This is a genomic window from Nonomuraea longispora (assembly GCF_004348345.1).
Lineage (GTDB): Bacteria > Actinomycetota > Actinomycetes > Streptosporangiales > Streptosporangiaceae > Nonomuraea > Nonomuraea longispora.
In genome coordinates, this window is sequence record NZ_SMJZ01000036.1 from 1 (window position 1) to 51,594 (window position 51,594).

At 70.7% G+C, this 51,594-nt stretch carries 55 protein-coding genes and 1 pseudogene; 24 read left to right on the plus strand and 32 right to left on the minus strand.

Features of this window, described 5'->3' with window-relative positions; translation table 11 throughout:
- Window positions 1-393 (minus strand): hypothetical protein (locus tag E1267_RS46300; protein ID WP_246063792.1); only part of this gene is annotated, 393 nt, incomplete at its 3' end.
- A 382-nt stretch (window positions 394-775) separates the two neighbouring features.
- Window positions 776-1,078, minus strand: coding sequence for a type 1 periplasmic-binding domain-containing protein (locus tag E1267_RS46305; RefSeq protein WP_246063794.1), 303 nt, complete (start codon window positions 1,076-1,078; stop codon window positions 776-778).
- A gap of 320 nt (window positions 1,079-1,398) precedes the next feature.
- On the opposite strand from E1267_RS46305, the gene E1267_RS12300 reads away from it, so the two are divergent.
- From E1267_RS12300 to E1267_RS12310, 3 genes are read left to right on the plus strand one after another with little or no spacing between them, the layout of a single operon-like run.
- Window positions 1,399-2,730: an ABC transporter substrate-binding protein gene (locus E1267_RS12300; RefSeq protein WP_132332563.1), complete on the plus strand. Its 1,332-nt coding sequence runs from the start codon at window positions 1,399-1,401 to the stop codon at window positions 2,728-2,730.
- Window positions 2,730-3,644 carry a carbohydrate ABC transporter permease gene (locus E1267_RS12305; protein ID WP_132332564.1) on the plus strand — a complete coding sequence of 305 codons (915 nt, stop codon included), beginning with the start codon at window positions 2,730-2,732 and terminating at the stop codon, window positions 3,642-3,644. Before E1267_RS12300 ends, E1267_RS12305 begins: the two co-directional genes overlap by 1 nt.
- Window positions 3,641-4,450: a carbohydrate ABC transporter permease gene (locus E1267_RS12310; RefSeq protein WP_132332565.1), complete on the plus strand. Its 810-nt coding sequence runs from the start codon at window positions 3,641-3,643 to the stop codon at window positions 4,448-4,450. The genes E1267_RS12305 and E1267_RS12310 overlap by 4 nt, the downstream gene beginning before the upstream one ends.
- Before the next feature lie 113 nt (window positions 4,451-4,563).
- On the opposite strand, the gene E1267_RS12315 is transcribed toward E1267_RS12310, so the two are convergent.
- Complete coding sequence (locus E1267_RS12315; RefSeq protein WP_132332566.1) at window positions 4,564-5,145, minus strand: copper chaperone PCu(A)C; 582 nt, start codon at window positions 5,143-5,145, stop codon at window positions 4,564-4,566.
- 180 nt (window positions 5,146-5,325) lie between these two features.
- Here E1267_RS12315 and E1267_RS12320 point away from each other — a divergent pair, with 180 nt between their 5' ends.
- A complete protein-coding gene (locus E1267_RS12320) occupies window positions 5,326-6,648 on the plus strand; it encodes an MFS transporter (protein WP_132332567.1) in 1,323 nt (440 codons plus the stop codon).
- 258 nt (window positions 6,649-6,906) lie between these two features.
- Window positions 6,907-7,293 carry a hypothetical protein gene (locus E1267_RS12325; RefSeq protein ID WP_132332568.1) on the plus strand — a complete coding sequence of 129 codons (387 nt, stop codon included), beginning with the start codon at window positions 6,907-6,909 and terminating at the stop codon, window positions 7,291-7,293.
- Window positions 7,294-7,375: 82 nt separating this feature from the next.
- Here the strand turns inward: E1267_RS12325 and E1267_RS12330 are convergent, their stop codons facing one another.
- Together E1267_RS12330 and E1267_RS12335 are read right to left on the minus strand one after the other, a co-directional pair.
- Entirely contained in the window at window positions 7,376-7,606 is a 231-nt protein-coding gene (locus E1267_RS12330) for a hypothetical protein (protein ID WP_132332569.1), read from the minus strand.
- Window positions 7,607-7,835: 229 nt separating this feature from the next.
- On the minus strand, window positions 7,836-8,240 hold the full coding sequence (locus E1267_RS12335; RefSeq protein ID WP_132332570.1) for a RidA family protein: 405 nt from the start codon (window positions 8,238-8,240) through the stop codon (window positions 7,836-7,838).
- Between the two features lie 114 nt (window positions 8,241-8,354).
- On the opposite strand from E1267_RS12335, the gene E1267_RS12340 reads away from it, so the two are divergent.
- Together E1267_RS12340 and E1267_RS12345 are read left to right on the plus strand one after the other, a co-directional pair.
- Complete coding sequence (locus E1267_RS12340; RefSeq protein ID WP_132332571.1) at window positions 8,355-8,801, plus strand: DUF4383 domain-containing protein; 447 nt, start codon at window positions 8,355-8,357, stop codon at window positions 8,799-8,801.
- A gap of 129 nt (window positions 8,802-8,930) precedes the next feature.
- Window positions 8,931-9,392, plus strand: a complete 462-nt coding sequence (locus E1267_RS12345; protein WP_132332572.1) for a hypothetical protein — start codon at window positions 8,931-8,933, stop codon at window positions 9,390-9,392.
- A gap of 58 nt (window positions 9,393-9,450) precedes the next feature.
- Here E1267_RS12345 and ctaD read toward each other — a convergent pair whose 3' ends face one another.
- The 4 genes from ctaD to E1267_RS44260 all read right to left on the minus strand — a co-directional run bounded on the left by ctaD (window position 9,451) and on the right by E1267_RS44260 (window position 14,801).
- Entirely contained in the window at window positions 9,451-11,148 is a 1,698-nt protein-coding gene (gene ctaD / locus E1267_RS12350) for an aa3-type cytochrome oxidase subunit I (protein WP_132332573.1), read from the minus strand.
- Window positions 11,149-11,330: 182 nt separating this feature from the next.
- Window positions 11,331-13,412 carry a SpoIIE family protein phosphatase gene (locus E1267_RS12355; RefSeq protein WP_132332574.1) on the minus strand — a complete coding sequence of 694 codons (2,082 nt, stop codon included), beginning with the start codon at window positions 13,410-13,412 and terminating at the stop codon, window positions 11,331-11,333.
- A gap of 196 nt (window positions 13,413-13,608) precedes the next feature.
- The gene (locus tag E1267_RS12360) at window positions 13,609-14,571 is read right to left on the minus strand and encodes a phosphotransferase enzyme family protein (protein WP_132332575.1); all 963 of its coding nucleotides are present in this window, start codon (window positions 14,569-14,571) and stop codon (window positions 13,609-13,611) included.
- A 68-nt stretch (window positions 14,572-14,639) separates the two neighbouring features.
- Complete coding sequence (locus E1267_RS44260; protein ID WP_165959576.1) at window positions 14,640-14,801, minus strand: hypothetical protein; 162 nt, start codon at window positions 14,799-14,801, stop codon at window positions 14,640-14,642.
- A 159-nt stretch (window positions 14,802-14,960) separates the two neighbouring features.
- On the opposite strand from E1267_RS44260, the gene E1267_RS12365 reads away from it, so the two are divergent.
- The 3 genes from E1267_RS12365 to E1267_RS12375 are packed head-to-tail and all read left to right on the plus strand — an operon-like array spanning window position 14,961 to window position 17,443.
- Window positions 14,961-16,202, plus strand: coding sequence for a Tm-1-like ATP-binding domain-containing protein (locus E1267_RS12365; protein ID WP_132332576.1), 1,242 nt, complete (start codon window positions 14,961-14,963; stop codon window positions 16,200-16,202).
- Window positions 16,199-17,020 (plus strand): phosphoenolpyruvate hydrolase family protein, encoded by an 822-nt coding sequence (locus tag E1267_RS12370; RefSeq protein WP_132332577.1) that lies wholly within the window; start codon window positions 16,199-16,201, stop codon window positions 17,018-17,020. Before E1267_RS12365 ends, E1267_RS12370 begins: the two co-directional genes overlap by 4 nt.
- 15 nt (window positions 17,021-17,035) lie before the next feature.
- Window positions 17,036-17,443, plus strand: a complete 408-nt coding sequence (locus E1267_RS12375; RefSeq protein WP_132332578.1) for a cupin domain-containing protein — start codon at window positions 17,036-17,038, stop codon at window positions 17,441-17,443.
- A 174-nt stretch (window positions 17,444-17,617) separates the two neighbouring features.
- Here E1267_RS12375 and E1267_RS12380 read toward each other — a convergent pair whose 3' ends face one another.
- Window positions 17,618-18,823 carry a site-2 protease family protein gene (locus E1267_RS12380; protein WP_132332579.1) on the minus strand — a complete coding sequence of 402 codons (1,206 nt, stop codon included), beginning with the start codon at window positions 18,821-18,823 and terminating at the stop codon, window positions 17,618-17,620.
- A 132-nt stretch (window positions 18,824-18,955) separates the two neighbouring features.
- Between E1267_RS12380 and E1267_RS12385 the strand changes: the two genes are divergently transcribed.
- Window positions 18,956-19,966 (plus strand): LacI family DNA-binding transcriptional regulator, encoded by a 1,011-nt coding sequence (locus E1267_RS12385; protein WP_132332580.1) that lies wholly within the window; start codon window positions 18,956-18,958, stop codon window positions 19,964-19,966.
- An 8-nt stretch (window positions 19,967-19,974) separates the two neighbouring features.
- On the opposite strand, the gene E1267_RS12390 is transcribed toward E1267_RS12385, so the two are convergent.
- The gene (locus tag E1267_RS12390; RefSeq protein ID WP_165959577.1) at window positions 19,975-20,304 is read right to left on the minus strand and encodes a DUF3040 domain-containing protein; all 330 of its coding nucleotides are present in this window, start codon (window positions 20,302-20,304) and stop codon (window positions 19,975-19,977) included.
- 339 nt (window positions 20,305-20,643) lie between these two features.
- On the opposite strand from E1267_RS12390, the gene E1267_RS12395 reads away from it, so the two are divergent.
- Window positions 20,644-21,120, plus strand: a complete 477-nt coding sequence (locus E1267_RS12395; protein ID WP_246063797.1) for a MarR family winged helix-turn-helix transcriptional regulator — start codon at window positions 20,644-20,646, stop codon at window positions 21,118-21,120.
- A gap of 167 nt (window positions 21,121-21,287) precedes the next feature.
- Here E1267_RS12395 and E1267_RS12400 read toward each other — a convergent pair whose 3' ends face one another.
- From E1267_RS12400 to E1267_RS12415, 4 genes are read right to left on the minus strand one after another with little or no spacing between them, the layout of a single operon-like run.
- Window positions 21,288-22,265, minus strand: a complete 978-nt coding sequence (locus E1267_RS12400; RefSeq protein WP_132332583.1) for a glycine betaine ABC transporter substrate-binding protein — start codon at window positions 22,263-22,265, stop codon at window positions 21,288-21,290.
- Between the two features lie 47 nt (window positions 22,266-22,312).
- Entirely contained in the window at window positions 22,313-23,080 is a 768-nt protein-coding gene (locus E1267_RS12405; protein WP_201760931.1) for an ABC transporter permease, read from the minus strand.
- Window positions 23,070-24,065 carry an ABC transporter ATP-binding protein gene (locus E1267_RS12410; RefSeq protein WP_132332584.1) on the minus strand — a complete coding sequence of 332 codons (996 nt, stop codon included), beginning with the start codon at window positions 24,063-24,065 and terminating at the stop codon, window positions 23,070-23,072. The genes E1267_RS12405 and E1267_RS12410 overlap by 11 nt, the downstream gene beginning before the upstream one ends.
- A complete protein-coding gene (locus tag E1267_RS12415) occupies window positions 24,052-24,705 on the minus strand; it encodes an ABC transporter permease (RefSeq protein WP_132332585.1) in 654 nt (217 codons plus the stop codon). The genes E1267_RS12410 and E1267_RS12415 overlap by 14 nt, the downstream gene beginning before the upstream one ends.
- Before the next feature lie 124 nt (window positions 24,706-24,829).
- Here E1267_RS12415 and E1267_RS12420 point away from each other — a divergent pair, with 124 nt between their 5' ends.
- Complete coding sequence (locus tag E1267_RS12420; RefSeq protein ID WP_165959578.1) at window positions 24,830-25,648, plus strand: IclR family transcriptional regulator; 819 nt, start codon at window positions 24,830-24,832, stop codon at window positions 25,646-25,648.
- 13 nt (window positions 25,649-25,661) lie between these two features.
- Here the strand turns inward: E1267_RS12420 and E1267_RS12425 are convergent, their stop codons facing one another.
- Complete coding sequence (locus E1267_RS12425; RefSeq protein WP_132332587.1) at window positions 25,662-26,357, minus strand: DUF4142 domain-containing protein; 696 nt, start codon at window positions 26,355-26,357, stop codon at window positions 25,662-25,664.
- Between the two features lie 208 nt (window positions 26,358-26,565).
- Here E1267_RS12425 and E1267_RS12430 point away from each other — a divergent pair, with 208 nt between their 5' ends.
- From E1267_RS12430 to E1267_RS12445, 4 genes are all read left to right on the plus strand, one after another.
- A complete protein-coding gene (locus E1267_RS12430; RefSeq protein ID WP_132332588.1) occupies window positions 26,566-26,952 on the plus strand; it encodes an STAS domain-containing protein in 387 nt (128 codons plus the stop codon).
- A 103-nt stretch (window positions 26,953-27,055) separates the two neighbouring features.
- The gene (locus E1267_RS12435; protein WP_246063798.1) at window positions 27,056-27,661 is read left to right on the plus strand and encodes a Dps family protein; all 606 of its coding nucleotides are present in this window, start codon (window positions 27,056-27,058) and stop codon (window positions 27,659-27,661) included.
- A 51-nt stretch (window positions 27,662-27,712) separates the two neighbouring features.
- Window positions 27,713-28,216, plus strand: a complete 504-nt coding sequence (locus E1267_RS12440; protein ID WP_220449444.1) for a hypothetical protein — start codon at window positions 27,713-27,715, stop codon at window positions 28,214-28,216.
- A gap of 84 nt (window positions 28,217-28,300) precedes the next feature.
- Window positions 28,301-29,347, plus strand: coding sequence for a protein kinase family protein (locus tag E1267_RS12445; RefSeq protein ID WP_132332590.1), 1,047 nt, complete (start codon window positions 28,301-28,303; stop codon window positions 29,345-29,347).
- A 50-nt stretch (window positions 29,348-29,397) separates the two neighbouring features.
- On the opposite strand, the gene E1267_RS12450 is transcribed toward E1267_RS12445, so the two are convergent.
- The 3 genes from E1267_RS12450 to E1267_RS12460 form a co-directional block, all read right to left on the minus strand.
- Window positions 29,398-29,739, minus strand: coding sequence for a TraR/DksA family transcriptional regulator (locus E1267_RS12450; protein WP_132332591.1), 342 nt, complete (start codon window positions 29,737-29,739; stop codon window positions 29,398-29,400).
- Complete coding sequence (locus E1267_RS12455) at window positions 29,732-30,037, minus strand: TraR/DksA family transcriptional regulator (protein WP_132332592.1); 306 nt, start codon at window positions 30,035-30,037, stop codon at window positions 29,732-29,734. The genes E1267_RS12450 and E1267_RS12455 overlap by 8 nt, the downstream gene beginning before the upstream one ends.
- Before the next feature lie 130 nt (window positions 30,038-30,167).
- On the minus strand, window positions 30,168-30,539 hold the full coding sequence (locus tag E1267_RS12460; RefSeq protein ID WP_132332593.1) for a hypothetical protein: 372 nt from the start codon (window positions 30,537-30,539) through the stop codon (window positions 30,168-30,170).
- A 236-nt stretch (window positions 30,540-30,775) separates the two neighbouring features.
- Between E1267_RS12460 and fdhA the strand changes: the two genes are divergently transcribed.
- Both fdhA and E1267_RS12470 read left to right on the plus strand, forming a co-directional pair.
- On the plus strand, window positions 30,776-31,999 hold the full coding sequence (gene fdhA, locus E1267_RS12465; protein ID WP_132332594.1) for a formaldehyde dehydrogenase, glutathione-independent: 1,224 nt from the start codon (window positions 30,776-30,778) through the stop codon (window positions 31,997-31,999).
- Window positions 32,000-32,370: 371 nt separating this feature from the next.
- Window positions 32,371-32,964, plus strand: a complete 594-nt coding sequence (locus E1267_RS12470; protein WP_132332595.1) for a hypothetical protein — start codon at window positions 32,371-32,373, stop codon at window positions 32,962-32,964.
- A gap of 134 nt (window positions 32,965-33,098) precedes the next feature.
- On the opposite strand, the gene E1267_RS12475 is transcribed toward E1267_RS12470, so the two are convergent.
- The gene (locus tag E1267_RS12475; protein ID WP_132332596.1) at window positions 33,099-35,069 is read right to left on the minus strand and encodes a glycoside hydrolase family 32 protein; all 1,971 of its coding nucleotides are present in this window, start codon (window positions 35,067-35,069) and stop codon (window positions 33,099-33,101) included.
- A gap of 272 nt (window positions 35,070-35,341) precedes the next feature.
- On the opposite strand from E1267_RS12475, the gene E1267_RS12480 reads away from it, so the two are divergent.
- Window positions 35,342-36,946, plus strand: coding sequence for an ABC-F family ATP-binding cassette domain-containing protein (locus E1267_RS12480; protein WP_181957792.1), 1,605 nt, complete (start codon window positions 35,342-35,344; stop codon window positions 36,944-36,946).
- A 108-nt stretch (window positions 36,947-37,054) separates the two neighbouring features.
- On the opposite strand, the gene E1267_RS12485 is transcribed toward E1267_RS12480, so the two are convergent.
- A complete protein-coding gene (locus E1267_RS12485) occupies window positions 37,055-37,450 on the minus strand; it encodes an STAS domain-containing protein (RefSeq protein WP_161714560.1) in 396 nt (131 codons plus the stop codon).
- Between the two features lie 328 nt (window positions 37,451-37,778).
- Here E1267_RS12485 and E1267_RS12490 point away from each other — a divergent pair, with 328 nt between their 5' ends.
- Window positions 37,779-39,131: a TrkH family potassium uptake protein gene (locus E1267_RS12490; protein WP_132332598.1), complete on the plus strand. Its 1,353-nt coding sequence runs from the start codon at window positions 37,779-37,781 to the stop codon at window positions 39,129-39,131.
- Between the two features lie 8 nt (window positions 39,132-39,139).
- Here the strand turns inward: E1267_RS12490 and E1267_RS12495 are convergent, their stop codons facing one another.
- Window positions 39,140-40,156, minus strand: coding sequence for a cation:proton antiporter (locus E1267_RS12495; protein WP_132332599.1), 1,017 nt, complete (start codon window positions 40,154-40,156; stop codon window positions 39,140-39,142).
- A 92-nt stretch (window positions 40,157-40,248) separates the two neighbouring features.
- Entirely contained in the window at window positions 40,249-41,841 is a 1,593-nt protein-coding gene (locus E1267_RS12500; RefSeq protein WP_132332600.1) for a peptide chain release factor 3, read from the minus strand.
- Between the two features lie 110 nt (window positions 41,842-41,951).
- Between E1267_RS12500 and E1267_RS12505 the strand changes: the two genes are divergently transcribed.
- From E1267_RS12505 to E1267_RS12515, 3 genes are read left to right on the plus strand one after another with little or no spacing between them, the layout of a single operon-like run.
- Window positions 41,952-43,457, plus strand: a complete 1,506-nt coding sequence (locus E1267_RS12505; RefSeq protein ID WP_246063800.1) for an alkaline phosphatase D family protein — start codon at window positions 41,952-41,954, stop codon at window positions 43,455-43,457.
- A gap of 59 nt (window positions 43,458-43,516) precedes the next feature.
- Window positions 43,517-45,523 (plus strand): SpoIIE family protein phosphatase, encoded by a 2,007-nt coding sequence (locus E1267_RS12510; protein WP_165959579.1) that lies wholly within the window; start codon window positions 43,517-43,519, stop codon window positions 45,521-45,523.
- 48 nt (window positions 45,524-45,571) lie between these two features.
- Entirely contained in the window at window positions 45,572-46,303 is a 732-nt protein-coding gene (locus tag E1267_RS12515) for a class I SAM-dependent methyltransferase (protein ID WP_132332602.1), read from the plus strand.
- Window positions 46,304-46,310: 7 nt separating this feature from the next.
- On the opposite strand, the gene E1267_RS12520 is transcribed toward E1267_RS12515, so the two are convergent.
- The 9 genes and pseudogenes from E1267_RS12520 to E1267_RS12555 form a co-directional block, all read right to left on the minus strand.
- Window positions 46,311-46,622, minus strand: a complete 312-nt coding sequence (locus E1267_RS12520; RefSeq protein WP_246063802.1) for a hypothetical protein — start codon at window positions 46,620-46,622, stop codon at window positions 46,311-46,313.
- A 25-nt stretch (window positions 46,623-46,647) separates the two neighbouring features.
- Window positions 46,648-47,697, minus strand: coding sequence for a TrbL/VirB6 family protein (locus E1267_RS12525; protein ID WP_132332603.1), 1,050 nt, complete (start codon window positions 47,695-47,697; stop codon window positions 46,648-46,650).
- 223 nt (window positions 47,698-47,920) lie between these two features.
- Window positions 47,921-48,442 (minus strand): LppU/SCO3897 family protein, encoded by a 522-nt coding sequence (locus E1267_RS12530; protein WP_132332604.1) that lies wholly within the window; start codon window positions 48,440-48,442, stop codon window positions 47,921-47,923.
- 75 nt (window positions 48,443-48,517) lie between these two features.
- Window positions 48,518-48,652 (minus strand): hypothetical protein, encoded by a 135-nt coding sequence (locus E1267_RS47180; RefSeq protein WP_281283622.1) that lies wholly within the window; start codon window positions 48,650-48,652, stop codon window positions 48,518-48,520.
- 56 nt (window positions 48,653-48,708) lie between these two features.
- A pseudogene (locus tag E1267_RS46310) lies at window positions 48,709-48,831 on the minus strand (cytochrome P450); the annotation flags it as partial.
- Window positions 48,832-48,886: 55 nt separating this feature from the next.
- Entirely contained in the window at window positions 48,887-49,081 is a 195-nt protein-coding gene (locus E1267_RS12540) for a ferredoxin (RefSeq protein ID WP_132332605.1), read from the minus strand.
- Between the two features lie 43 nt (window positions 49,082-49,124).
- Window positions 49,125-49,784 (minus strand): TetR/AcrR family transcriptional regulator, encoded by a 660-nt coding sequence (locus E1267_RS12545; protein WP_246063804.1) that lies wholly within the window; start codon window positions 49,782-49,784, stop codon window positions 49,125-49,127.
- Window positions 49,778-50,998 carry a cytochrome P450 gene (locus tag E1267_RS12550; RefSeq protein WP_132332606.1) on the minus strand — a complete coding sequence of 407 codons (1,221 nt, stop codon included), beginning with the start codon at window positions 50,996-50,998 and terminating at the stop codon, window positions 49,778-49,780. Before E1267_RS12550 ends, E1267_RS12545 begins: the two co-directional genes overlap by 7 nt.
- Window positions 50,999-51,050: 52 nt before the next feature.
- Window positions 51,051-51,329, minus strand: coding sequence for a hypothetical protein (locus E1267_RS12555; protein WP_132332607.1), 279 nt, complete (start codon window positions 51,327-51,329; stop codon window positions 51,051-51,053).
- Window positions 51,330-51,594: the final 265 nt, after the last annotated feature.

The following is a 51,594-nucleotide window of genomic DNA, read 5'->3' on the forward strand; positions in this document are numbered from 1 at the left end:
GGGTGGTTCGGGCTGATCGGGCATGCGGGCCTCGGCCGTGGCCGATGCGGTCTCCCCGGCCTGCGCCTGCTCCCAGAGCCCCCGCCACTCGCGCCTGACCTGCTCGGGGTCGCGGCCGAGTCGGTGGACCGCCAGGACCCTGACGAACTCCCACGTCGTCTCCCAGCTCGGCAGCGTGCTGCCCCGGGCGGCGGCCGCCAGGGACGACTTCGAGGCCGCCGCGCCGAGGCGGGTGGCCATGTCGGCGAACGACGGGTCGCCCGCCTCCGACTTGAGCTCCCAGAGGCGGTGGGCGAGCAGCGCGACGGGACCGGCGCCGGGGTCAGGCCTGATCGCCCGGCGCCCGCGCCGGGATCCTGTGCCTTCGTCCTGTGGCCCGGAGGACTCCGCCATCCCACCCCTGCTTCGGTCGAGCGCCCGTGCGGCTGGGGAGCCGCACCACGTCCAGACGGAACGAGGCTATCAAAGGTGGTCTCGTCGGAACGTTCCCCGGCGGACAGGGCCCCGGCCGGGTGGATGCCACCGCGAATCCGCTCGGCCGGGGTCCAGGCGCCTCGGCGGCGAGCGCCCAGGCGATCAGGGGCGGCGCCGGGAGTGCTTGCAGCGGTTGTGGAAGTGGACGGTGACGCCGCGGTGCCGTCGTCGCCGTAGGAGTAGCGGAAGCACCTGTCGTTTCGGTGCTTTCCTAGCCCACTTTTGCCCGCCGTCCCGGCCGGTGCCAAGCCCTCAATGTCCGAACATTGTCCAGTGACTCTTGGACAAATGATTCCGCAGGTCAGAGGGGAAATGGCCGGGCGTCGCGCATGGCGGGGAATTCGCCGTACGGGCTGCTTTCGCGTGGCGTCAGCCGGTAAGGGACGCGTACCTCTATGGGCTCGCTGAGCGCGAGCGGGCTGAACAGCAGGCCGTCGATCAGGTTGGACCGGATGTCTCCGACGACGAGCCGTTCCCTTGCGGGATCGCCCTGGGTCTGGTCGACGAGCACGGTCCAGTCCCGCCGGCCGGCGGCGGAGATGACGTGGGTGGCAAGTTCGGCGACGTAGGGGTTGTCCAGGTCGGGAACGGCCAGGGCGACCACGCCGGAGCGGCCGGTCCGCAGATTCCTGGCCGAGAGGTTGGGCCGGTAGGACAGCTCGGTGATGGCGGCCTCGACCCGGGCCCTGGTGGCCGCGGCTGACGTGCGGATGGCCGTTGACCACGTTGGAGACGGTCTTGATCGACGCTTCGGCGCGCTCCGCGACGTCCTTGAGCCTCGCCCGCACTCTCCGGCCCCCTTCCACCGCCGACGACCCTCACAACCCGCTTTACAACGCTGTAACGACTTTCGCCGCGCCTGTTTACAACGTTAGAACGAACGATGTAGAACGGGGCAACATCACATGGGCAGGAGTGATTGACATGTCCCTGGAGAGCCTGACCCGGCGGCGCGCGCTCGGCCTCGGCCTCGGCGCGATGGTGCTCGCCGGATGCGGCGGGGGCGGCGGCCCGAAGCAGGCGGCCCAGCAGTCGAGCGGACCGGCCACGGCGGCGCCCACCAGCTACACGGGGCCCGCGGTGTCCCTCGCCTTCTGGAACGGGTTCACCGGCGGCGACGGGCCGTTCATGAAGCGGCTCGTCGAGCAGTTCAACAGCGCCCACCCGAACATCAAGATCACGATGAACGTCTATCAATGGTCCGACTACTACTCGAAGGTGCCGGCGGCGGTGTCCGCCGGGCGGGGGCCCGACCTCGGCATCATGCACGTCGACAGCGTCGCCACCAACGCCGCCCGGCAGGTGGTGCTGCCGCTCGACGACGTGGCCACCTCGCTCAGCCTGACCGAGGCGGACTTCTCGCCCCCCGTCTGGCAGGCCGGCGTCTACAAGGGCGCGCGCTACTCCATCCCGCTCGACGTGCACCCGCTCGGCATGTTCTACAACAAGACCGTTCTGTCCAAGGCCGGGCTCGACCCGGACAACCCGCCCAAGACCGGCGAGGAATACCTGGCCGCGCTGGAAACCCTGAAGAAGGCCGGTGTGCAGGGCCACTGGGCCACGCCGTTCCCCTTCACCGGGAGCATGCAGTTCGGCAGCCTGCTCCACCAGTTCGGCGGCCGGCTGTTCGCCGACGACGCCGGCGTCTCCCGCTTCGCCGAGGAGCCCGGGGTGCAGGCGCTGACCTGGCTGGTCGAGCTGGTCAACAAGGGCCACAGCCCGAAGAACGTGGGCCAGGACGCCGACTTCATCGCCCTGCAGAACGGCAAGGCCGCCTTCAACTGGAACGGCATCTGGTCCATCAACACGCTGCGCGAGCACAAGGACCTGGAGTGGGGCGTGGCGCCGCTGCCCCAGGTCGGCACCGAGCCCGCCGCATGGGCCGGCTCGCACCAGTTCGTGATCTTCAAGCAGCGCCGGCCCGACCAGAACAAGCTGACCGCCGCCAAGGTGTTCATCAACTGGATCAGCGGCCACTCCATCGAGTGGGCCAAGGCCGGTCAGGTTCCCGCCCGCAAGACCATCCGCGAGAGCGCGGAGTTCAAGGAGCTGAAGGAGCAGGCGGCGATCGGCTCCCAGATCGACCACCTGTACTTCCTGCCGCCCGTGGCCGGCATCGGCGACGCCTCCGCGGTGGTCGATGAGGCCGTAAACGCGGCCGTCCTGCTGAAGAAGAGTCCCAAGGACGCCCTCACCGAGGCCGCGGCCAAGGCGGACAAGGTCCTGGAGCAGAACCGGAAGAAGTACGGCGCCTGATGGTCTCGCTCACCCTGAAGGGGGCCGCGTCCCGCACGGCCACCGTCGTTCCCCGGTCGGGACGGGCCACCCCCTACCTCTTCCTGGCCCCCTACCTGCTGCTCTTCGTCGTGTTCGTGCTGGCTCCGGCGATCTACGGGATCTGGATCAGCCTGCACGACTGGGACTACCTGCTGGAGGCCAGGCCGTTCGTCGGTCTGGACAACTACGCCGCCCTGCTCGACCCCGCCTCGGCGGTCTACGCCGACTTCTGGATGTCGATGCGGGCCACCGGCATCTTCACGCTGTTCAGCGTGCCGTTCCTGGTGGTGCTGCCGCTCGGGCTGGCGCTGCTGCTCCACCGGCCGTTCAGGGGCCGGACGTTCTTCCGCGGGCTGTTCTTCGCGCCGTACGTGCTCGGTGTGGCCGTGGTCAGCCTGATGTGGCGGCTGCTGCTCGACCCGAACCTGGGGCTGATCGACTGGCTGCTCGGCATCGACATCGGTTGGACGACGTCGCTGCCCTGGGCGTGGATCGCGCTGGTCGGCGTGACCGTCTGGTGGACGATCGGCTTCAACGGCGTGATCTACCTCGCCGGCATGCAGGACATCCCGCGCGACCTCTATGACGCGGCCAAGGTGGACGGAGCCGGCAAGTGGGCCGAGTTCCGCCACGTGACGCTGCCCGGCCTGCGGCCCGTCGGGTTGTTCGTGGTCACCACGACGATCCTGGCCTCGGCCAACATGTTCGGCCAGTCGTACCTGTTGACGCAGGGAGCGCCGGGCGGCGAGACCAGGACGGCGATCTACTACATCCTCGACCAGGGCCTCAGCCAGTACAAGATGGGCAGCGCCGCCGCCATGAGCTACGTGCTGACGCTCGCCCTGATCCTGGTCAGCGTGCTCAACTTCCGCCTGTTCAGGAGGCGCTCGTGAAGCGCTACACACTGCTCGCCGCGCTGGCCGTGGTGTTCGTGGCGCCACTGCTGTGGGCGCTCGGCACCTCGCTGAAGAGCCAGTCGGAGGCCACGAGGATGCCGCCGACGTTGTTCCCGACCGAACCCGTCACCAGGGCGTACGGCACGATCTTCGAGGGCACGACGCAGACCCCGGTGCTGCGCTGGTTCGCCAACAGCCTGATCGCGGCCACCCTGCACATGCTGCTCGTCCTGGCGGTCTCGTCGCTGGCCGCGTACGCGCTGGCCAGGCTGGAGTTCCGGGGCAAGCGGCTGATGTTCGTCGTCATCGTCAGCACGCTGCTGGTGCCGGGGTTCGTCTTCCTCATCCCGCAGTTCCTCATCATCGACCAACTGGGCTGGCTCGACAGCCTGACCGCGCTGATCGTGCCGGGCGCGGCAGGCGCGTTCGGGGTGTTCTTCCTGCGCCAGTTCTTCCTCGGTCTGCCTCGCGAGCTCGACGAGGCCGCGCTGGTCGAGGGGGCCAACCACTGGCAGATCTTCACCAGGATCACGCTGCCGCTGTCGAAGCCGGCGCTGGCCACGCTGGCGGTGCTGAGCTTCCTGGCCAACTGGAACGACTTCATCTGGCCGATCTTCGTGATCTTCAGCCCGGAGTACTTCACGCTCCCGCCAGGGTTGTCGATCCTCCAGGGCGCCTACACGATCGACTACCCGGTGATCATGGCTGGTGCCGTGCTGGCCGGCGTTCCGGTGCTGATCCTGTTCGCGCTGACCCAGCGCTACGTCATCGAGGGCATCTCCCGCAGCGGGCTGAAAGGCTGAAGGATCTGCTCCATGCACTCCAGGTGGGTCCCGGTGAACACCCGATGCCGGAACTCGGTCACGAGAACCACACGGCGCGGTCTGGGCTGGAGCAGGCCGGATGCCAGGCGCGGTCAGGGGTTGTCCATGCCGGGTGAGCGGGAGCTGCCCGGTGTGCCGGTGCCGTTGCCGGTGGACGTCGGCGACGGGCTCGGCGGGGCCGTGCCGGCCGACGTGGGCGACGGCGGGCTCGCGGGCGACGGCGTCAGACGGGCGAAGTGGCCCGTACGCGGCTTGACCGGCACGGTAACCCGGAAGGGAGGCGCCCCGCGGAAGCTGAACGTCAGCGGGACCGCCCCGCCCCGGATGCCGCTGGCCGTGGCGAGAGGCTGCTCGCGCGTGCCGACGGGCTGGCCGGGAGGCAGGTTGATGGGGCCGGGCAACTGCACGGAGCCACCACCTTCGACGGTGATCCGTTCCAGTTGCAGCTGTTTGTCGCCCGCGTTGATCAGCACGCCGTACAGGGGGAACTGCGGCGGGGGTTTGGCCGGGTCGGCGCCGCCCAGGAGGAAGGCGTTGCGCAGGCGCACACCGTTCTGCCAGTCGGCGTTGGTGCCGTCGTTCTGCGGATGCCACTGCACGGTGTCGATCCCCAGCTTCGCGCATCCGCTGGCCGCCAGCGCCAGGGCGACCATGGCAGAGACGATGGGACGCATCGCACCCAACCCCTTTCGGCACCTCCGTCGTAGCCGGTCGCTACCCTTGACGGTCCCGCCGAACCGCCGCCGCTCCGAAACCCCTGCGTACGCGGGGATCGCGGGGAAAAGAGCTTGGTGACCATCGGCGATGCGTCCTGTAGCGTCGCGGGTAACGCGGCACTACCGGAGGAGCGGTAGATGGCAGAGGACCAGCGACTCGACGCGACGGATCAGCAGAAGCGACAGCAGGTGGTCCGGGCGGTGGTCGCCTCCGCCGTCGGCACCTCGATCGAATGGTACGACTTCTTCCTGTACGGCTTCGCCGCCAGCACCATCTTCGCGGAGCTGTTCTTCCCCACGAACGACCCGACGACCGGCCTGCTGCTCGCCCTCGGCACCTACTTCGGAGGGTTCGCCGCCCGCCCGATCGGCGCGGCGATCTTCGGCCACTACGGTGACCGCATCGGCCGCAAGGCGACCCTCATCATCACGCTGATGACGATGGGCATCGCCACCGCCCTCGTCGGCCTGGTGCCCACCTACGCCCAGATCGGCATCTGGGGCGGCATTTTGCTGACGCTGCTCCGCCTGCTCCAGGGGATCAGCGTCGGCGGCGAATGGGGCGGGTCCGTGCTTCTCGCCACGGAGTGGGGCAAGACGCGCGGCGGCCGGCGCGGCTTCCTGGGCAGCTGGCCGCAGTTCGGGGTCCCGGTCGGGCTCGTGCTCGGCTATCTCGCGCTGCAGGTCTTCCAGCCGCTCGACCCCTACTGGGGCTGGCGCATCCCGTTCCTGCTCAGCATCGTGATGGCCGCGGTCGGCCTCTACATCAGGCTCGGCATCCTGGAGACGCCCGTCTTCACCAAGGTCCTGCGGGAGAACAAGGTCGAGCGCGTCCCCGTACGCCAGGTCATCGTGAAGAACTGGAGGGAGATCGCGCTGAGCGCGCTGCTGCGCACGGGCCAGCAGGCGCCGTTCTACATCTTCACCGTCTTCATCCTCACCTACGCCACCAGGACGCTCGGCTTCGAGGCGAGCGACGTCTACCTGTACGTCATCGTCGCGGGCGTCGTCTCGCTGTTCACCGTGCCGTTCTGGGGCTACATCTCCGACGTGGTCGGCCGCCGGCGGCTCTACATCATCGGCGCCGCGGCCATGGTGATCTGGTCGTTCATCTACTGGCCGCTGCTCGACACCCGGGTGCCCGCGCTGGTGTTCCTGGCCATCGTGGCGGCCGCGCCCATCCACGACATCCAGTACGGCCCCCAGGCCACGTTCATCGCCGAGAGCTTCACGGGCCGCTTACGCTACAGCGGCGCCTCGCTCGGCTACCAGCTGGCCTCGGTCACGGCGGGCGGGCCCGCTCCCCTGATCGCCGTCTGGCTGTACGCCACGTACGAGAGCTCGTTCGCCATCGCCGTCTACATGGCGATCTGCGGCCTGATCAGCGTGGCCGCCGCGTACGCGCTGAAGGACCGTGCCCACATGGACTACGCGGTCGAGTACGACGAGGCCGGTCCCTAGCGGCATGCTTCGACGATCCTCGAAAGGAGAGCCGGCCTCCCGCTCGTGCGCCTAGGGTCGGGCGGGAGGCCGTACGGCTTGCCGATCGGGGGAAGGAAGCCGACATCACCATGCAAGCGAGCCCCTGCGCGCGCTGTGGAGCTCCGGTCCTGGCCGACGGGAACGCGCCGGGATGGTGGGTGGACCAGTGGAACGGGCGGCACTGCGGGGGCGACCCCCGCTTCCCGCACCTGGCGCCGCGGAAGAAGCAGGGCAACGGTGTCCATCGGCTACCGCACCCACGACCGTGACGAGGACGGCGTGATGAGAGAGGTCTCCGTCGTGGCCTCGACGCACGCCGAGAACAGGGGCACCACGGTCAAGAACACCGCGGCCCTGGCCGTCGACGCGTTCGAGATCGCGGTGATCCACCTGTGGCCCGGCAACAAGAAGCTGCAGAGCGAGGCGAAGCGAGCCCTCGCCGAGGCGCAGCGCCAGTGCAAGCCGGACCACGATCCGGAGTCGGTGCCGCTCTCGATCGGCTACACGGTAGGGTGCGGGGCCCCCATTCCCGTCGTGGTGAACAACAAGGAGGGCACGCCGGTCATGACCATCACGCAGTCGGTGGACATCTCGATCCCCTACGGCTACGGCTGGGACGACTGACGCGCGAGGTCAGACCAGGCCGACCACCCGTTCTTGACCGTGTGGAACTCCCCGACGGGCAGCAGGCCGATGCCCAGGAAGATCAACCGAGGACGCCGACGACGACCGCCGTGCCCCCGCCGCCCTCCACCTGGCCGGTGAACGCCGAGTAGATCGAGAGGAGCCCGATCCCGCCCGCGACGGCGGCGCCGACCAGCACTGGGGCCTTGGTGTCGCTGCCGACGTCGATCACCACGGGAGGCGGTGCCGCGCCGGGCCCCTGTTGCGGTGGGTACGGGCTGGGGAACGGTGGTTGCCGGGAGCCATAGGTCATGGACGTGCACGTTAGTGCGGGTAGTTCCTACCTCCGCACGTTCCGTAGTTTTGCGAAGAGTCGTGGCCGCGTGCCGGTCCGTCAGAGCAGAAGGTTGATGACGATCGTCAGCAGGATCGACAGGACGATCGAGATAGCGATCATGGTCAGGCATCCGGCCCACCCTCCGAGGGGCCGGACCTCCCGGTTTCCGAGGCGCATGACCGGCGGCTACCCGCCCGTGGCGGAGCTAAGCGATCACGGCTACGGCTTCGACCTCGACGAGCTGGTGGACGTACCCCAGCACGGTGACGCCCAGCAGCGTGCTGGGCACGTCGTGCGCCCCCATGTACTCCCGGTAGACCTGCCAGGCCGTCACCAGGTCGGCCTGGCGCGACGAGGCGACGTAGACGGTGGTCTTGACGATGTCGGTCAGGGAGGCCCCCGCGGCGTCGAGCGCGGAGACGAGGTTGCGCATCACCTGATGGGTCTGCTCCGCGTAGTCGCCCGGCGCCACCGTCGCTCCCTGAGCGTCGAGCGGGCAGGCGCCCGCCAGCCAGATGGTGCGCGCCGGCGCGTCCACCGCCGCCGCGTAGGCGTATTCGACGTCCCGCGTGAGCCGGTCGTCACGGATCAGCCTCACACCTGTGCTCATTACCTCTCCATCGCCGCGTGGGTCTCGTGCGCCGCCCCACGATACGCAGGCCGGCGTGCGACTTATCCGCCGGGGCGAGGGTAGCGGAAAACGACCAACCCAAGGAGGCTCACGATGAGTACTTCGCACAAATCGGCCACGCGCTCGCCGGTGCAGGTAGCCGCGCTGGTCGTCGGCCTGGTGTTCCTGCTCGTCGGGGTGCTCGGATTCATCCCGGGCATCACCACCAACTACGGCGACATGCAGTTCGCCAGCCACCACTCCGAGGCGATGTTGCTCGGCATCTTCCAGGTGTCGATCCTGCACAACATCGTGCACCTGCTCTTCGGAGTCGCCGGTGTCATGCTGGCCCGTTCGTGGTCGGGCGCGCGGGCGTACCTGATCGTCGGCGGCATCATCTACCTGGTGCTCTGGCTGTACGGCCTGCTCATCAACCAGGAGAGCGCGGCCAACTTCGTCCCGCTCAACACCGCCGACAACTGGCTCCATCTGTTCCTGGGCGTCGGCATGATCGCGCTGGGGGTGCTGTTGACCCGCGGCCGCGCGGCGGTCACGCGCTGACCCGAGCGGTGTGCAGGGACGCGACGTACCTACGCACCCGCATACGGGTAGCGATATAGGTGTTTTTCACGTCTCATCCCTCGGCGGGCGACGGGCATGCTTTGAGCGTGTCACCAGAGGGGAGGGGCCATGCTGCGAACCACCGAGCAGTCGCAGAACGCCCGTATGAGTCTGGACGCCCTGTCCGGGAACCGGTTGCTCGCCTTGAAGGACGGATTCGCCCTGCGGGCCGGCTGGGGCGGTGACGAGCAGGTGGTCACCTGGGAGTTGTCTGCGACGCAGTCCGCGGTGCCGAGCGCCCGGCGGATGGTCGCGAGCCGGCTGCGGGCATGGGGCCTGCGGGATCGGGCCGAGGCCGTCGAGACGCTGGCCGGCGAACTGGTCGACCAGGCGTTGCGGCTCGCCGCGGGCAAGATCCTTGTCAGCCTGTCCGCCGAGGACGGATTGTGCAGGTGCGAGGTCGAGCAGTGCCCCCGTCCGGACGGTCGGACGCGGAATCTGCTCGACCGCCTGGCCTGCTGCTGGGGTGTCGTCCGGACGGCCGGCGGGGAGGCCGTCTGGTTCGAGCTTCCCGAAGCCGGGAGTCGCTGACCCCCTCCGCACCCGGGCCGGGACCGGCCCTGCCGGCCCCGGCCCATGGGTGCGGCGTTCAGGTGTCGCGTTTCGCCTGCTCGATCTCCTCGTCGTGCTGAGGGCGCCACATGTGCGGATAGTGCAGGTCGAAGGCCGGCCGTTCGGAGCGGATGCGCGGCATGGACGTGAAGTTGTGCCGCGGCGGCGGGCAGGAGGTGGTCCATTCCAGGGAGTTGCCGAAGCCCCACGGGTCGTCCACGGTGACCCGCGCGCCGCTGCGCGCGGTCTTCCAGACGTTGTAGAGGAACGGCAGCGTCGACAGGCCGAGGATGAAGGCGCCGATCGAGGAGATCAGGTGCAGGTCGGTGAACTGGTCGATGGCGCTGTAGTCGGCGTAGCGCCGGGGCATCCCGGCCACGCCCAGCCAGTGCTGCACGAGGAACGTCGTGTGGAAGCCGACGAACAACGTCCAGAAGTGCCAGACGCCGAGCCGGTTGTCCAGCATCTTGCCGGTCATCTTCGGCCACCAGAAGTAGAACCCGGCGAACATCGCGAACACGACGGTGCCGAACACCACGTAGTGGAAGTGCGCCACGACGAAGTACGAGTCGTGCGTCTGGAAGTCGAGCGGCGGCGAGCCCAGGATGACCCCGGTCAGCCCGCCCAGCAGGAACGTCACCAGGAAGCCGACGGCGAACAACATCGGCGCCTCGAAGCTCAGGTGCCCGCGCCACATCGTGCCGATCCAGTTGAAGAACTTGACGCCCGTCGGCACCGCGATGAGGAACGTCATGAATGAGAAGAACGGCAGCAGCACCTGCCCGGTCGCGAACATGTGGTGCGCCCAGACCGTCATCGACAGCCCGGAGATGGCGATGGTGGCGCCCACGAGGCCGATGTAGCCGAAGATCGGCTTGCGGCTGAAGACCGGGATGACCTCGGTGATGATGCCGAAGAACGGCAGCGCGATGATGTAGACCTCGGGGTGGCCGAAGAACCAGAACAGATGCTGCCACAGCAGCGGCCCGCCGTTCTCCGGCAGGTAGATCTGCGTACCCAGCTTGCGGTCCGCCTCCAGCGCCAGCAGCGCGGCGGCCAGCACGGGGAACGCCATCAGCACGAGCATGCTGGTCAGCAGCACGTTCCAGGTGAAGATCGGCATGCGGAACATGGTCATGCCGGGCGCGCGCATGCACACGATGGTGGTGAAGAAGTTCACCGAGCCCAGGATGGTCCCCAGACCCGACAGGGTCAGGCCCATGATCCACAGGTCGCCCCCCGTGATGGGGCTGTAGACCAAGTCCGACAGCGGCGTGTACCCCGTCCAGCCGAAGTCGGCCGCCCCGTCGGCGGTGGAGAACCCGCTCACCACCATCAGCCCGCCGAACAGGAACAACCAGAAGCTGACCGCGTTCAGCCGGGGGAAGGCGACGTCCGGTGCTCCGATCTGCAGCGGCATGATGACGTTGGCGAATCCGGCGAACAGCGGCGTGGCGAACAGCAGCATCATGATCGTGCCGTGCATGGTGAACAGCTGGTTGTACTGCTGCGTGCTGACCAGTTGCAGCCCCGGTTGGGCCAGTTCCCCCCGGATGACCAGAGCCATGAGACCGGCCAGGAGGAAGAAGGAGAACGAGGCGATCAGATACATGTAGCCGATCACCTTGTGATCGGTCGTGGCCAGCCAGACCGCGATGAGCCTGCCCTTGCGCCGGACCCGTGACGGCTCCGGCGGCGAGGCGAGCGGCTCTTCCCGGGGCTTGAAGGTGGTCATGTATGATCTCCGTCTATCCAGCGGGCATCGGCCGGCCACGCGCCGTGTACGAAGCGTGTGCCCCGCCACCTGCATGACCAGCGTTCGCTACCCTGGCCCTCCTGCGCGAATCGCCGCCATACCGCGTGACGGACGATCCGTTACGCCGCCATGAGAGACGGCCGTCCGCGGGGAGAACCGCTTCACCGGTTCTCGACCGGCGCCCGGCCCTTCGCCTCCTGCCGGGCGGGCGGCTCGGGCAGGCGCAGCGCGATCATGGCCACGTCGTCGTCCGCTGACAGCGGCAGGGCGCTCAGCAGCTCGTCACAGAACCGGTCGAGAGGCGCGTGGGCAAGCGCGCACGCGTGCCTGCGCAGCCGTTCCAGGCCCTCGTCGAGATGCTCGTCGTGCCGTTCCACGAGCCCGTCGGTGTAGAGCAGCAGCGTGCACAGCGGAGGGAGCGGCACCCGCGCGGACACGGACCGGGAGTCGTACGGGATGCCGAGCAGCGGGTTGGCGCCGTCCTCAAGGAAACGTCCCTGCCCGTCGCCGGTGATCAAAAGGGGCGGCGGATGGCCGGCCACCGAGTAGTTCAGCCGGTGACCGCCCTCGCCCTTCTCCACCCTGGCCAGCACACACGTCGCGGTCTCCTCGCAGTAGAGGGTCTTCATCGCGATGTTGAGCCGGGCGAGAATCTCTCCCGGAGGCTCCTGCCGGTCCACGACCAGCCCTCTGAGCATGTTGCGCAGCTGGCCCATGGCGACCGCGGCGCGCAGGTCGTGGCCCGCGACGTCGCCGATGGCGAGCACAGTGGCGCCGTCGGGCAGCACGAACGAGTCGTACCAGTCGCCGCCCACGTCGGCGGCGGCGGGGCTGGCGCGGTAGCGCGCGGCGATCTGCATGCCGGGCACCCGCGGCGGCTGCGCCAGCAGGCTGTGCTGCAGCGCCACCGCGATCTTGTGCGTGCGCTGGAACCGCATCGCGCTGCTCAGGCTGTCATGGGCCTGCTCGATCACCTCGCGGAGCATGGCGACGGTGCTCTGGCTGACCGGCGCGCGGTCACCGCAGGCCGCCACCGTGACCACCGCCGCCAGCGTGCCGTCGATCACGACGGGCAGGAAGGCGAGGCTGTTGGCCTCGGTGGCCTCCAGCCACGTGCGCGTGCCCACCGGTACGAGATCGCCCAGCTCCGATCCGGGGGCGAACGTCGTACGGAAGGGGCGCCGCCGGCGTACCACGGCGGCGAACCCGCTGTCGGAGGCCAGGCGTTCCTCGCTGAACGGAGGAAGCCTGGGCAGCCCGGCACGGGCCGCGGTGGCGATGCGCTCGACCACGAAGTCGCCTCCTCGCGCCAGCCCGTCGGCCAGATCGATCACCAGGTGCACGCTGCACCCGTCGGCCAGGTCGGGCACGATGACGTTCGCCAGCGCGCCGAGCATGCCCTCCAGGTTCGTCCGGTCGGCCGTCGCCGCCGCGGCGGAGTCGAGCAGTCGCTGGCGCCGCTGCTCCTGCCACTGCTGCTCGATGTCGGTGCAGGTGCCCACCCACTCCACCAGGTGGCCGTCCTCCTGGATCGGCACGGCACGCGCCTGGAAATGCCGGTACGTGCCGTCGACCGTGCGGAGCCGGTAGACGTGCTTCCACACCTCGGAGACCTCCTTGATCGCGCGGTTCCACGACGACTGCGTGGAGGCCCGGTCGTCCGGGTGCACGGCGTTCATCCAGCCGTCGTCGCGGAAGTCGTCCCACGACTGGCCGGTCACCCGCTCCCATCCCGGACTCGGCTCGGTCGCCAGGCCGCCCGGGTCGGCCACCCAGACGATCTGGGCGCTCACCCGGACCAGGCTCTGGTATCGCCGCAGGATGCGGCGGCGCTCGTCGGCCACCGCCTGCAGCCGCTGCGCCACGGTGACCTGGTCGGTGACGTCCAGGAAGACCGCGAGGACGCCGTACGTGCCGTCATCGAAGGCGATCCGCGAGAGGCTGAAGGTGAAGAAGCGCTCGCGGTCCTCCGCGGCCTCACCCCCGGGGGCGTCGGTGCGGACGACCGGCCTGCCCGTTCGCAGCACCTGGTCGAAGATGCGGACGTAGTCCTCCTGGGCCACGCGGGGGAAGGCGTCCCTCAGCGGCGACCCGATCGGCCGCTCACCGAACAACGACCGGTACGTCTCATTCGTGTACAGCAGCCGGTGGTCGGGACCACGGGTCACCGCGACCCCCACGGGCGCCGGCTCCAGCACCTCGAAGGTCAGACCACTCACCCGCCGCCCGTAGACACCGTCCATTGCGACTTCCCCCGATGACGCCGTTCACGGTGATTCGCGAGCCCGTCTTGCCCCTACCCGTTCCAGCCGCGACGGGAACCCGGCAGGTCACGGCGCCGGCCCGCCTGACGCCCCGGACATCCCGGCGCGCGGGGAGGAACGCGCCCGCGCCCTGTGCGACGTCGCGCTCCGGTGCCCCCGCACAGGTCCAGGACGGTCAGCGCAGTGGGAACCGGTCCGCGTCCACCGTGGCGAGATCGCGCAGGAAGCCGCGTTGGCGGGGGTTGTCCGGGTCGTTCCACTCGTCGGCGTCAACCAACGTCCACACCCCCCACTCCAGGAGCATGTAGCGCACGGCCACCGGCCACACGGCCAGCTCGGCCTCGGTGAGCCGGACGTGGCGCCGGTACGCCGAGGAGAAGGCCGACCACTCACCGGCCGTGAAGAGCCGGGGCGGGGCGGTGGCCATCTCGTTGTGGAACAGCAGCGCGGCCAGCGCCAGGTCGAGCACGCGCGGCGCGCACTCGGCGTTGTCGGGGTCGACCAGTACGGGTGCGCCGCCGGCGTACACCAGGTTGTTCGCCTTGAAGTCCATCGACACCGCGGCCCGCGGGAGCCCGCCGTCCCGCACCGGCGGCAGTGTACGCGCCATGAACGACTCCAGCCACGGCTCCATGCGCGCCATCACCTCGTCGCGCAGGTCGGGCGCGTGCTCGCCCAGCACCTGCCGCAGCCCGGTGACGTCCTCCTCGACCGAGGCCGCGTCATGGTCGGGCCAGCCGAACTCCGGCATGCCGTCCACGGCGGGCCGGGCGGCGTGGATGCGTCCCAGGAGATCGCCCGCGGCGGCCACGTCGTGCGCGGAGCCGGTGTACGGGCGACCGCCGACCCACGGGTAGGCCACCCAGAACCGATCGCCGACCCGGGCCGGGTTGTCCACGGGCAGGGGGAGCGGGGTGACCACGCCGACGCCCTGCCCGGCCAGCGCCTCCACCCACCGGGCGATCGCGTCCGCGGCCGTCGCGGGGCCCGTGGTCCGCTTGATCACCGACTTGCCGCCGTTGAGCCGGACGGGGAAGACGGGAGCGTACGGATAGCAGGACTGCTCCGGCCTGTCCGCATCGTCGACGGCGAAGTGCTTGAAGACGTCGGCATAGCCGGCCGCCTGCTCGTAGGCCATGGGTGCTCCTGAAGGTCCGGGGCGATCTCGCACAAGGTAGCCCGAACCCGCATGGCGCGGGCAACCGCTTATCGGGCGGGCGCCGGTGGCTCGGGCACGTCCCCGCCCGCAGGGTAGGTCCAGCGGCGCCCGGCGGCCACGTCCACCAGCGCCTCGTGCCCGCCGAAGCGGGACATCGCGCGCCCGAGGTTCTCCCCGATCGTCTCGCCCAGCAGCGGAACACCGGACACGCCCGAGGCCTACGAGAGCAGTGCGTCACCCATGGGAACAGCCTCCCGCCAGGATCGGCCCGCTGACCAGCCCCGCCGGGGGATGGGCGGGGCCAGGCGTGGAAGGCCGCCGGACCGGGCACATCCAGGAGGTCTCCGAACAGAGGGGTGTGGCAGGACATGCCGTCCGTCGTGCTGATCGGCACACTCGACACCAAGGGCGAGGAGTACGCGTGGCTGCGCAACCGGCTCGTGGAGCTGGGCAGCGACGTGGTGGTGGTGGACGTCGGCGTCGGCGTTCCCGGCCAGACGCTGCTCGCCGACGTCTCCAACGAGCAGGTCGCCGAGGCGGGAGGAGGCGACCTGCGGGAGCTGCGCGCCGCCGGCGACCGGGGGGCCGCCGTGACCACCATGGGAGAGGGCGCGGCCGGGATCCTCGCCAGGCTGCACGCCGACGGCCGCGCCGACGCCGTGCTGGCGCTGGGCGGCAGCGGCGGCTCCTCGATCGCCGCGCGCGCCGTGCGCGACCTGCCCATCGGGCTGCCCAAGCTGATCGTGTCGACGATGGCCGCCGGGGACGTCTCGCCGTACGTCGGGGCGAAGGACGTCACGATGATGTACAGCGTGGTCGACATCGCCGGCATCAACCGGCTCTCCCGCGCGATCCTCGGCAACGCCGCCGCCGCGGCGGCGGGCATGGCCCGTTCGCACCGGCTCGCCAAGGCCGAGCTGACCTCGGGCGGCTCCGACCGGCCGCTGATCGGCGCGTCGATGTTCGGCGTGACCACACCTGCCGTCGACGCCGCGCGCGAGCGGCTCGCCGGGCTCGGCTACGAGGTGCTGGTATTCCACGCGACCGGCGCCGGCGGGCGCGCGCTCGAAGGGCTCGCGGCGAGCCGGATGCTGGCAGGCGTGCTCGACCTGACCACCACCGAGCTCGCCGACGACCTCGTGGGCGGCGTCCTGTCCGCGGGGCCCGACCGGCTCACCGCCGCCGGTGCGCACGGCGTGCCGCAGGTGGTCGCGCCAGGCGCGCTCGACATGGTCAACTTCGGGCCCCGCGACAGCGTGCCCGCCGAGTTCGGCGACCGCCTGCTGTACGTGCACAACCCCACCGTGACGCTGATGCGCACCACGGCGGGCGAGATGGGCGAGCTGGGCCGCCGGGTGGCCGCCAAGCTGCGCGACGCGAGCGGGCCGGCCGTGCTGTTCGTGCCCCGCAGGGGCGTGTCCGCCCTCGACGCGCCCGGTGGCCCCTTCGCCGACCCGAAGGCCGACGAGGCCTGCTTCGAGACCATGGCCGAGGGGCTGCGCGGCTCCGGCGTCCCCGTCGAGGAGCTCGATCTGCACATCAACGACCCCGCCTTCGGCCGCGCCATGGCGGAGCGGCTGCATCGCATGATCACTGGAGGTGCCACGTGAACAGGCAGGACGTCCTTGACAGGCTCCGCGGCACGGTCGCGGACGGGCGGCCCGTCGTCGGCGCGGGAGCCGGCACCGGCCTGTCGGCCAAGTGCGCCGAGGCCGGCGGCGTCGACCTGATCATCATCTACAACTCGGGCCGCTACCGCATGGCCGGGCGCGGCTCGCTGGCCGGGCTGCTGCCGTACGGCGACGCCAACCAGATCGTCGTCGAGATGGCCTCCGAGGTACTGCCGGTCGTCCGCGACACGCCGGTGCTGGCCGGGGTGTGCGGCACCGACCCGTTCCGCGTCATGCCGCTCTTCCTCGACCAGCTCAAGGCGATGGGGTTCGCGGGCGTGCAGAACTTCCCGACCGTGGGCCTGTACGACGGCACCTTCCGCCAGAACCTGGAGGAGACCGGCATGGGCTACGAGCTGGAGGTGCAGATGGTGCGGCAGGCCCGCGAACGCGACCTCGTCACCGCCCCCTACGTCTTCGACGAGGGCCAGGCGCGGGCCATGGCCGAGGCGGGCGCCGACGTGCTCGTGCCGCACGTGGGGCTGACCACCAAGGGCAGCATCGGCGCCGGCACCGCGCTCACCCTCGACGAGGCCGCCGAACGGGTGCAGGCCATGCGTGACGCGGCCGTCGCCGTCCGGCCCGACGTGCTCGTGCTCTGCCACGGCGGGCCGATCGCCGAGCCCGGCGACGCCGCGTACGTATTGTCGCGCACGAAGGGCGTGGTCGGCTTCTTCGGCGCCTCGTCCGTCGAGCGGTTGCCCACCGAGCGCGCCATCACCGAGCAGGTCCGGGCCTTCAAGTCACTCACGTTCTGAGAGCGAGGAACCGACATGCACGTCAGCCCCGACAACGTGCCGACGATGGCGTTCGACTGGGGGTCGATCAAGTGGTTCGTCACCCCGTCGGCCGTCGAGGGGGCGAGCAGCACCCTGGGCGAGGTCATCGTCAACCCCGGCCGCGGGCACGCCCGCCACAACCACCCCGCCGCCGAGGAGATCATCTACGTCATCTCAGGCGAGGGCCGCCAGATGGTGGACGACGGCGAGGAGTTCGCCATCAGGGAAGGCGACACCGTGCACATCCCCGCGGGCGTCTACCACTCGACGTACAACACCACCTGGCGGCCGTTGCGGCTGATCGTCACGTACACGCCCGGTGGAGAGGAGAAGGCGCTGGAAGCGGCGCCGGATCTCACACTGCACGAGCCGGGCCGCGTCGCGGAGTGGCGCCAGGCCTGATCTCGCGCGAGACTGCGTGGCAGTGCCGAGGCGTACACCCGAAAGGCGCTGTTCGACCAGTACATCTCGTGGAAGCGCAGGTTGCGGCCCGAGGTGCTGAGCTCCAGCGGGGGTCCGGAGATCGTGCGTGGTGATGGGCACGGTTGACGCGGCGGCAGGCGTGTCCGCATCGGGTCACCGGCCGGAGCGGTCCAGGGGCCGGTCAGGGTGATGCGTCGTCAGGTCGGCGCCCCGGGGCCCGTGGTACGGGTCGCTCGCGCGCAGCCCGGCGGTCTGGATCACGCGGCTGATGTCGCTGGGCGTGAGCAGCCCGATCAGCCGCCCGTGCGGGTCGAGCACCACGGCCCGGCCGTCGGCGCAGCCCCCCATCCTGCCGAGCACGTCGATCAGTGTCTCGTCCGGCCGGGCGGTGGGCACCTCGTCGGAAGGGCAGGCGATGTCGCGCAGCCGCGTCGCCGTCCGCGCGTCCGGCGGCACCCGGCGGATGCGGTTGAGCGTGACCAGCCCGAGGAAGCGCATGTCGTGGTCCACCAGCGGATACGTGGACAGGCGCTCGCGCAGGACGACCCGGTCGACCAGTTCGGCCACGGTCTCGTCCGGATGGGCGACGACGAGCCGGTCCGCCATGACGTCCCCGATCCTGACGCCGTGCAGCGACGAGCCGAGCTGCGCCTGCTGCTCCTCGGCACTGGCGGCGCTGACGAGGAACAGGCCGATCAGCGCCAGCCACAGCCCTTCGAACCCGCTGCCGGTGACGACCTGGAGGAAGCCCAGCGCGATGAGAATGTAGCCGAAGACCCGGCCTGCGCGGGCGGCGGCCACCGCGGCCCGCGTACGATCGCCCCACCGCGACCACAGAGCGGCACGCAGCACCCGCCCGCCGTCCAGCGGCGCGGCCGGGATCAGGTTGAACACGGCCAGGATCACGTTGACCCCCGCCAGGTAGGTGAACATTCCGACCAGCAGCGGCGCCCCGCCCGCGGCGGCGGTCAGCAGCGCGACGGCCCCGAAGAACACGCCGCACGCGATGCTGGTGAGCGGCCCCACCACCGCGATCCTCAGGTCGGCCCCCGGCGTACGCGGCTCGCCGCGCAGTTCCGCCACCCCTCCGAGCAGCCACAGCGTGATACGCGCCACGTCGATGCCGTGGCGCTTGGCCACCAGCGCGTGGGAGATCTCGTGGGCCAGCAGCGAGGCCAGGAACAACACCGCCGTGACCAGCCCCGCCAGCAGGTACACCACGGGGGACGAGCCGGGGAAGACCACGGGGAACCGGCCGAAGGCCAGCCCGACGAGCAGGATCACCACGATGACCAGCACGCTGACGTTGAGCCCGACCGGGATCCCCCCGATCCGGCCGAGACTGATGGATGAGCGCATCCGCCCTCCCCACAGGTACGAGTGCCCGCCCCACTACCCACAAAGGGCATGCCCACGCAGGAACCCGCGCGTTCGGGAACAACCGTGCGAAGAGGCGGTAGGATCAGCGGTGACCACCGGACACGAGGAACGATGTCGAGCATCAAAGAGGTCGCCCGGCTTGCCGGGGTCTCCGTCGGCACCGTGAGCAACGTGCTCAACCGGCCCGAGATGGTGGCCCCCCAGACGCGGCTGCGGGTGCAGGCGGCGATCGCCACGCTCGGCTACGTCCGCAACGGCTCCGCCCGGCAGTTACGGGCCGGCCGCAGCCGCACCATCGGCGTGGTCGCCCTCGATCTGGCCAACCCCTTCTTCATCGACGTGCTGCGCGGCGTGGAGACCGCGGCGCAGCCCCTCGACGTCAACGTCATGGTCTTCAACAGCAACAAGGACGCCTCCCGCGAGGCCGGGCTGCTGGAGACGTTCGAGGAGCAGCGTCCCCTGGGCGTGCTCATCACGCCGGTCAACGACAGCGGCGAGGAGGAGCGGCTGAGCCGGCTCGTCTCCCGCGGCATCCCGGTGGTGCGCTTCGACAGCTCGGCCCCGCACAGCCGCGGTTGTGCCGTGGCGGTGGACGACGTGCTCGGCGGGCGCCTGGCCGGCCGGCACCTGCGCGAGCGGGGGCACCGCCGCATCGCCTTCGCCGGCGGGCCGTTCAGCGTGCGCCAGGTGCGGGAGCGGCGCGACGGCCTGGCCGGTGAGCTGGACCCCTCCGACGTGCTGACCGTCATCCCGCTGCCCGACCTGACGGTGGCCACCGGGCGCGTCGCCGGCGCGGAGCTCGCCGGGCTGCCTCCCGCCGAGCGCCCCACCGCGCTCTTCTGCGCCAACGACCTGGTCGCGATCGGGGCGTTGCAGGAGATGACCCAGCGGGGCCTGCGGGTGCCGGCCGACGTGGCGATCCTCGGCTATGACGACATCGACTTCGCCGCCGCCGCGGCCGTGCCGCTGTCGTCGATCCGGCAACCGCGCGAGGAGCTCGGCCACACCGCCGCGCTGATGTTGCTCGAGGAGGCGAACCAGCCCGCCGGCCACGCTCACGAGCATCGCCAGGTCGTCTTCCAACCCGACCTGGTCGAACGCGCCTCCACCGCCGCTCCCTAGCGGCGCCGTCAGCTCATCTGGTCGTTGAGCTCGGTGGCGCCGGGGCCGGGGAAGGGGCCGTTGAACGGGATCGCGGTCGGGGAGGGTCGCAGCGTGCCCGAGAAGTCCTGGTAGGACAGCAGGATGGCCACCGCGAGCACCAGGACGACGCTGGTCGCCGCGGCCAGCGCCCACAACACGACCGCCTGGGTGCTCAGGGCGTCGAGCCCGCGGGGCGGGTCAGGCTCGCCGCCCCTGCCGCGCGGCCCCGCCAGGAGCTTGTCGAGCACGGGGTCCTCGTGCGCCAGCTGCTTTTCGATCTGCGCGAGCGCTCGCCGCTCGTCTCTGGACATCGCCATGATCTCAGGCCGTCTCCAGGGCATGACGGTAACGGCCGACCTGGAGAGGGGGTACAAGCACCTGAGGGACTCCCAACGTGGCTCTCCACATTCTTGCAGTATGCAACATTAGTGACTCCGCTGTCACGGCGCGCGGAGTTCCCGGGATCACCTTCGCACACGGGCCGCGCCGGTCGCCGAGGCGGCCCCGGCGGCGCGCGGGGAGAGCGGCACGGACGTCCGGCCGGTCTCCGCGATCTTCCGACCTGCGGAGGAACGGCATCGTAGGCCGGGTCGCCATGTGGACGCCCGTCCCCGACCGTGTAGAACAGTTCTATGCCAGAGCGTCAATCCGCCCAGATGAACGGTGAGGACCGGGATGCTGTCATCTCGGCGGTGCTGGCGGGTTCGCGGCTGCTGGTCGCGATCGCGGCTCGCTCGCTCGGCGCCGTCGCCGACCGGGTGACGTTGCCGCAGTTCCGGATGCTCGTGGTGCTCTCAGGGCACGGCGAGACCAAGCTCGTCACCATGGCGGAGCTGCTCGACGTCAATTCGTCCACGGCCATGCGCATGGCCGACAGGCTCGCCGCCGCGGGGCTGGTGCTCCGCGAGGTCAACCCGCTGAACCGGCGGGAGAGCCTGATGCGCCTGACCGACGAGGGCAGGCGCATCGTGGACCAGGTGACCGCCCGCCGCAGGGACGAGATCGCGGCGATCGTCTCCCGGATGTCACCGGTGGAGCGCCGGGCGCTGATTTCGGCGATGACCGCCTTCAACGAGGCGGGCGGCGAGTCGGCGGAAGCCGGCACCCACCCTCTCGGCTGGCCCGACGCCTGAGCGGCCGGTCCGGCGCGTACGCGCCTGGGCGGAGGGCCGGGAGCCGCGACGACGGCGACCCAGGGTGACCGCGACGACGGGGTGACGGCGACGACCGGGGCGGGCCGCACGGTGGCGGCCCGCCCCGGCCAGGCGGTCAGCGTTCAGGGGACCAGGCGGTCAGGCGGTCAGGCGGCCCCGTCGCTGCCGAGGAAGCCCTGCTTGCCCAGCCAGTCGGAGGCGACCTTGCCCGGCTCCATGCCCTCGACGTCGACCTGCGCGTTGAGCTCCTGCATGGTCGTGTCGTCCAGCTTGGCGATCAGGGGCTGCAGCACCTTCTCGACGGCGGGGCTCTTCTGGTAGGTCTCGTCCCTCAGGGTCATGGCGGCGTTGTAGATCGGGAAGAACTTCTTGTCGTCCTCCAGCACCGTGAGGTCGAGGGCGGCGATGCGGCCGTCGGTGGTGAACACCTCGCCGAAGTTGCAGGTCTCGCCCTTGTCGGTCTCGGTGTAGACGACGCCGGTGTCGAGCAGGGAGATGTTGTTCTTCGGGATGTTCATGTCGTACGCCTTGCTCAGGCCGGGCAGCCCGTCGTCACGGGTCGAGAACTCCGTCTCGATGCAGATCGTGACGTCCTTGGGGCTGGTCCTGGCCAGTTCGGCCACGTCGGAGACCGTCTTGACGCCCAGCTCCGTGGCCTTCTCGGAGCGGATGGCCAGGGCGTAGGTGTTGTTCAGCGGGGTCGGACCGATCCAGCGGATCTTGTTCTTCTCCAGGTCGGCCTCGGCGGTGGCCTTGAACTGCTCGGCGGAGTCCTGGATCGGCTCGGTGTTCTTCAGGAACTCGATCCACCCTGTGCCGGAGTAGTCCCAGTACATGTCGATCTCTTTGGACTCCAGGGCCTTGCGGTTCGCCACCGTACCGCCGAGGTTGGTCTTGTCGACGACCTCGGCCCCGTGCGCCTTGAGCAGGTGCACGGCGAGCTTGCCGAGCACGATGTTCTCGGTGAAGTCCTTGGAGCCGATGATGTACTTGGTCCCCTGGAGCTCGTCGCCCGCGCTGCCGGCTTCGACGGCGTCGGAGGAGCCGCAGGCGCTCAGGGTCGTGATCGAGAGGGCTGCGGCTGCGAGCAGGGTGAACGTCTGTCGGAACGGGCGGGAGAACATGGAAGCACCTTCTTGCTATGTGATCGGGTCATTGCCGAAAAGCGTGGTCACATGCCGCGTGGCTTGAGCAGGTCCTCGGCGAGCCCGCCGAGCCAGTCGATGAAGAAGGCGATGCACGCGGTGAGCACGCCTCCGACGATGGTCACGGGCATGCGGTTGAGCTTGAGGCCGTTGACGATCAGCTCGCCGAAGCCGCCGGCCGCGACGAAGGCGCCGAGCGTGGCGACGCCCACGGTGAGCACGAGCGCGGTGCGCAGGCCGGCCAGGATGGCGGGCACGGCCAGCTTGAGCTCGACCCGGCGCAGGATCTGGCCCCTGGTCATGCCCATGCCGCGGGCGGCCTCGATGAGCGCCGGATCGACCTGCTGGACCCCGACCATGGTGTTGCGCAGGACGGGCAGCACGGCGTACGCGACGAGCCCGACCAGCGCGGTCTGGAAGCCGACGCCCATGAGGAACGTGGCCAGCACGAGCAGGCCGATGGAGGGGACGGCCTGGCCCAGGTTGCCCACGGTGAGGATGACGGGCGTGATCAGCCGGTTCCTGGAGCGCGAGGCGGCGATGCCGAGCGGGATCGCGATGATCACTACCAGCGTGGTGGCGGCCACGGTCATCTGGATGTGCTCGACGGCCTTGGTCAGGATCACCGCCTGGTTGAGGCTGCGCTGCTCGATCGAGTCGAGTTCCAGCGTCCCGACCCAGGCGTAGAGGGCGACCAGCACGGCGCAGATGGTGACGGGCGTGATGAGGTGTCGCGCGCCCACCGTACGGCCGCTCGTGCGGGAGTGCCCGACGGCCAGGGTCTCAGCGCTCACTGGACACCACGTCCTCCTGCTCGCCGGCCCGGGTGCCCACGGCCTCGCACAGGGCGGCGTACGTGAGCACTCCGGACGGCGTGGCGCAGCGGTCCGCACCGTGGGCGATCATGATGTCCAGCGCCTCGCGAAGGCTGGCGTCGGCGGACACCTGCGGCAGCCCGGAACCGGCCGGCGAGCCGGTGGCCGACACCTCCGACACGCGCATCAGCGCCAGCCGCTTGAGCGTGGCGTCCTGCCCGATGAAGCTCGCGACGTACTCGTCGGCGGGGTCGGCGAGGATGGCGGCCGGTGTGTCGTACTGCGCGATGTGCGAGCCCTCGCGCAGCACGGCGATGCGGTCGCCGAGCTTGATGGCCTCCTCGAAGTCGTGCGTGACGAAGATGATCGTCTTGCGCAGCTGCTTCTGCAGTTTGACGAACTCGTTCTGCAGGTGCTCGCGCGTGATCGGGTCGGTGGCGCCGAACGGCTCGTCCATGAGCATCACGGGCGGGTCGGCGGCCAGCGCCCTGGCCACGCCCACACGCTGCTGCTGACCTCCGGAGAGCTGGCGAGGGTAGCGGTCGCGGAAGGCCGACGGTTCGAGGTTCACCAGGGACAGCAGTTCGTCCACTCGGGCGGAGATCCGGTCGGCCGGCCAGCCGAGCAGGTTGGGGACCAGGCCGATGTTCTGCGCGATGGTCTGGTGGGGGAACAGGCCGACCTGCTGGATGGCGTACCCGATGTGGCGGCGCAGCTGGTCGGGGTCGAGGCTCAGCACGTCCTGGCCGCCGATGAGGATCTCGCCGGACGTCGGCTCGACCAGGCGGTTGATCATCTTCATAGTGGTCGTCTTGCCGCAGCCCGACGGGCCGACGAACACGACCAGCTCGCCGGCCGGGATGTCGAGGGTGACGTTGTCGACCGCTGGGGCAGGCTGGCCCGGATAGTGCTTGGTCAGCGAGCGCAGCTCGATGCGCACGCCTTCGGTGTCACGGTCGAACACGAAGCCCCCTTGGGGTGGTGATGTAGCGAACGGCGAAGAAGAACAGGTCGAACAGGATGGCGATGACCACGATCCCCAGCGTTCCCGCGAGGGTGGCGTTCAGGGAGTTCACCGAGCCGAGCCGGGACAGGCCCTCGAAGATCTGCGTGCCCAGGCCGGGGCCGTCGACGACGGCGGCGATGGCGGCGATCCCGATCAGCATCTGCGCCGAGATGCGCACGCCGGTCAGGATCAGCGGCCAGGCCAGCGGAAGCTGCACCCGCAGCAGCAGCCGTACGCGGCTCAGGCCCATCCCGCGGCCCGCCTCGACGGTGGCCGCGTCGAGGCCGCGCAGCCCGGTGACGGTGTTGCGGATGATCGGCAGGAACGCGTACGCGGTCAGCGAGACCAGCGTGGAGCCCCAGCCCAGCCCGAAGATGGGGATGAGGAGGGTGAGCAGCGCGAGTGACGGGACCGTCAGGATCCCGGCGGAGATCGCCACGGAGGTGCTGCGCACCTTGGGGGCGTCGTAGGCGAGGAGCCCGATGCCGACGCCGAACACGGTGGCGATCGCGATGGCGATTCCCACGACGACGGCGTGCTCGGTCGCGGCCAGCGAGAGGGTGTCCCAGCGTGAGAGCACGTACTCGCTGAAGTTCATGGGGGTACCGGCTTCCTTTACGCTTGCATGGGTTCGCAAACGTATGCGATTAGTTGCGGTGAGCGCAAAACTAGGTGCAACTAGCGCAACAGTAGTGCAATGGTTCTGTTATGAACGGACAGGGATGACGGACAAGCCGACCGTGCCCTCGGCAGGCCTACGCCGGGATATGGAGATTCTCGAACTGCTCGCAGGTCACGGCGATGATCGCGATGCTGACGGGTTCGGTGTCACCTGGATCGCGCAGCGGCTGGGGCGGGAGAAAAGCCAGGTGTCCAGGGCGCTGCGGGCTCTGGAGCTCGAAGGCATGGTCGAGCGCGATCCGGTCACCCGGCGCTACCGCCTCGGGTGGCGGCTGTTCGCCCTGGCGGCGCGCACCCAGCACGCCCGGCTCGTCCAGGTCGCCGCCCCCTACCTGCGGGGGCTGACCACCACCTTCGACGAGGACGCCTACCTGTGCGTGCTGCGCGGCAACCTGGTGCTGACGCTCATGTCGGTGCCGTCGTCGCGGATCTATCACCGCGTCTGGGAGGGCATCTCCGTGCCGCTGCTCATGGCCGCCGCCGGCCGCTCCCTGGTCGCCGACTGGGACGAGCAGCGCGTACGCGACCTGCTGAGCGCCACCACCCTGCCCTCCGGGCTCGAATCGGCGGTCGGCGGCACGGAGGAGTGGCTGGCCGACCTCGCTCACGTGCGCTCGTGCGGCTACGCCGTGACGGACGTCGAGCTGGAAGACAGCACGGCCGGGGTGTCGGCGCCCGTACGCGACCATCGGGGGCTGATCACGGCGGCGATCAGCGTGTCGGTCGCGAGGACGCATCCGGCGGCCCGGCTGCACGAGATCGGCGCCGCGGTCGGCGAGACGGCGCGTCAGCTGTCCATCTCGCTGGGCCTGGTGCCGCACGGCCGCCCGATCATGTCGCCCATGAGGGGGTCGCCATGAAAGGCGCCCGCCCTCAGGTGCTGGGGGTCGGGAAACTCTCCGGTGTGGTCAGCCCGGTGCTTTCGAGCAGACGCTGATGGTTGAGCACGGCGGCGTTGCACTGCTCGGAGAACTTCCTGACCAGGGTGTTCTGTGTGCTGCCTCGGACCGTGCCGATGAGGCCGAAGATCTGGCCGTGCGCCAGGCGCAGCCACTTCACGTACGTGGTGTCGTAGGCGATCCCCGTACGTCCGGAAATGTCGGACATCCAGTTCTGCTGGTCGTCGGTGGGCCTGACGGGCAGCTCCACGTTCAGCTTGGTCGCGAGGTCGCGTGCCTCCACGTCGAGATCGTGGTGCTGCGACGCGATCTCCTTGCTGATCTCGCGGACCTTGGCCGTGCTCGCCTTCTGGACGGCCTCCTGGGCGATGGTCATCTCCCACAGGGTGGCCAGCCGTACCTTCTGGATCAGCGACCGGTCCGCTTCCGACAGCGGTCCCCACTTGGTGAGCCACGTGCCGGAGCCCTGATCCTCCGTGGGCGTCCCGGAGGCGTCCTGCGTCACCTCCGGGAACTCCGTGTCCACCGGCAGCGGGGCGGTGGTCCGCACGGTGGCGACATCGGGCAGGCCCGCACTCTGGGCGGGAAACGACGGGGCGCACGCGCCGAGCGGGACCATCCCCGCGAGACAGCAGACGACGATAACCGGACGGCAGCGTCGAAGTCGCATGTGCCGTCATCCCCTCTGGCTTCGGGCTCGGCCCTGGCTGGGCGGTGCCGGGTCACTACGGGATACGCGGCGCCCGCGGGGACCGTTCAAGCGGCATGCCGAAAAGGCGCGAGAAGCGAGGCCGGAATACGGACACCCTCCGTTGCGGAAGGCGACGGACTGCTAGGGTGGGCTCGCACAACACGGTCCCCCCACCTGGACGGATGCCATGAACCCGATGGAACCCGGCGCCTACGGGGCTCATCCGGACTTCGACATCGGGTTCGACCGTCACGGGCGCATCGCGCTCCTGCACCTGAAGGGCCGCCTCGCCGGAGTGGCGTCGCTCGTCCTCCAGCAATATCTCGTCAAGGTGCTGGTCGCCCGGATCCCGCCGCTGTTCATCGTGAACGTCGAGGGGCTCACCGAGACCGACGACTCCGGCCGCGAGACGCTGCGCTCGGCCGACCGGCACGCACGGGCGTCGGGCGGACGCATGCTCGTCGCGGGTGGCGACGCGGCGCTGCGCCTGCAACTGGGCGCCCTCGACCTGGTGCCGTCCGTCGACGACGCGTTCGCGGAGCTCACCAGCTCGGGCGCGGGCGACCTGCTGTAGCCACGCGCGGGTCTTTTCCGATTGATGGACCGACGTGGTGCTCATGTGCCCTGGTCAAGGGGAATGTTCGCTCCGACGCGATCCGCAGAGGAAGGAACGGCCCGTGCCCACCACCAGACGCACCACCAAGCCCCGCAAGAAAGGCTCCAGCCAGCCGTGGATTCACCAGGACGGCGTTGAGATCCAGGAGTTCGGCACGGTCCGCATGTTCCCGCTCGGGCTCACGTACGAAGCGCGGATGTACTCCTGCCAGCGCCTCAACCAGGTGCTCGCGGACACGCAGATCCTCTACAGCCTGTACAAGAAGCACCACTGGCTGATGCGCGGCCCCACCTTCTACCAGCTCCACCTGCTGCTCGACAAGCACGCCGCGGAGCAGCTCGAGATCATCGACTCGCTCGCCGAGCGGGTGCAGACCCTCGGCGGCGTGGCGGTCGGCGACCCCAGGCACGTCGCCGAGATCACCGTCATCCAGCGCCCGCCGGACGGCGCGGAGGAGGTGCCCGCCATGTTGTCGCGGCTGATCGAGGCGCACGAGGCGATCCTGGTGGCGGCGCACGACGCGGCCGCCCGCACCGCCGAGATGGGCGACGACGGCACCAACGACCTGCTGGTCTCCGACGTCATCCGCACGGGAGAGCTGCAGACCTGGTTCCTCATCGAGCACCTGGTGGACACGCCGCTGGTCGAGCCGGCCCGAGACCGCTGAAGAGCCGGGCCGGTGATGCGCCGCGGGAAGGCGTGAGGCATCCTCTCAAGGATGACCCCCAGGAACAGCCCCCGCACCACGCTCGTACGACGCATGCGCAACCTCGCGGTGCTCGAACCGGTGAACATCGTGATCTTCGGCCTGGTGGCGTTCGTGGTCCTGCCCGCGCCGCTCAACACCGTCAACGTGACGGGGTTCGTCCTGGTGGCCGTGCATCTGCTGATCGGGGGCGCGTACTGGGCGATCAAGGTGCGGCAGTTGCGCGCCCGGCTGCCGGTACCGCCGATGATCGCCGCCTTCTGGTGGTTGCGCCGGTTGTGCGAGACAGCCCTGGTCGCCGGGTTCGTCGTGCTGGCGGTGTTCGCGGCGCGCGGGGAGGTGGGGCTCGAATCGGTGCCGGGCGTCCTGTTCTACCTGATGGCGGTGGCCGAGTACGTGAACTACTTCCACTGGCAGCTCAGCCACCAGACCTCCGCCGACCTCGCGAGGTTGCTGCGGACGCGGCGCGTGCACCGTTCGCACCTCTACCTGGACATGCGCGCTCACCGATCCTGAGCGTCCTCGACGCAGGAGCCGCGCGCCGGCCACGTCGCGCGGGAGAGGGGCCGTCCGCCCGCTCCCCTGGCTAGAGTCCCCGGAATGGAAGAGACCTCCCGCAACACGACCTACGGCGCCGTGGCCACCTCTCTCGCCTTCCACGGCGACCACGAGCTGGGCGAACTGCTGAAGGAGGCCGTCCCGCTCGGCTCCGGCGTCGGCGGGAGGTCGGCGCTGCTGGAGGTGGAAGGAACGCCGGTGTTCGTGAAACAGGTGCCTCTCACCGACCGGGAGCTGCTGCCGGAGACCGTCCGGTCCACCGCGAACGTCTTCGGGCTCCCGCCCTTCTGCCGCTACGGCATCGGCGGCATCGGCGGTCCGGGCGGCGGTGCGTGGCGGGAGCTGGCCGTGCACGTCATGACCACGAACTGGGTGCTGGCCGGGCGGTTCCCCGGTTTCCCGCTGATGTACCACTGGCGGGTGCTGCCGGACGGCCCGCATCCGCCGCCGGAGGAGCTGGCCGACGTGGAGCGGGCGGTCGCCTTCTGGGGCGGCGGCCCTGAGGTGCGGGAGCGCATCGAAGAGCTCCACCGCTCCCGGGCGAGTCTCGTGTTGTTCCTCGAACACTTCCCGCACGACCTGCACGAATGGCTCAAGGCGCCGGTGGCGGCAGGGGGCGAGACCGCCGGCTCGGCCTGTGAGCTGGTGGAGCGGGAGCTGGAGTCGGGGGTCTCGTTCATGAACGCCCACGGCCTGCTGCACTTCGACGCCCACTTCCAGAACATCCTGACCGACGGGCGCCGGCTCTACTTCGCCGACTTCGGGTTGTCGATCTCCTCGCGCTTCACGATGTCGAGCGAGGAGTCGGACTTCTTCCGCCGGCACGCCACGTACGACCGCGCGTACACGCGTACACACCTGGTGAACTGGCTGGCGGCCGAGCTGTACGGCGCCGCCACGGCGGACGAGCGGGGCGTCCTCATGCGCAGGTGGGCCGACGGGGAGCGGCCCGAAGGCGTCCCGGAGACGGTCGCGGCGATCCTCACCCGGCACAGCCCGGTGGCCATCGTGATGTCCGGCTTCTACCGCCGGTTCCAGCGGGAGAGCCGGCTGGTGCCGTACCCGCTGGAGGAGATCCTCGCGTTGTGACGTGTCGCGCCGGGAGGGCCGGAAATCACGCCCCGGCCCTCCCGGCTCTCTCAGGCGGCTTCGTGCCGGCGCTGGCAGCCGATGCAGTAGCGCGCCAGCGGCCGGATCTTGAGCCGCTCGAACGGGATGCCCGTCTCGCAGTGGGAGCAGCGCCCGTAGGTGCCCTCGGACAGCCGTTCGAGGGCCTGGCCGAGCTCGGCGATGGCGCGGTCGGCGGCGGCGATGTTGACGAGCAGTTCCTGCCACGTGTCGTCGGCACCACTGCCCTCGCTCGCCGCCGCCTGCAGACCGGCCAGCTGGTTGCTGCGCCTGGCCAGCTGCTCCTGGAGCTCCTGGCGCAGCGTCTCGGCCTGCACGCTGCTGAGGTGAGTCGTTCCGTTGGTGTCAGTCATGCTGATGTCCTCTCTGGAGCGCGCACCGGTCGCAGATGCTCCGGTACGGCATCCGCAGGAGCTGTTCGTAGGCGATGAAAGTCCCGCAGCCCCGGCACGTTCCGTAGATGCCCCTGTCCATGCGGTCGAGTGCGGTCTCGATCTCGGACGTGCGGGCATCGGCCGTGGCGCCGGACGGTCGGGGGCGGGACAGGGCGGCCGTGAGCTGCTCCTGCAGCAGCTCACGAAGTTCCTCCAGCCGCGCCAGGTGCCGCTCGTAGTGCTGCAGGTGCGTGTGGACTGATTTGACGTCGGCCATGACAGTGTTCGGCTCCTTGCTTGCGGATAACGGCGCACCCCCGGGGGTGGCCGAAGGCAGCGCTCACGGACGGGGACCGGGCATGTGCCACCGGGCCTCGCACCGCGCGAGCGGCAGGAGAAGAGGAGCGCTAGATCAGCGGCGGACTGCGCGATCCGGCCGTGCGGTGCGCGAGTTGCTGGGGATCGCGGATCCCGCCTGGATCGAGCCCGGCGGCGGGCAACCTCGCGAGCAGCCCGGCCTCGTGCCGGCGCTCACCGCGCAGGGGCGGCCACAGCGGCAGCACCTGGCGCTCGCCGGTCGCGGTCTGCGGCGGCATGCTCGACAACTGCGCGTCCCACGCCTCGGGTGTCCACGTCTGCATGGCGCCCAGGCCGGGTTGGTAGGCACGGCCGCCGTGCCAGTTGTATGTTGATCCGACCAGCAACAAGGACAGCAGGACCAGACCCATCACGCCGGCGAACGTGATGGGCCCTCGTGGTGTTCTCCACGGTCCCGTCATAAGGCCGACCATAGCCCAGACGGTGGGAAAAGGCATGTGTGCCGGTTCGGCGGAAACCGCGGCCGTCCCGCCTAGCCGGGACCGGGGGTGTACGGATCCTGGGTGAGCCCCACCAGGCCGGGTAGAATGCGACATTGAGGTATGAATTCCGCAGGTCGCGGCGTGGCCGCGGCGGCTGGAGGTGATGCCGTCTCTCCGAGAAGACCGTCACTCCACTGCACGAGGGAAGGAACGTCATGCCTGGCAACAAAGCCGTCGTCTACGAAGGTCCAGGCAAGGTCGAGGTACACGAGACCGACTACCCGGAGTTCGAGCTCAAGGACGGTCCGGGGGTCAACCCGGCCAACGTGGGGCGCAAGCTGCCGCACGCCGCGATACTGAGGACCGTCGCGACCAACATCTGCGGCAGCGACCAGCACATGGTCCGCGGCCGGACCACGGCGCCGCACGGCCTCGTGCTGGGGCATGAGATCACCGGCGAGGTCGTCGAGACCGGGCCGGACGTCGAGTTCATCAAGACCGGCGACCTCGTGTCCGCGCCGTTCAACATCTCCTGCGGGCGCTGCCGCAACTGCAAGGAGCGCAAGACGGGCATCTGCGAGAACGTCAACCCCGACCGTCCCGGATCCGCGTACGGCTACGTCGACATGGGCGGCTGGGTCGGAGGACAGGCGGAGTACGCGCTGGTTCCCTACGCGGACTGGAACCTGCTCAAGTTCCCGGACAAGGACCGGGCCATGGCCAAGATCCTCGATCTGGCCATGCTCTCCGACATCTTCCCGACCGGCTTCCACGGCTGCGTCAGCGCCGGCGTGGGCCCGGGATCGACCGTCTACATCGCCGGCGCGGGGCCGGTGGGTCTGGCCGCCGCCGTGTCGGGGTTCCTGCTCGGAGCCGCCGTGGTGATCGTGGGCGACCTCAACAAGGAGCGTCTGCAGCAGGCGCGCAGCTTCGGCTGCGAGACCGTCGACGTGTCGGCCGGCGAGCCGAGGGACCAGATCGAGCAGCTCCTCGGCGTGCCGGAGGTCGACTGCGCCGTGGACGCCGTGGGCTTCGAGGCCCGTGGCCACGGGCGCGCGTCGGAGGAGGAGCACCCGGCCACCGTGCTCAACTCGCTCATGGACCTCACGCGGGCGGGCGGTGCGCTGGGCATCCCCGGCCTGTACGTGACCGGAGACCCCGGAGCGCCCGACGAGGCCGCCAAGCACGGATCGTTGTCGATCCAGTTCGGTCTCGGCTGGGCCAAGTCGCACAGCTTCGTCACCGGTCAGTGCCCGGTCATGAAGTACAACCGCCAGCTGATGACGGCGATCCTGCACGACCGCGTGCAGATCGCGAAGGCGGTCAACGCCACGCCTATCCCGCTGGACCAGGCGCCGCAGGGATACCACGAGTTCGACGAGGGTGCTGCCCGCAAGTACGTGCTCGACCCGCACAACATGTTGTCCACGGCGGCCTAGCGTCACCCAGGGCCGCGAGCTGTGCTCGCGGCCCTTCTTCCTGCGTTATTCCGGCCGTTTGTAAGGGCCGAATCTCCGCTATTTCGTGTCATGTCGACTTCTCTTGGGCGGGGAGTTATGGAGTTCCCGGAACAAGCTGAAGGGGCGATATTGGCTTTTTTTCACCGGTTCTTTCCCGGTGCTGGGACTTCGGGCTCGGCGTGGCGTTGTGGAGCAGCTCGCGGCAACTGTAAGCATCGTACCGATCTCGTTGGCTTGCCCGCCGACAGTCGCGGCCACGGGTCGCATTCCGAAAGGAACGGTACATGTTCACGCTTATTCCCCGAGCAGGAAAAACGGCTAAGTCCAAAGTGGGACATTCGCTGCGGAGTATGACGAAGTCAACGGTGCACGGCACCTTGACCATGGCGCTGGTGGTCACCCTGGCCCCGGCGGCGCTCGCGGCGGACGACGACGACAAGCACAGGCACAAGCACAAGCATCGCGATCATCACGGTCGTTGCAGCCCGCACACGTTCTTCAGGGTCAAGCGCCTGTCGCCGCGCAACTTCTTCGTGCCGCGCACGCGCTTCATCGACGGCCCCGGCGGCTCGATGACGGTGTCCGTCACGCGCGAGCACGAGGTGCTCGCCTTCCTCGAGACCGAGCGCGAGCGTACGGTCGACTTCACCGCCGGCGACGTCGTCCGCAGCCTGCGCAAGCTGGGGCTTCCCCACCTCGAGGAGCGGCACATGGTCTTCACCGGGCACGAGTACACCCGGGAGATCTCCAAGGGCAAGTACGGCAACATGTGGTACCGCGTCTTCGGCTACCGCGTCGGCTGGTCGGCCTGGCGGGTGCTCGGCACGTGCCGCCACGTCGAGGTCGGCACCGGCATCGCCAACGTCCCCTCAAGGGTGGAGGGCTGGCGTTACTGGGAGACCAAGCATCCGAAGTTCAAGAACCGCCTGCTGTCCTGGAAGTGACGAGGCCGAGCCCGTGACCCCGAACGTGGCACCGGGACCTCGGCACGGTGGGCCGGGGACTCGATGCCAGGTTAGCGGAGGTGGCGGGCCGCCTCACCGCCCGTGAGCCGCCCGTGAGCCTTGAGCTGCCGTGGTCAGCTCACCCGGATGTTCTGGAACTGCGCCGTGCCGTCGAAGACGTTGAGCCCGAAGCGGCCGCTCGCGTACTGGTCGTCCTTCGCGTCGATGACGGGCTCCGCGCGATCGTCCAGGTAGACCTTGATGCTCCGCCCCTGGGTCACGACCTTCAGGTGGTAGGTCCGACCCGCCTTGATCGGGGCCTTGTACGTGGCGATGTCGCGTCCGGGCCGCCACAGCTTCACCACGCCCGCCTCGGCGTCGACGTTGGCCGTGTAGTGCCGTTCGGCCCGCGGGCCGGCCCGGAACGTGAGCGCCGCCGCGGCGCCGTCGACCAGCCGCACGTCACCTTCGTAGGTGAAGTCCGCGCCCGTGTGGTCGCTGAGGTAGAACGCGTCGCCCCCGGCCGAGCCCTGCTTGCCGGCCGCGACGTCCGTCCACGAGCCGCTGACCACCCGCCACTGGCCGGGAAGGTTGTGCTCCAGCGTCGGCTCGCCCATGCCCCACGCGGGGGCGAGCTCGTGGATGCGGAGCGAGACGAGCCTGACGCCGCCTCCCTCGACGTGCAGGGCCACACCTCTGCTGTCGGCGCGCGGATCGAAGGCGACGTTCCTGGTGATCGAGGCCAGGCCGTCGTTGCCGAACACCTCCAGCTGCCCCCTGTCCACCAGGATCCGCATCGTGACCCGCCCGCGGGAGGGCTCAAGGGGAGCGCTCATGAGCGTGCGGGCCCGCGTGTCGTACAGGACCTCGCTCCCGGCGTCGCCGCCCGGCCGCACGTCCAGCTTGAAGCCGAACCGCTCGGCCGTGGCGCCCCGCACGTCGAACTCCGCCTCCACCTCGTACGTGTCGAGTGACTGGTCCCGCAGCAGCTTCGCGGCCGTCGCCGGGGTGAGCCCGCGCCCGCGCCACGACGAGGTCCGGTACCGCAACTTCTCCAGCTCCTTGATCGGCTGACGGGTGAGGCGGACGCCGTCGCCGGTCGTGCGCAGGCCGAGCACGGCGGGGAAGCTGGCGTTGCCTGTCCAGGTCGCGCCCTGGTTGCCACCCATCCAGGCCATCTGCACCACTCGGTCGTCGGGCATGTCGTTGAAGACCTGCCCGGCGTAGAAGGAGCCGCCGGCGTGGTTGGTTCCGTGATCCATTCGCTGCGGCTCGTCCCAGTCGGTGGTGAAGGTGGTGCCGTCGAAGTCGCCGACGACGTACTCGCCGCTCGCGTCGGTGAGCACCCACTTCGTCCCGCGCCTGTCGCCGTCCACGGGGAGGGCGAAGAAATCGGGGCACTCGAACAGCCAGCCGGCCGCGTACCTGCTCAGGAACGTCCAGTCGAGCAGGTCGGGGGAGGAGTAGAGGTTGACGCCGTTGCCGCCCTCGTCGGACCAGACCAGCATCACCCACCGCTTGCTGGCGGCGTGCCGGAACACCTTGGGGTCGCGGCTGGTGCCGGGCATGGTCACGACCTTGCGCCCGTTGTCGTACGCCTTGAAGGTGCGGCCCGCGTCGGTGCTGTAGAAGACCGAGACGCCGTTGGTGCCGGAGAAGACGACGAGCGGATCCTCGGCGCCCTCGCGCAAGCCCGAGGTGTTGGCCGCGTCGACGACCCCCGCCCCTGACCAGAGGTCGCCGGGGTGCACGCCGGGTTCGAGGGCGATCGGCTTCTGCGTCCAGTGGACCAGGTCGGTGCTGGTGGCGTGGCCCCAGTGCATGGTGTCCCAGCCGAGACCGTGCGGGTTGTGCTGGTAGAAGAAGTGGTAGGTGCCCTTGTGGTGGAGGAGCCCGTTCGGGTCGTTCATCCAGCCGCCCTGCGAGCTGAAGTGGAACTGGCCCCGGTACGGCTCGGTGTACGTGGTCGGCTGGTAGGGGAACTCCGGCTGGTCGGCTGCGGTGCCGGTTGTGGTGCCGGTTGTGGTGCCGGCGGACGGGACCGCCGCGACGACCATGCCGGTGAGCGCGATGAGGGACGTCAATCCGCGTACGAGCCGTCTCATGACATCGAGGGCCTTCCAACTCGGGGAGGGTGATGTCAACGTTGACATGTCAACGTTGACATCGGCTTGGAGAGCATCATGGGCGTTGCCCCGTGAAACGTCAATGCCTCACCCGCGTAACGGAGCCGGCGTGCCGCGCGGCCGGAAAATGGGGAGCGCGGCAAGGAGGGCGGCCGGTACGCTGGCCGCATGTCTACGCCCCGGATCTCCTAGCCAGGACACCCGCCTTCGCAGCACCCGTGTGTCCTCGAGCTTATCCGGAGCGTCATCAAATGATCACCTTCCGTGGCGTCGACGTGCGCGTCGGCGCCCGCCTCCTGCTGTCGGGCATCACCGCCCACGTGGCCCCCGGCGACCGCATCGGCCTGGTCGGCCGCAACGGCGCGGGCAAGACCACCCTCATGAAGATCCTCGCCGGGCAGGCACAGCCCGCGGCGGGCGGCGTCACCCGTACGGGGCCGGTCGTCCACCTCCCGCAGGACCCGGCCGCCGCCGACCCGGGCACCTCCGTCATCGGCCGCATCCTGTCGGTACGCCGCCTCGACCAGGCCGTACGCGCCCTGCGCGCCGCCGAGAGCGCCCTCGCCGAGTCCGCGGACGAACGGGCGATGGCCCGCTACGCCCGCGCGGAGGCCGAGTTCCAGGCCCGCGGCGGCTACGCGGCGGAGGCCGAGGCCGCCAGGGTCGCCGCCGGGCTCGGCCTGCCCGACCGGGCACTCGCCCAGCCGCTCGGCGCCCTGTCCGGCGGGCAGCGCCGCCGGGTCGAGCTGGCCCGCGTGCTTTTCGCGGAGCAGGGCGTCCTGCTGCTCGACGAGCCGACCAACCACCTGGACGCGGACTCGATCTCCTGGCTGCGCACCTACCTGTCCGGCTGTTCCGGCGGCCTGGTCCTGATCAGTCACGACACCGGGCTGCTGGCCGACGTGGCCAACCGGATCTGGCACGTGGACGCCGGCCGCGCCGCGCTCGACGTGCACAACACCGGCTGGCACACCTACCTGGCCGACCGCGAGGCCGACGACCGGCGCAGGGCGCGCCTGCGGGCCGCCGCCGAACGCAAGGCCGCCGCGCTGCACGCCCAGGCCGGGCGCATGCGCGCCAGGTCGGCCACCGCCGTGCGGGCCAGGGACATGTCCCGCCGCGCCGACCGCATGCTGGCCCAGACGCAGCCCGTACGCCGGGACGAGAAGGCGGCCCGCATCCGGCTGCCCGAGCCCGCCCCCTGCGGCCGGATGCCGCTCGGCGCGATCAGCCTGACCAAGTCGTACGGCACGCTGCCCGTGCTGTCGGGGATCGACCTGGCCATCGACCAGGGGAGCAGGCTCGTGGTGCTGGGGTTCAACGGCGCCGGCAAGACCACGTTGCTGAAGCTGCTGGCCGGGTACGAACGTCCCGACTCCGGCCGGGTGGTGCCCGGCCACGGGCTGCGGCTCGGCTACTTCGCCCAGGAGCACGACACCCTGGACCCGGCGCACACCGTCGGGCAGCACCTGGCCGCCGTCGCCCCGCACCTGAGGGGCGGCGAGGCGCGGACGGTGCTCGGGTCGTTCCTGTTCGGCGGCGACGACGTGGACAAACCGGTCGGGGTGCTGTCGGGCGGGGAGAAGACCCGGCTGGCCCTGGCCGGGCTGGTCAGCTCTCGGGCCAACGTGCTGCTGCTCGACGAGCCGACCAACAACCTCGACCCGGCGTCCAAGGCGGAGGTGCTGGCGGCGGTCGGGGCCTACCGCGGGGCCGTGGTCATGGTCACGCACGACCCCGAGGCCGTCGAGGCGCTGCGGCCCGACCGGGTGCTGCTCCTGCCCGACGGGGTCGAGGACCTGTGGAACTCCGGGTACGCCGACCTGGTCCGCGCTCCGGTAGCCCACGGCCAGTAACGCCACGAAAAGACCACCCGGACACCAACGGCCAGGGGCAGGGTGTGCCCGACGGTGCGCTGGCTCCGGCGGGTGTCCCTCGCCGGCGGCCGGTGAGGGACACCTCCGTCAGTTCCAGGCCGCGGTGCCGGCGTTGTGGACCCGGGTCAGCGTGCCCAGGAGGCCGCCGGGCGGGTCGCTGAACTGGAAACGCTTGTCGAGCCCGGTCACCTTGAGCAGCCGGGCCAGGCGGGCCTGGACCCCGCTCAGCACGAGACGGCCGCCCGCGGCCTCGGCGGTGTTGGCGGCCGAGATCAGCGCGCCCAGGCCCGAGGAGTCGCAGAAGCCGACCTCGCGCAGGTCGGCGATGATGAACGGCGGCGTGCGGCGTGACATCGCCTGCAGCAGGCCGCGGCGGAACTCGGCCGCCGACGTCATGTCGAGGTCGCCCGTCACCGTCAGGACGGCGGCTCCATCGCGCTGGGTGACGACGCAGGTGAACCCGGTCCGGTCTTCGCTCCCCATGCCGATCCTCCGCTCCCAGCATCCGCACCGTCCCCGCCCGGGACGTGCGGCGATCGGGGTCGCCTCCATGATTGCACAGTGCAACGGACCCGGGAAGTCATGGACATGGCGCAACGATCCGCGTACAACGCTGCGTATGCCGCAGAAGAGGGCGGACCCGCAGGTGGCGTGCGCCTGGCCATGATGGCGGCGCCGCCGCGGGCTGCGCTAGCGTATGGACCGGAGTGCCGCGGGTCAGGTCGGCGCGTCAGGCCGGGCGACTCGACGGAGGCTCCACGATGAACGACAGCGGCGGCGGCGTGGGCCGTCCACGCAGGCGGGAGACCGGATGAAGCCGCGCCGCCCGGCGCTGCCGGGGCGTGGCCGGCACCCGGCCGTCGTGATCGTCGCCGGCTTCGGGCTGGCGGTGCTGTCCGGCACGCTGCTGCTGGCCACCCCGCAGGCGACCGCCGGCGGTGAGCCCTCCGACTGGTTGACCGCGCTGTTCACCGCCACCTCCGCGGTCTGCGTGACCGGTCTGATCGTGGTGGACACGCCCACGCACTGGTCGGTGTTCGGCGAGGTGGTCATCGCGCTGCTCATCCAGATCGGCGGGCTCGGCATCATGACGCTGGCCACCCTCATCATGGTCATCGTCTCCGGCCGGGTCGGGCTGCGCGCGCGGCTGTCCGCGCAGCTGGAGACGAAATCCGTGGTGGCCGCCGACCTGCGTCAGGTGCTGCGCAAGGTGGTGCTGTTCAGCCTGGTGTGCGAGGCGGCCGTGGCCGTCGTGCTCACCACCCGTTTTGTCATCGCGTACGGCGAGCCGCCGGGGCGGGCGGCCTACCTGGGCGTCTTCCACGCGGTGTCGGCGTTCAACAACGCCGGGTTCGCCCTGTGGCCGGACAACCTGATGCGGTTCGTGGCCGATCCGTGGATCTGCCTGACCGTCGCCGCGGCCGTCATCGTGGGCGGGCTGGGCTACCCGGTCGTCTTCGACCTGCTGCGCCACTGGCGGCGCCCCAGCCGCTGGTCCCTGCTGACCCGGGTCACCGTCGGGCTCAGCGTCCTGCTGATCGGGGCGGCCATGCCGGCGTTCCTCGCGGCCGAGTGGCGCAACCCCGGCACGATGGGCCCGCTGGACGACTCCGCCAAGCTGCTGTCGGCCTTCTTCGCCGCGGTCATGCCGCGTTCCGGCGGGTTCAACACCCTCGACATCGGCCAGATGAACCCGTCGTCGTGGCTGTTCACCGACGTGTTGATGTTCATCGGCGGCGGCAGCGCGGGCACCGCGGGCGGCATCAAGGTCACCACGTTCGGTTTCCTGCTGTTCATGGTCTGGGCCGAACTGCGCGGGGAGAACCAGGTCAACATCGGCCATCGCCGGCTGCCCGCAGCCACCCAGCGCCAGGCGCTGTCCATCAGCCTGCTGGGCGCCGGACTGGTGACGCTCTCGGCCCTGCTGATGCTCACGATCACCTCCCACGGCCTCGACCGGGTGTTGTTCGAGGTGATCTCGGCGTTCGGCACCAACGGGCTGTCCACCGGCATCACCGCGAGCACCCCGCCGGCCGGGCATGTGCTGCTCAGCCTGCTGATGTTCGTCGGCCGCATCGGGCCTTTGACGCTGGGCTCGGCGCTCGCGCTGAAACACCGCGCCCGCCGCTACGAGCTTCCCGAGGAACGCGTGATCGTCGGCTGAACGCCGGATCACCGGGAGGACGACGGCAGCGGACGGTACGGGCCCCAGGAGTCGGCGATGCGGTTGGCCACGACGTAGAGGAGGTTGACCGTCACGATCGCCGGGGCGATCACCCCCACGAAGCCGGAGAACTCCCGCTCGAACGCCACCGCCAGGATCACCGCCGTGATGCCGTTCTGCTGCGCCAGCCCGAGGTGCACGCGGTCGGTGACGGGCAGACCGTGGGTGAGCACCAGCGCCGCGAGCATCTGCGCCGCGAACGCGGCCAGCCCGAGCAGGAGGCCCTTCATCAGGCTCGCCCCGCCGACCAGCAGCAGCCCCATCAGGAACGCCGAGAGCGCGAAGGCCGCGGTCACCGCCCGCGACAGCCACCGCGAGTCGGGAATTCGCAGGTAGAGGCCGGCGGTGGCCACGCCGAGCATGAGGGAGCTCCAGGCCGCGGAGACGATCGCAGTGGCCGCCGCCAGGTAGCTGAGCAGCGGCGGCGCGTTCCTGATCAACCGCCAGACGGCGTACGCGGCGGCCGCGAACACCGCGTTGAGTCCCAGGTCGGCCAGGTAGGCGAGGGTGAGCCCGCCTTCGGCGGGCCTGGAGAGCGAGACGGCGTAGAACGCGAGGATCACCGTGATGGGGTCGTCGAACGAGGACCACGCCCCGAGGATGGTCTTGGCCCGTGACGATAACCGGTTGTCGGCCATCACCGCGGCGACCGACAGCGGGTCGATCTGGGCCACCGCGATCGCGAGGATCATCGAGCGCGGGTCGCCGGTGACGACGTACATCACGCCGGCGATGAAGGCCGCCTTCAGCAGCACGCCGACCGTCACCGCGAGCAGGATCAGCCTGCCGTGCTGGCGGGCCTCGGTGCGGTCGATGCCGTGGGTGCTGCCGTACAGGCCGATCGCCAGCAGCAGGCTGCTCAGCAGTAAGTACGGGCCCGAGTGTTCCAGACCCGTGATGTCGCCGAGGTCGGCCGCCACCCAGCCGAGACCGACCAGGAGAAGCAGGAACGCGATCTTTACCAACGTTTCACTCCCTCAGCGGGCACTCCCGCGGTCCGGCTCCTCCGAAAGGGTTCATATCACTCCGCCGGGCGGGAAACCATACGGGTGAAGGCTTACCGCGGCTCCTGGCTGGTGTCGGCGATCAGCGGTTCCAGGACGAGCCCGGGGTTCTCGCGCATGATGGTGCGTATCCGCCACTGGTCGGTGAACAGCGCGAGCAGCGCCTGGTCACGGCCGCGCTCCAACACCTCGGCGCCGCGTCGGCCGGCCAGCAGCGGCACGGAGGCGGCGTCGGTGCGCCTGGCCAGGGTGTAGTCGAGCCGGTCGAGGCTGATCCGTGCGCCGAACTCGGCGGACAGGCGGTGCTGCACCACCTCGAACTGCATCGGCCCGACCGCCGCCAGCACCGGCGCCTGGTCGCCGCGCAGGTCGGAGCGGAGCACCTGGATGACGCCCTCGGCGTCGAGCTGGTCGATGCCGCGCCGGAACTGCTTGGCCTTGCTGGAGTCGCGGGCGCGGGCGACGGCGAAGTGCTCGGGCGCGAAGCTGGGGATCGGCGGGAAGGTCACCGCGGACCCGTCGTAGAGGGTGTCGCCCGGCCGCAGCGCGCTCGCGTTGACCAGGCCCACCACGTCGCCGGGGTAGGCCTTGTCCAGGGTGGTGCGCTCCTGGCCGAACACGCTCTGCGCGTATTTGGTGGCGAACGGCCGTCCGGTCGCCGCGTGGGTGAGGACCATGCCGCGCTCGAACCGGCCCGAGCAGACCCGTACGAACGCGATCCGGTCGCGGTGGGCCGGGTCCATGTTGGCCTGCACCTTGAACACCAGCCCGGAGAAGGGCGCGTCCAGCGGGCGCACGGCGCCGGCGACGTCGGGCCGGGCGGCCGGCGGGGGAGCCAGCTCGACCATGGCGTCCAGCAGCCGGGCCACCCCGAAGTTGGGCAGGGCGGCGCCGAACAGCACCGGGGTGGACTCGTGGGCCTCGAAAGACTTTTGGTCGTGGTCGGCGCCGATGGCCGACAGCAGCGAGACCTCCTCGCCCGCCCGCTCCCAGTCGTGCCCCAGCTCGGCGTGGGCCTGCCCGGCGGTCAGCTCGTCCTGCTGAGCCCTGGTGGCCCCGCCCGGGGTGCGGGTGTAGCGGACGGCACGCCCGGTGGCCCGGTCGATCACGCCGTGGAAGTGGCCGGCGGCACCGAGCGGCCACGTGACGGGGGTGGGCCGCAGGCCGGTGCGCCCCTCGATCTCGTCGAGCAGCTCCAGGGCGTCGCGGCCGGGACGGTCCCACTTGTTGACGAAGGTGATGACCGGGATGCGGCGATGGCGGCACACCTGGAACAACTTCATCGTCTGCGGCTCCATGCCCTTGGCCGCGTCGATCAGCATCACCGCGCAGTCGACGGCGGCCAGCACCCGGTAGGTGTCCTCCGAGAAGTCGGCGTGGCCCGGAGTGTCGACGAGGTTGAACACGTGGCCCCGGTAGTCGAAGCGGAGCGCCGCGGAGGTGATCGAGATGCCGCGCGAACGTTCCAGCTCCATCCAGTCGGAGGTGACGCCGCGCCGCCCCGCCTTGCCGTGGACCGCTCCCGCCGCGCTGATGGCGGAGGCGTGCAGAGCCAGCGCCTCGGTCATCGTGGACTTGCCCGCGTCAGGATGGCTGATGACGGCGAACGTCCGGCGGCGGCGGCCTTCCTCCGTGATGTCGGTCATCGTCCTATCTTGCCGGGTGACGGCCCATGGCCGTGACGGGTGTCATGCGAGGGGCGGCGCCTGGCGTGTCCGCGCCCCGGTGACGCGCACTTGTGGCGATCATTCATTCTGTGCTGAACCGGAGGTCGTTTCTCGCGATGGGGCTGGCGTCGGGCCTGCCGTCCCTGGTGCCGTCCGCAGCTTTCGGCGAGCCGTTCACCTTGGGGGTGGCCTGCGGAGACCCCGATCCTGGCGGGTTCGTGGCGTGGACCCGCCTGGCCCCGCAGCCGCTGGCCGAGGACGGGTTCGGCGGCATGCCCGCGGATCCCGTACCGGTGCACTGGCAGGTCTCGAGCGACCCGGCGGGCAGGAACGTGGTGCGCCACGGCGTGTACGTGGCGTCCCGGGCATGGGCGCACAGCGTGCACGTCGAGGTCACCGGCCTGCGGCCGGGACGGGAGTACTGGTACAGGTTCAAGGCCGGCCCCTACGTCTCGCCGGCCGGGCGGGCGCTGACCGCGCCCGTGCCCGGCACGATGCCCCGGTCGCTGCGCGTGGCCGTCTGCTCGTGCGCCAACTACCAGCACGGGCACTTCACCGCGTACGCCAGGATGGCGCGCGAGCGCCCCGACCTCATCGTGCACCTCGGCGACTACATCTACGAGCAGGGCAGCGACCACGTGGCGCTGCCCGGCGGCAACGTCCGTGCCCACGAGGGGCCCGAGGCCGTCACCCTCGCCGGCTACCGCCGCCGCCACGCGCTCTACAAGACCGACCCCGACCTGCGCGAGGCCCACGCCGCCGCGCCGTGGGCGGCCATCCTGGACGACCACGAGGTGGTCAACAACTGGACGAGCCTGATCCCCGCCCAGCGTCGCGAGGCCGCCTTCCGCGCCTACTACGAGCACATGCCCCTGCGCTCGCCCGCGCGGCCTGGCAGCACCGCCGTACAGCTCTACCGGCGGTTGCGCTGGGGCAGGCTCGCCACGCTGCACATGCTCGACACCCGCCAGTACCGCGACCCGCACCTGTGCGGCGCGGGCTACAGCTCGTGCCCGACGCCGGCCGACCCCGCCCGTACGATGATCGGCCTGGACCAGGAGAACTGGCTGCTGCGGGGCTTCCGGCGCTCCCAGGCCCGGTGGGAGCTCGTCGGCCAGCAGGTCTTCTTCGGCCAGCGCGACCGCGACCCCGGGCAGGGCCGCCTGGTCAGGCAGGACGCCTGGGACGGCTACACCGGCAGCCGTCAGCGGGTCACCGAGGGCTGGGTCAAGGCCGGCGTGCGCAACGTCGTCGTGCTCACCGGCGACGTGCACGCGCACTGGGCGGGCGACCTCGTCCTCGACTACGACGATCCCGGATCGCATCCCGTCGGGGCCGAGCTCGCGGTCACCTCCGTCGCCAGCGGCGGGGACGGCCACGACGATGATCCGGCCACGGACCCGCTGCTGGCCGCCAACCCCCACCTGAAGTTCCACCTTCGCCGCAGGGGCTACCTCATGGTCCTGGTCACCCCTGGAGCGCTCACCGCCGACTTCATGACCGTCCCCTACGTCAGCACTCCGGGAGCCGCGGCGCTGACCGCCGCCACCTTCACGCTGTCCGACCTCGTCGACGGGCTGCACCGCCAGGCGTGACAGGCCGTCGCGACACACTTCGGCCCGCATCACCGCAGGTCATGGCTATAATCGTGGAGGTGGATCCCGTTGCCTGGGACGAGCCGGACGGCCCGGCGATCGTCATGACCGACGCCGACGGCAGCGTGGTCGGCTGGTCGGAAGCCGCGGAGAAGTTGCTCGGCTACCACGCCGACGAGGTCCTGCACCGCTCCAGCGACGCCTTCATGAAGCCCGGGGACCGCACGGCGCGCGGCCAGGAAGGACGGTGGTCCGGGTTCGTCACGGCCCGCCGTCGCGCGGGCGGCGCGGTCCTCGTCCACGTCGAGGGCGTCCGCCTGCGCACCGCGCAGCGGCGCGAGAGCTGGCTCCTGACGCTGACACCGGACGGGCCGCCGGTGCTGGAGCCGATCATCGGCCGCGCCCCCGTGGCCATCGGCGTCTGGGACACCGGCCTGCTCTGCCTCTGGCTCAACGACACGGCCCGGCGCCTGAGCGACGTCTTCCCCCTCTTCCGGCTCGGCAGCCGGCCCGAGGTGTGCGCACCGGGCTTCGACGCGGAGGCCACGGCGGGGGCGATGCGGCGGGTGCTCGACGACGGCACCCCGGTGCTCGACCGCGAGTGCCGCCGGACCTCCGAGGACGGGCTCACCGAACGCATTTTCTCGACCTCGTTCTACCGCCTCGACGGCGCCGACGGGCGGCCGCTGGGCGTGTGCGCGTTCGCCGTCGACACGAGCCACAGCCGGGCACGCGACCGGCTGGCCCTGCTCGGCGAGGCCAGCATCAGGATCGGCAGCACACTCGACGTCATGGAGACCGCGCAGGAGCTGGCGGAGCTGGCCGTGCCGCGCCTGGCCGACTACGTCACGGTCGACGTGTCCGAGCGGGTCCTGCCCGACGACGAGTCCATGCGCCGGCTGGGTTCCACCGATGTGAGCGTCCCCGCGTTCCACCGCGCGGGCGTGGCCTCGATCCACCGTGAGCTCCCCGAAGCGCTCTGGCGGCGGGGCGATGTGGTCTACGTCCCGCCGTCGTCCCCCTTCACCGCCGTCCTGTCCTCCGGCCAGTCCCATTTCGAGCCCGTGATGGACACCTCGTCCGGCACCTGGCTCGACGTCGACCCCGACCGGGCGCGGGTCATCCACGACACCGGGATGCACAGCCTGATCATCGTCCCGCTCAAGGCCAGGGGCGACATCCTGGGCGTCGCCGTGTTCGTCCGCACGGAGAATCCCGTGCTGTTCGGCAAGGACGACCTGGACCTCGCCGAGATGCTGGCCGCCCGCGCCGCGCTGAGCCTGGACAACGCGCGCCAGTACACCCGCGAGCGCACCGCCGCCCTGGCCCTGCAGCGCGACCTTCTGCCGCGCAACCTCTCCGGCGCCGGCGCCGTCGACGTGGCCTGGCGCTACCTGCCGTCCGACGTCATCGGCACCGTCGGAGGCGACTGGTTCGACGTGGTCCCGCTGGGCGACGGCCGGGTCGCCCTGGTGGTCGGCGACGTGACCGGGCACGGCATCAACGCCGCGGCGACGATGGGGCGGCTGCGCACGGCCGTGCGCACGCTCTCGTACCAGGGGCTCCCGCCCGACGAGGTGCTCGCGTTCCTGGACCGCATGGTCGTACGCCTGGCGGAGGAGGACGCGGGCGCGGGCGACCAGCCCCTCGACACCACGGGAGCCACCTGCGTGTACGCGGTCTACGACCCGGTCACCCGGCGCTGCGCCATGTCCGTGGCCGGACACCCGCCGCCCGCGATCGTGCACCCGTCAGGAGAGGTGACCTTCGCTTACCTGCCCGCCGGCACCCCGGTCGGCCTGGGGCTGGGCTCGTACGAATGCGTCGAGATCGAGCTCGCCGAGGGCAGTCTGATCGCCCTCTACACGGACGGCCTGGTCGAGCGGCGCGGGGCCGACATCGACGCGGGCCTGCACCGCCTCAGCACCGTCCTGGCCGCCCCCGGCCTCCCGCCCGAGGACCTGTGCGACCAGGTGATCGGCACGATGGTGGACGGCACGCCCTCCGAGGACGACATCGCCCTCCTCATCGCCCGCACCCGCACCGCCGGCCCGGCCCCCAGCTGACGCCCCCGCTGGTTTCCCGGACGCTCGCCACGGCCTATCGTGTGCCGCATGCCTGACGCCATCTTCGAACATCCGCGCCTGGCCACGATCTACGACGATCTCGACTCCGACCGCAGCGACCTCGACGTGTACGCCGCCATCGCCGGCGAACTCGGCGCACGGAGCGTGCTCGACGTCGGATGCGGTACGGGGACGTTCGCGTTGCTGCTGGCCGGGAACGGCATCGAGGTGACCGGCGTCGACCCCGCCGGGGGCTCGCTCGACGTCGCCCGGGCCAAAGCCGGCGCCGAGCGGGTGCGCTGGATCCACGGTGACGCGACGAGCCTGCCCGCCCTGCGGGCCGACCTGGCGACGATGACCGGGAACGTCGCCCAGGCGATCGCGGCGCCGGACGACTGGGCGGGGACGCTGCGGGGGGTCCATGACGCGCTGCGGCCCGGCGGGCACCTCGTGTTCGAGACCCGCGATCCGGCCAGGCGCGCGTGGCTGGAGTGGAATCGTGCGGAGACGTACCAGAGGGTCGACATCGAGGGCGTCGGCGTCGTCGAGACCTGGACCGACCTGATCGACGTCAGCGGACCGCTGGTGACGTTCCGGGGGACGTGCGTGTTCGCGGCGGACGGCGCGGTGCTGACGTCGCACTCGACGCTGCGTTTCCGCGAGCGGGACGAGGTCGAGGCGGATCTGGCCGAGCACGGATACACGGTGAAGGAGGTTCGCGGGGCGCCCGACCGGCCGGGGCGGGAGTTCGTGTTCTTCGCTCAGCGGCCCGAGGAGTGAGCCGGGGTCACGGCTCTTCTTCCCCCTCCTCCGGCGCTTCGGTCACGATCTTGGCTGCTATCGCGTAGTCGACGCGGATCGCGCGGTACGTCTCGCCCTCGGCGACGCGTTCGGGCAGGCCGGTACGGCGGCTGCCCGACCCCGACCGGTGGGCCGGTTCACCGGAGAACGTGACCGCCACCTCCGGCGCCTCCTCGAAGGTCACGCTGCCGGCGCGGACCGTCGCGGAGAAGACGATGTCCGCAGCCCCGACGAGCCGCTCACCGGGCCGTCGGTCGGGCGTTTCGCCGGGCCCTCTGCCGGGGCGTTCGTCACCCATGTCGGGCTCGCCTCCTCCTTGCGCGCTACTCTCTGCGGCGCTTGCCCGGTGTCAGGTCGCGCAGCCGCCGCACGCCTGCGCGCCCTGCGGCTCGGCCCAGCTCTCGCAGGGCGGGGCCGAGCGTCGTCGGCGCCTCTCCCCGCGGCTCGCCACCGGACGGCTTTCCTGCCCGGCCCGGGCGGCCCTTCCGCGGTTCTTCCTCGGCTCGTGCGGCGCTGTCGCCCTTCGCCTCGGCACCCGCCCGGCGGCCCTCCCGCTCGTCTCGTGCGGCGCTGTCGCTTCTCGGCTCGGCTTCCGCGTTCGCCGGGGTGGTGGGTGCGGCGCTTTCTGCGGCCTGTCCAGCGGCGGCCGTGGTCTCCCGCACCGCGCCACCGGCAGCGCCTGCCGACTGCTCCACCGTGCCCTGCAACGTGGTGCCCGTACGCTCGCCGACGTCTCCGGCCGCTTGCCCCGCGCCCGTGCCGACGTCGCCCACGGCCTGTCCCGCGCCCGTGCCGACGTCTCCGACGGCTTGGCCTGCGCCCGCGCCGACGTCGCCCACGGCCTGTCCGGCCCCCGAGCCCACGTCGCTGACCGCGCGGCCCGCGCCTGCCCCCACGTCGCCCACGGCCTGTCCGGCGCCTGCCCCGACGTCTCCGACGGCTTGGCCGGCGCCCGTGCCGACGTCGCGCACCGCGTGGCCCGCGCCGGAGCCGACGTCGTGGAGGGCGGACCCCACTCCCCGGGTGATGTTCTCGATCAGCTGGGGGTTGTCGTCGATCGTTTGCAAGACGTCCTTGATGATCATGGCGACGTTGTCGAGCCGTACCTTGAGCAGCGCCTGCGCCTCGACGCCCACGATGTCGAGGTTGACCCGGCCCAGGGCGACGTCCGCCCCGACGTGCAGGTGCAGCAGGTCGAGCACGTCCGCGTCCAGGGACACGCGCGCCCGCAGGTCCTCCACCTCGAGTTTGATCTCGTCGACCTTGACGATCGGCACGTCGAGGTACACGTCAGGGTCCACGGCACCGCCTGACGGGTTCGCTTCCGGCGGTGCCGGGCGGCGTTCGGCCGGTTCCGGCAGGTTCTCGGACATGTCCTCCCCTTGGGTGGCTTGTCGCAGCCCTCTGGCTCACTGCCCGATGCTCCGCAAAAGGGGCATAAAGCCGGGCAAATCATGCCTGGCTGCCGCTCCCAAGCCGTTCCGCCCGGACCGCGCGATGCCTGGTGGCTCCCATTCCGTGGCCGCGCACGTGAGGATCTGCCGGACGTGGTCGGCGTGGGACGGCGTCGGCCCTGCCGGTGAGGGCGGGCACGCGCTACGCGCGGTCCGTGCAGATCGTCAGGGGCGGGTCCGGGTAGACGAGGTACAGCGGGCGGTCGAGGTCGTTGCGCACGGGGTAGGCGGCGTCCTCGCCGCACAGCTCCTTGTCGGCGCTCCCGTCCACCCGCTTGACGATCCGGTACGTCGCCGACGGCCCGCACGCCACCTTGGTCGCCCTGCCGGTGGGGAAGCCCACCTCCTGGTGGAAGCAGTCACCCACCTGGCCGTTGAGCGTCAGGCACAGATGCCAGCCGCCACCCCTGACATATCCGCTGGTCGCGTAGCCGTAGGTGGTGCTGCCGCACGACCGTTCGCCGCGCTTGAGCCGCACGGCCACCCGGTACGCCGCCTCCGGCGCGGCACAGCCGACGATCCGGAACTCGGTGGTCTTCTTTCCCTCCCCGAGCGCCTCCAGGCAGTCGCCCGGCTGCGCCCGCGACGGGTCGTCCTCCGCGGCGCATCCGGCCAGGACCCACACGCCGATCATCGCCATTACCACGATCTTGCCCTTCGCCACCGTCCCATCTTGGCAGCAGCCCGGACCGGATCCTCATCTCCGGTCCCGCTACGCCGGGATGGCCGGCGGCGCACGTCACCAGGTCACGGGCAGTTCGTACCCGCCGTAGACGGACCTGTCGTGCCTGATCGGCACCCGCTCCAGGCCGGTCGCCGGCCGCGGAGTGGGGATGCGCCGGTAGAGGGTGCCGTAGACGACCCGCAGTTCCATCCGGCCAGCGACTGGCCCAGGCACTGGTGCACGCCGTAGCCGAAGGCGACGTGGTGGCGGGTTTCGCGGCGCGGGTCGAGCCGGTCGGGGTCGGGAAAGGGGGCCGGGTCGCGGTTGCCGATGTCGTTGGCCGGGATCAGGCCCTCGCCGGCCCGGACGACCTGCCCGGCGATCTCCATGTCCTCCAGCGCGACGCGGCGGCGCCACGACCACGGGGACGCCGGAGGCGTAGGCTCACTCGCTCAGCTCGATCGCCGCCGCCGGGCAGACGCCGGCCGCCTCACGCACCGTGGCGTGCAGCCGCTCGGGCGGCGCCGCGTCGAGCAGGAGCACGACCCCGTCGTCCTCCCGCTGGTCGAACACCTCCGGGGCGAGGAGCACACACTGGCCGGCTCCGCAGCATTTGTCCTCGTCGACGGTGATTCTCATGTCGGTTCCCCCTGGTTCGTGCATCGGTCGGGACGGGACGGGGTCAGGGAGCGCGGGTGACGGGCGCCTCCCACAACCCGACGATCGCGTCGATCAGCCCGGTCGCGGCGTCGTGCCAGCCGGCCCGGGGGGTCGGGACACCTTCGGCGAGCGCGCGCTCCCGCTCGGCGCACATGTGCACCATCAGCTGGCGGGCCATGTCGTTGCGCTCCGCCCGCACCTCCGGCGGCAGCGCGGGCAGGCACCGGTCGAGCCCGTCGATGATCTGCTGCAGCGAGGGGGAGGTGAGCGACTCCTCGATCATGATCTCGCGGAGGGTGGGATCGGTCATCACCTGGGCGCCGAACCGGGCGAACCAGGTCGGGCTGCCCAGGGAGGCCAGGTGCTCGGCGACGGGGCGTACGAGGCAGGCCACCCAGTCGCGGACGTCGGCGGAGTCGCCGAGCTCGGCCACCATCCGCCCGCGGATGCGCTCGGTGTGCTGGGCGTGTTTGCGGGCGATCGCCCGCACCAGGTCCGCCTTCGTGCCGAAGTGGTAGCCGACGGCGGCGTTGTTGCCCTGGCCCGCGGCCTCGCTGACCTGGCGGTTGGACACGGCGAACACCCCGTGCTCGGCGAACAGCCGCTCCGCCGCCGTAAGGATCTGCTCCCGCGTCGCGCTGGCCCGTGCGGCCCGGGGGTGTCCGGCCGCCACGGTCACCACCGCACCGGGACCTCGCGCAGCCCGCCGACGGCGAGCCCTTCGACGCGGCGCAGGTCCTTCGCGGGAACGGCCAGCTCCAGCGAGGGCAGCCGGCGCAGCAGCACCTCGAGCACGGTCTGCAGCTCGGTGCGGGCCAGCGCCTGCCCCAGGCACGAGTGCGGGCCGGACCCGAAGGTCAGGTGCGGGTTGGGGACGCGGTCGAGCCTCATCTCACCGGCGTGCTCGAAGGCGTTCTCGTCGCGGTTGGCCGCGGCCATGCTGCACACCACGGTCGTGCCCCGGGGGATGACGGCGCCGGCGATCTCGACCTCCTCGCCCAGGTAGCGCGGCATGCCGAAGCCGGGGTTGGCGTCGAACCGCAGCGCCTCCTCCACCGCGGAGCGCACCAGGGAAGGATCCGCGAGCAGCCGCTCCCAGCGCCGCCGGTCGGCCAGCAACATGGCCACCATCTTGCCGATCATGTTGGCCGTGGTCTCGTGCCCGGCGACCAGCAGTCCCATGCCGGTGGCGACCAGCGCTCCGTCGGGCATCGGCTCGCCGGCGGCGTCGGCGCCCTTGCTGAGCTCGCTGAGCAGGTCGTCGCCCGGCCGGGCGCGCCTGGCCGCGACGTGCTCGCCCATGTACGCCACGAACTCGGCCTGCGCCGCGTCGATCTCCGCCTGCGTGTAGCGGGTCAGGTTGAGCAGCGTGTCGGACCAGTACGCGAACTTGTCGCGGTCGGAGTCGGGGACCCCGAGCAGGTCGCAGATGACCCACACAGGCAGCGGGAAGCCCAGGCTCGCCTTGAGGTCGGCCGGATGACCCTGGGCCACCATGTCGTCGATGAGCCGGTCGGCCATCGCCTCGATGCCGGGCTTCAGCGCCGCCATGCGCCTGGCCGTGAACCATCTGCCGACCATGCGCCGCCACCGCTGGTGCCCTTCTCCGCTCTGCGGGATGGTCGAGGCCATCGAGCTGTTGAACACGCCGCCCGACTCGTTGGCGGCGATGCGGGCCGCGTCGTCGGCGTCCAGCTGCCGGGTGAAGCGCGGGTCCGACAACACCTGTTTCACGTCGTCGTACCTGGTCAGCAGGGATGCCCGGTCGCCGCTGGGCAACCTCACCCGGGCGACGGGGCACTGCTCGCGCAGCCGCGCCCACCCGGCCGGCGGATCGAGCGCGGCGTCGCTGGGAATGGGGTAGTTCAGCGTTTGTGCCACGTCGTCTTGGCGCATCACGGACCTCCTCGGATTTCGCCGCCAGTTAACCCGGGCAGGTCAGCTTAAGTCAAGCGACTGCATTAAAATCGGGATCGTGGTCGCGCTCAGGCGGTGTCAGTCGCGAGCCGTTCGCGTGGGAAGTGCGCGCCCGAGGCGGCCGAGCGGGGACATAAGCATTGACCAGTGGCGAGAGCGCCATGGCGGCGGCGCTCACCAGCAGGCCGCAGGCGCCGAATGCGAAGTTGATCGCCATGGGGGCGGCGAGCGTGCCGGGCGAGGAACCATGCAGCGCGGGCACGGCCAGCATCCCGGCGTCGCCGAGCACGGCGGCCGACGCCATCACCACGCCGAAGCCGTACCGTCCCGGCAGCGCCCGTTTCCCCCCTGCGTCGCGGGATGAATCTTGCCTTTCGCTCCCTAATGGTCAATAGTCGAACAATATCGGTCAGATTCGGTCGTTGCGGCGACCGGAACTGAGTGGGCCCGGGTGCCGCCCGGTCGCCGTCACCCCCGAGAACGCCCGAGGTGACCATGAGACGCACGGCTGCTGCGCTCGTCCTGCTCGCGGTGCTCGCCGCGCCGAACGCCCTGCGCCCCGCCCCGGCGGCCGC

Bases quoted from the DNA above. Each gene is read 5' to 3' on its own strand.
- E1267_RS12300 (WP_132332563.1), top strand. From the start codon at position 1,399: ATGTCCCTGGAGAGCCTGACCCGGCGGCGCGCGCTCGGCCTCGGCCTC.
- E1267_RS12305 (WP_132332564.1), top strand. From the start codon at position 2,730: ATGGTCTCGCTCACCCTGAAGGGGGCCGCGTCCCGCACGGCCACCGTC.
- E1267_RS12315 (WP_132332566.1), bottom strand. From the start codon at position 5,145: ATGCGTCCCATCGTCTCTGCCATGGTCGCCCTGGCGCTGGCGGCCAGC.
- E1267_RS12320 (WP_132332567.1), top strand. From the start codon at position 5,326: ATGGCAGAGGACCAGCGACTCGACGCGACGGATCAGCAGAAGCGACAG.
- E1267_RS12330 (WP_132332569.1), bottom strand. From the start codon at position 7,606: ATGACCTATGGCTCCCGGCAACCACCGTTCCCCAGCCCGTACCCACCG.
- E1267_RS12335 (WP_132332570.1), bottom strand. From the start codon at position 8,240: ATGAGCACAGGTGTGAGGCTGATCCGTGACGACCGGCTCACGCGGGAC.
- E1267_RS12340 (WP_132332571.1), top strand. From the start codon at position 8,355: ATGAGTACTTCGCACAAATCGGCCACGCGCTCGCCGGTGCAGGTAGCC.
- E1267_RS12345 (WP_132332572.1), top strand. From the start codon at position 8,931: ATGCTGCGAACCACCGAGCAGTCGCAGAACGCCCGTATGAGTCTGGAC.
- ctaD (WP_132332573.1), bottom strand. From the start codon at position 11,148: ATGACCACCTTCAAGCCCCGGGAAGAGCCGCTCGCCTCGCCGCCGGAG.
- E1267_RS12355 (WP_132332574.1), bottom strand. From the start codon at position 13,412: ATGGACGGTGTCTACGGGCGGCGGGTGAGTGGTCTGACCTTCGAGGTG.
- E1267_RS12360 (WP_132332575.1), bottom strand. From the start codon at position 14,571: ATGGCCTACGAGCAGGCGGCCGGCTATGCCGACGTCTTCAAGCACTTC.
- E1267_RS12365 (WP_132332576.1), top strand. From the start codon at position 14,961: ATGCCGTCCGTCGTGCTGATCGGCACACTCGACACCAAGGGCGAGGAG.
- E1267_RS12375 (WP_132332578.1), top strand. From the start codon at position 17,036: ATGCACGTCAGCCCCGACAACGTGCCGACGATGGCGTTCGACTGGGGG.
- E1267_RS12380 (WP_132332579.1), bottom strand. From the start codon at position 18,823: ATGCGCTCATCCATCAGTCTCGGCCGGATCGGGGGGATCCCGGTCGGG.
- E1267_RS12385 (WP_132332580.1), top strand. From the start codon at position 18,956: ATGTCGAGCATCAAAGAGGTCGCCCGGCTTGCCGGGGTCTCCGTCGGC.
- E1267_RS12390 (WP_165959577.1), bottom strand. From the start codon at position 20,304: ATGGCGATGTCCAGAGACGAGCGGCGAGCGCTCGCGCAGATCGAAAAG.
- E1267_RS12395 (WP_246063797.1), top strand. From the start codon at position 20,644: ATGAACGGTGAGGACCGGGATGCTGTCATCTCGGCGGTGCTGGCGGGT.
- E1267_RS12400 (WP_132332583.1), bottom strand. From the start codon at position 22,265: ATGTTCTCCCGCCCGTTCCGACAGACGTTCACCCTGCTCGCAGCCGCA.
- E1267_RS12415 (WP_132332585.1), bottom strand. From the start codon at position 24,705: ATGAACTTCAGCGAGTACGTGCTCTCACGCTGGGACACCCTCTCGCTG.
- E1267_RS12420 (WP_165959578.1), top strand. From the start codon at position 24,830: ATGACGGACAAGCCGACCGTGCCCTCGGCAGGCCTACGCCGGGATATG.
- E1267_RS12425 (WP_132332587.1), bottom strand. From the start codon at position 26,357: ATGCGACTTCGACGCTGCCGTCCGGTTATCGTCGTCTGCTGTCTCGCG.
- E1267_RS12430 (WP_132332588.1), top strand. From the start codon at position 26,566: ATGAACCCGATGGAACCCGGCGCCTACGGGGCTCATCCGGACTTCGAC.
- E1267_RS12440 (WP_220449444.1), top strand. From the start codon at position 27,713: ATGACCCCCAGGAACAGCCCCCGCACCACGCTCGTACGACGCATGCGC.
- E1267_RS12445 (WP_132332590.1), top strand. From the start codon at position 28,301: ATGGAAGAGACCTCCCGCAACACGACCTACGGCGCCGTGGCCACCTCT.
- E1267_RS12450 (WP_132332591.1), bottom strand. From the start codon at position 29,739: ATGACTGACACCAACGGAACGACTCACCTCAGCAGCGTGCAGGCCGAG.
- E1267_RS12455 (WP_132332592.1), bottom strand. From the start codon at position 30,037: ATGGCCGACGTCAAATCAGTCCACACGCACCTGCAGCACTACGAGCGG.
- E1267_RS12460 (WP_132332593.1), bottom strand. From the start codon at position 30,539: ATGACGGGACCGTGGAGAACACCACGAGGGCCCATCACGTTCGCCGGC.
- fdhA (WP_132332594.1), top strand. From the start codon at position 30,776: ATGCCTGGCAACAAAGCCGTCGTCTACGAAGGTCCAGGCAAGGTCGAG.
- E1267_RS12470 (WP_132332595.1), top strand. From the start codon at position 32,371: ATGACGAAGTCAACGGTGCACGGCACCTTGACCATGGCGCTGGTGGTC.
- E1267_RS12475 (WP_132332596.1), bottom strand. From the start codon at position 35,069: ATGAGACGGCTCGTACGCGGATTGACGTCCCTCATCGCGCTCACCGGC.
- E1267_RS12480 (WP_181957792.1), top strand. From the start codon at position 35,342: ATGATCACCTTCCGTGGCGTCGACGTGCGCGTCGGCGCCCGCCTCCTG.
- E1267_RS12485 (WP_161714560.1), bottom strand. From the start codon at position 37,450: ATGGGGAGCGAAGACCGGACCGGGTTCACCTGCGTCGTCACCCAGCGC.
- E1267_RS12490 (WP_132332598.1), top strand. From the start codon at position 37,779: ATGAAGCCGCGCCGCCCGGCGCTGCCGGGGCGTGGCCGGCACCCGGCC.
- E1267_RS12500 (WP_132332600.1), bottom strand. From the start codon at position 41,841: ATGACCGACATCACGGAGGAAGGCCGCCGCCGCCGGACGTTCGCCGTC.
- E1267_RS12515 (WP_132332602.1), top strand. From the start codon at position 45,572: ATGCCTGACGCCATCTTCGAACATCCGCGCCTGGCCACGATCTACGAC.
- E1267_RS12520 (WP_246063802.1), bottom strand. From the start codon at position 46,622: ATGGGTGACGAACGCCCCGGCAGAGGGCCCGGCGAAACGCCCGACCGA.
- E1267_RS12525 (WP_132332603.1), bottom strand. From the start codon at position 47,697: ATGTCCGAGAACCTGCCGGAACCGGCCGAACGCCGCCCGGCACCGCCG.
- E1267_RS47180 (WP_281283622.1), bottom strand. From the start codon at position 48,652: ATGGAACTGCGGGTCGTCTACGGCACCCTCTACCGGCGCATCCCCACT.
- E1267_RS12540 (WP_132332605.1), bottom strand. From the start codon at position 49,081: ATGAGAATCACCGTCGACGAGGACAAATGCTGCGGAGCCGGCCAGTGT.
- E1267_RS12550 (WP_132332606.1), bottom strand. From the start codon at position 50,998: ATGCGCCAAGACGACGTGGCACAAACGCTGAACTACCCCATTCCCAGC.